A 57,262-nucleotide genomic window follows, 5' to 3' on the forward strand; every position below is an offset into this window, starting at 1 on the left:
TGCGGGGCGGCACCGTAGACGAGGCGGATGCGGCATTCATCGACGATGCCGAGGACTCGATTGCTCGATTCGAGGCGGGCCAGTGACCCAGCTGATCTCGCGCGGCGATGTGGTCTGGGCGAGCATGGATCCAACCATGGGCCGCGAACAGGCCAAGCACCGACCTTGGCTCGTGTTGTCCGAGCCCGTTCTACACCGCGCCCGCGGACTACTCATAGCAGTGCCACTGGCCCACACCGACCGCGCATGGTCCACCCACGTGAACCTCGATCCCACCGCGCCGACAGCGACCGTGGCGATGTGCGAGCAGGTGAAGTCCATGTCGATAGACCGGGTCACGCGCGTCGACCGCACTCCCTACCCCCAAGCAACGGTCGACCAAGTCCATCAGATTCTGGCACTTCTGACCGGCGGCCGGTAGGCCGGATTCCACAGCCCCAGCCCGGCAGCTGGCCGGGCGGCGATCAGCACGGTCGCGCCCTCCAACCCGATACCCGGAAGGAACCAGTTCCCTGCCACGGATCGAGCCGGCAGATGGCCGCCCACTTGAGGACATCGTTGACGAGATGAAAGGCTCACATTGAGCCGATTCCTGCTCGATACGTCTGTTGCCGCCCTACTGCTCTACGGCCATTCCCCTTCCGCCGCGAAGTGGTTCGACACCGAGACAAAGAAAGATGATTCGGCCATTTTGGCGTCTCGGCTCCTGCGAACCGAGCTGACCCGTGTGTTGCGGCGCGACGGCATTCCCGTGAGAGGCCGTGACGAGATCATCGACCACCTGTACCTGATCCCGCTTACCGAGGCCGTCCTTGCGGAGGCCGAAGCGATCGTCCCCCACATCAAGACCCTCGATGCGATCCACCTGGCGTCCCTGATCCACACCGGGCTCGACGCCATCGTCGTCACCCACGACGCCACCATGAAGCAAGTGGCCGAGCTGATCGGATACGAGACCTTCGACCCCATCGAGACCTGAACCGCAAGGCGCGCCTTCCGATGCCGTGGTCACCAGCCGACTCTGTTCAGACCTGCTCGGCGGGAATCCGGCTTCCCTCACCACCGCCACAGGTCCAGAACCACCCGACTCGGCAACCATCAACTTGGGGACGTGCTCGATAGGATGGGTCCATGTCCCGCACCGCCGAACTGCTTGCCAGGATCAAGGCCGATCCTGGGCTTGAAGAGTTCTGTGTGAGCCAAGGCATCGACTTGCTGGTGCTCTTCGGCTCAACCGTCACCGATCCTGCTACCGCCCGCGACGTGGATCTCGCATACCTGGCCGCCGGCGATGTCTCCCAACTCGACGTAATCAACGCCTTCGACGAACGCTACGGCGACGGCATCGACCTGATGGACTTGCGCCGGGCCAACCCGATCGCGCGCTGGGAAGCACTCGGCCCGGGCAAGATCCTCGCAGAACGGGTACCCGGCACGTTCGCGACACAGCAGATGGCGGCCTACGGCGAATGGAACGACACCCGCGAGTTCCGGGAACTAGCCCTGCAGGTGATGAGCCAATGACCGCGCGAGAACTCTCCCCCGACACCATCACCGCCAAGCTCAACCTGATCACCGACCTCCTAGACGTGCTCGACGGCATCGGCGACATGGGCCTCGAACGCATACAGGGCGACCCGGTACTGCGACTCGCCCTTGAACGCGCGCTGACCCAACTCGTCGAACTCGCCGCATCGGTCAACATCCACATTGCCGCCAGCAAGGGCTCACCCAAAGCAACGGCCACCTACCGCGAGTCCTTCCACGCGGCCGCCCTGGCTGGCTCCATCCCGGAGGAGTTGGCAATCCGACTGGCACCCAGCGCCGGGATGAGGAACCTACTCGTGCACGGCTACGCCGTCATCGACTGGCAACAGGTGGCGGACAGCATCCCCAAATTCCGCGCCGACTACCGCGAATACGTCCGGCAGATCGGGCGTTGGCTGATCAACGCGACCACCAACTGACCTCTGAGCCCTCCCCAACTCAGGGAGGCCAAGAGCACTCGTCCTTTCAAGACAGCAAGCAGCCCGCCTGCTGCGCACTGCTGGTAGCCGTGGAGCCGATCCAGCCCAGAGGCAGCGACTCGGTGGGAGTGACCACCAGTAGTGTCTCGCTGGACTGCCCGAACAGTCCCGGCTGGTCGACAGGTGCGTGCACAGATCTCTCTATGCGTCGACCCGAGCCGATATAGGCCCTGCCTCGACGTATGCAGAGATCTGTGCACGGCCCAAACCGTCAAGCGGACTCTGCCCCCGCGACCAGCTCCCCGACCAGGTGCGGCTTGCCCTCACGGTTGACCACCGCGAAACCCCAACCGTCGCCCCGCGGCTCGGAAACGAACCCGACCTTGCCTGGCAGCAGGATCGGCTTGGCGAACTGGACAGACACCCGGTAGGCCGACGGCAGCCGCCCCCCGAAGGCCGCCAACGCCCGCGCGTGGGTCCACATCCCGTGGATGATGGGGCGCGGGAACCCGAACAGCCTGGCCGTCACCGGCGAAAGGTGGATCGGGTTCGCGTCCCCCGAGACGGCCGCATAGCGTCGCCCCTGGTTGGCGGGCAGCCGCCACAGCTGTGACGGCTCGACCCCGGGAGCGACCAGCCGCTCCGCCTTCACCGGCTCCCCCGCCATCTTCACCCCGCTCGCCAGGTAGTTCGACGACCCCTCCCACACCAGCTCGTCGCCCACGTGGATCTCGCCGCGCATATCGAAGGCCGCCCCCTTGGCATGAGGCTGGAGGTTCTCCGCCCAGACCCGCAGCCGCAACACCTCACCCACCGAAACCGGGCGGTGCAGCGTCATCTGGTTGCTGACGTGCACGAGGCCCGCCAGTGAGAACGGGAAGTCGTCCTCAGCCATCAGCGCCGCCTGCAGCGGGAACGTCAGGACGTGCAGCCAAGTGGGCGCGACCTCGTCGCGCAGCGTGAACCCGCAGACGGCGTCGTAAGCGGCCAACCTGGCGAGGTCCTGGCGCTGATCCAGCAGCAGGTAGCTGCGCTCAGGCAGCGCCGAGACGGTGCCTCCGCGCTTGCGGATCGACCCGGTCAGCCCCTTGAGGAGCAACTTCGATGTGTCGGGCGGTGCAGACAACGAGCGGACGTCGCGACCCATCTCAGGCCCCGATCAGGTTCTGGCCGCAGACCCGCACGACCTGCCCGTCGACCCCACCGGAGGCCGGGCCGCACAGGTACGCGAGTGTCTCGGCGACGTCGACGGGGTTGCCGCCCTGGCTGAGCGAGTTGGTGCGCCGGAAGATCTCCCTCTGGACGAACGGGATCGCCGCGGTCATCTCGGTTTCTATGAACCCGGGGGCCACCGCATTGACGGTGATCGGCCGGTCTGCCAGATCTTCCTTCAGCGCCCAGACGTAGCCCATCACGCCAGCCTTCGAGGCCGCATAGTTGGTCTGCCCCTTGTTGCCCGCCACACCGGATGTCGATGCGATGCCGACGATGCGGGCCTCCTCCCCGAGCCCTCCGGGATGGTCGGCGCTGAGCAGGAAGTCGTTGATCCTCATCTCTGCGGCCAGGTTGACGTCGAGGACCGAGGCCCACGTCTTCTCGTCCAGGTTCGCCAGCATCCGGTCGCGGGTGATCCCGGCGTTGTGGACGATTGCCCAGATTCGCGCATCCTCACCGTGGCGGGAGGCCACGTGGCTGGCGATCCTGGCGCCTGCGTCGGCTGCGGTGATGTCGAGCTGCAGCGCCGAGCCGCCGAGCTCGTTGGCGACCTTGGCTAGCGCGTCCCCCGAGGCCGGGATGTCGACGGCGACCACGGTCGCCCCGTCACGGGCGAAGGTACGCCCGATTGCCGCCCCGATGCCGCGGGCGGCTCCTGTGACGACGACGATCCGGTCGGCAAACGGTTTGGCGCTCAACTCATGGGCGACCTTCGCGGGCCCGACCCGCCACGTCTGCCCATCGACGAACGCCGAGCGACCCTCGAGCAGGAACGACAGCGTCGACGCCAGGTCGGACGGCCCTGTCCCCTCCTTCAGGAACACGAGGTTCGACGTCGCCCCGCCCCTCAGCTCCTTTCCGATGGTGCGGTTGATGCCGTCGATGGCCTGCGCGACGGCCTTGGCCTCAAGCCCCTCGACGGCCGACGCATCGCTGGCCAGGATGACGATCCGGCCCGACGGCTCCAGCGAGCGCATCACCGGGCGAAGCAGGCAGCGGATCCCCTCCAACTCGGTGAGCTCACGCACCCCGGTGGCGTCGACGACGATCGCACCGGGCTTGGCCGGGTAGCGAGGCGGCACCGCACGGCCCTTCTCGTCCTTGACCCGGGCCTCGGGCACGTCCAACACCGGCTGGCCAGGGGTGACCCCGATCAGGGTGAGGGTCTCGCGACCGATGCGTCCCCCTTCGAGTTCGCCGAGCACGATCGGGCCGGTCGGCAACAGCCGGCCACGGCGCAGCTTGGGAGGGTCGGCCAGCCCGACCTTGCGAGCCACGAACTTGCCTGCGGGGGTGGCGTAGATCGTCTCCAGAATGTCCATGTCATGCCTCCAGGATCGCGACGAGGCCCTGGCCGCCGGCCGCACAGATGGAAATCAGGCCGCGGGACCCGGGGCCCTTCTCGGCCAGCAGCTTCGCGAGGGTCGCGACGATGCGGGCGCCGGTCGCGGCGAACGGATGCCCGGTCGCCAGTGACGAACCCGCCACGTTGAGCCTGGCACGGTCGACGGTGCCGACCCCGGCCTGTTCAAGCGACTTGAGGGTGGCGAGCACCGTCGAGGCGAAGGCCTCGTGGAACTCGTAGAAGTCGAAGTCGCCGAGGCTGAGGTTGTTGCGTTCCAGGAGCACCGGGAGCGCTGCAGCCGGGGCGAGCAGCAGGTCGTCTGAGCCGTTGACGTAGTCGGCGGCGGCGACCTGCGCGTCGACCACCTTCGCCAGCACCGGCCAGCCGCGACGCTTCGCCTCCTCCTCTTCCGCCAGCAGCACGACGGCCGCTCCGTCGGTGAGCGCTGTGGAGTTGCCCGCCGTCATCGAGGCGCCTTCGCCCTTGCCGAAGACCGGCCGCAGCCTGCCCAACGCCTCCATGGTGGTGTCGGGGCGCAGGATCGCATCCTTGGCGACCCTCAGGTACGGGGTGACTAGATCGTCGAAGAATCCGTCGTCCCACGCCTTGGCGAGGCTCTGATGCGATGCGAGCGACAGTGCATCCTGCTCCGCCCGGCTGATGCCCCACTTCTTCGTGGTCAGCGCCTGCGACTCCCCCATGCTGAGCCCCGTGCGCGGTTCGATCACCGCTGGCGGCACCGGCGTCAGGTCGCCTGGCCGGATCTTGGCGAGGGCGGCCAGCTTCTCGGGCAGGGAGCGCGCCCGGCTGAGCGCCAGCAGCGCCTTGCGGAGCGGTTCGGTGACGACGATCGGGGCGTCGGAGGCGGAGTCGACACCGCCAGCGATGCCCACCTGGGCCTGCCCCAGCCTGATCTTGTTCGAAACGTAGACGACGGCTTCGAGCCCGGTGCAGCAGGCCTGCTGCAGGTCGCAGGCCGGGCTCAGCGGCGAGAGCGCCGACCCGAGCACCGATTCGCGCGTCAGGTTGAAGTCGCGCGTGTGCTTGAGCACCGCGCCACCGACCACCTCGTCGACCCTCTGCCCGGACAACCCGAAGCGGGCGACAAGGCCGTCGAGGGCGGCAGTCATCAGGTCCTGGGCGGAGGCCGCGGCGTACTTGCCGCCGGCCTTGACGAATGGGGTGCGGTTTCCACCGACCACCACCGCGTTACGTGAACTCATCGTTGATCCTCTCAGACTTATCTGTGAACGAGAGTAGCAGGTACGAGAAGTTTCAGATACTCTCGGTTTCATGAAACTCTCTGACGACGTGGTCGACGGGCGTGCCGCGCGCTGGGAACAGCACAACGCCGAGCGGCGCAACACCCTCGTCGACGACGCGGTGCGCGCCATCCGCAAGCTCGGCCCGGGTGTCGGGATGGACGAGATCGCCGCCCAGGCGAAGACCTCGAAGACCGTGCTCTACCGGCACTTCGGCGACAAGGCGGGCCTGTACCGCGCGGTGGTCGCATCGGTCCACGACTACATCCTGCGCAAGCTCCCGCTCGACGACGCCGAGCGCCTCGGCCCCCGCGAACTGGTCGCGGAGCTTGCCGACGCCTATCTGGCGGTCGTCGAACGAGACCGGAACCTGTACCTGTTCGTGTCGTCGCGTCCCACCGGCGACACCCCCACGGAAGACCCGGTGCTCAGCATCACCACCCGGATCGGCAACGAGGTCGCCGAGGCCTTCCGCGCCTGGCTGCGCGGGGAGGGGCTCGACGAAGAGCCTGCGAACATCTGGGCCCACGGCGCCGTCGGGTTCATCTGGGCGGTCGCCGACCGCTGGATCGTCACCAACCTGAGGCGCCCCCGAGCCGAGGTCGTCGCATACATCGATCAGTTTTTCGCACCCGCATTCGAAGCCCAACACAGGAGTTGAGTCATGACCATCTCACCGACAGGTGAAGCCCTTCGCAAGGCCCTTGACGGGCCGTTCCACGACCTGAAACAGCGCTGGCGCGACGAGGTTCCTGCCGAAAGCATGATCCGCGACACCGCCCTGGGCATGGAAGAGGCGCGGGACTGGACCCTGGATCACCTGATCCCGCTGGCCCGCAGCGGCTTCGCCACCGCCGGGTTCCCGGCGGCGCAGGGTGGCACCGGAAACACGGCCGATTCGGTGGCCAACTTCGAGATGATGGCGATGGGCGACCTGTCGCTGACCATCAAGTCGGGCGTGCAGCACGGCCTGTTCGGCGGCGCGATCGTCAACCTCGGCACCGCCTGGCACCACGAGACATTCCTGCCCGGGGCGATGAGCGTCGAACTGCCCGGTTGCTTCGCCATGACGGAACTGGGGCACGGCTCGGACGTGCAGTCGATCGAGACCTCGATCACGTGGGACCCGGAGACCAGCGAGTTCGTCGTCCATTCGCCGAGCCCGTCGGCCACCAAGGCCTACATCGGAAACGCGGCCCGCGACGGCCGGATGGCGGCCGTGTTCGGCCAGCTCTGGGTAAACGGCGAACATCAGGGGATCCACGTTGCCCTGGTCCCGATCCGCGACGAAACCGGCCACCCGCTGCCAGGCGTCACGACCGGCGACCACGGCCACAAGGGCGGCCTGCTCGGGATCGACAATGGCACCCTCTCCTTCGAACACGTCCGGGTACCCCGGGAGATGCTGCTCGACCGGTTCGGCGGCGTCAACGAGGCAGGCGAGTACGAATCACCTATCAAGTCGAAGAACGCCCGCTTCTTCACCATGCTCGGGACGCTGGTACGCGGCCGGATCTGCGTCGGCGGCGGCGCCTCGTCGGCCACCAGGAAGGCGCTGACCATCTCGGTCAACTATGCGAACCGACGGCGCCAGTTCCGCCAGCCCGGCCTCGGCGAAGAGATCAGGCTGCTCGACTACCTCACCCACCAGCGTCGCCTGCTGCCGAACGTGGCCACGGCCTACGCCTTCGGGTTCGCCCAGAACCAACTCGCGCTGGAACTGCAGAGGGTGACGGACGCCGGGGGCGCGGATGCCCACGCCGCACGGGCGCTCGAGACCTTCGCCGCAGGCATGAAGGCGGCACAGACGCGCTGGGCGAACGACACGATCCAAGAGTGCCGCGAGGCGTGCGGCGGCGCGGGCTACATGTCCGACAACGCCATCACGCTCCTGCGCCAGGACGCCGACATCTTCGCGACGTTCGAGGGCGACAACACCGTGCTGCTGCAACTGGTGGCCAAGGCCCTGCTACTCAACTACAAGACCTCGTGGGGCGAGATGGACATGCGCGGCACTGCGCAGAAGACAGCGCGCCTGATCGGCGGCACCGTGCTGGAACGCACGACTGCACGCTCGCTGATCGACCGGCTGGTGGCCTCGGCCAACCGCAAGCCCGAGTCACAGAAGCTGCGAGCGCGCGGATGGCAGATCCAGATGTTCGAGTTCCGTGAGAGCCATGTCGTCGAGGGTTTGGCGCAGCGGATGAGGGCCGCGAGCAAGGCCGAGGACGGCTTCGAGGCGGTCAACCGCTGCCAGCCGCACATGCTTGAGGCCGCGCGCGCCCACATCGACCGCGTGGTACTCGAGGACTTCGTGGAGGCCATCGACGGCTGCGCGGACGACTACATCAAGGCGCTACTGGTCAAGGTGTGCGACCTCTACGCGCTGTCCACGATCGAGGCTAACCGCGCCTGGTACCTGGAGCACGAGGCGTTCGACCCGCGCCGCAGCAAGTCGATCACGGCCACCGTCGATGAGCTGTGCGGCGAGCTGAGGCCCCGGTCCAAGGAACTGGTCGAGGGCCTGGGCGTCCCCGAGGCCTGGATGCGCCACCCACGCACGGCGGTTCCGCCCCTGGCGGGAGCGGCTGGCTAGGGCGAGGCGTCCCGCTTCGGGGCGACGCGCCTCGCCGGCGACCTTCCACGCACTATGGAGATGTCGGCTGCCGCTAGCTGACGGCCGACTCGGCAGCAGCTGGGGCCTCGGCCGCCGAGTCGTCGGCTGCGGGGGCCTCGGTCGCCGACGCATCGGCCTGGTCGCTGCCGAGCACGGGATCTACCTCTTCGCTCGACTCGGTCTCCTGCTGGGCGGGCTCAGACTGCGTCGACGTGGACTCGTCAGACGACTCTGACTCTTCTGCCGAGGGCTGAGTCGTCGGCTCCTCCGTCGCATCGTCCGTCGCGTCCTCCGTCGGGGTCGTCTCCGTCGGGGCCGTCTCCGTCGAGGCGCTCGGTGATATCGACGGCGTCGCCGAGCCCTCGGGGTGGCTTCCGGTCACGCGTTCCTGGAGTTGACCTGTGCCATTGGACAACGCGGTTCCCGAGATCGCCTGCACGACGAAGATCGCCGCAAATGCGAGGAGGAAGGCGATCAGCGTGGTGGCCACAGCTACCCGGAAACGATGCTTGCGCCGCCCGGCGACATCGCCTTCCTCCCCAGGATCGGCGTCGAACGCACCTTCAGCCTCATCGGCGTCGGACACACCTGACGGTGTGGACGCATCGGTCGTCGCAGAGGCTCCGGTCGACGTATCGCCCTTACCCTCGGCCTTCTTGGCGGCCAACCCACGAAGCTTGTCCTCTCCCGATCGCAGCGGCGTTCTGAGGATCGGCAGTGTGATGCCTGAAATCATGCTGACCATGAAGGCGCTCGCCACGCTCCCGAACGCGCCGAGATACCCACCGGCGACTGCGGCAACCGATGCAACACAGGCACCCGCTAGGACATCCGAGCCTCGGACCCCCCAATCCCTCTTTTCGCGACGCTCCGCCGTTGCTCCGGGCGCACTCGACCCGTCGACTTGTTCAACACTGCCCATCATCACTCTCTCCGCTGGGCCCATGCGGGGGCATCTGCCCCGGCTCCCGGCACCACATGCAAATAGTCTCTCCCCTCCAGATTACGGGCACGTTCCAGCGCAGGGCCCCGGAGGGGAGCCAGTCCACCTGGCTGCTTGCCTTCGATGACCCTTGTGTGGTGTCGACGTGTGCCATAGATTGGGAGCGCTCACACAAGGCGATCACGAGAGGCACGCGAGCCTGGCGACCCGACGCACCGAACCGCCCTGGGCGGGGCAGGAGACGCCTGCGGGCTGTCGTCGGTCGGCGCAAGCGCATTCAGGAGGTCACGCAAGATGTCACAGCCCGATCCCACTCCCCCCCGCCGCGCGACCATCCAGGACGTGGCCGACCGGGCCGGCGTCTCTCGCGGCACGGTCAGCCGGGTCCTGAACCGGTCCCCCAGGGTGAGCCCCGACGCCCGCAAGGCGGTCGAGCAGGCGATCGCCGCGTGCGGCTATCGAGCCAACCCCCACGCCCGCTCACTGGCGTCCGGACGCAACGATGCCGTTGCCGTCCTCCTGACCCAACCCCAGCAGGAGCTGTTCGAGGACCCCACGTTCTCCCTGCTCCTTCAAGGCGTCTCAGACGCCATGACCGGTAGCGACACCGCACTGGTCCTGGTCCTCGCCGGCAACGACGAGGAGCGTCGACGCGCCGTCGGATTCCTGGATTCGCGGCACGTCGACGGCGTGGTCCACCTCAGCCCGCATGCCAACGACCCCATGCTCGGCGCCCTCCTGGAGGCCGACGTTCCGGTGGTCGTGTGCGGGAGCCCCGGGCCGAGGGTCTCATCCAAGTGGCTGCGCACGGTGACGATCGAGGACCGGCGCGGCGGCTACGACGCCACCGCGCACCTCCTGGAGCGTGGGGCGCGCCGGATCGCGATGATCGCCGGCCCGGAAGACGCCACCGGCAGCATCGACCGCATCGCCGGATACCGGGAGGCCCTCGGACGCGCATTCGACCCGGCCATCGTGGCTCATGGGGATTTCGGGCCGCGGTCGGGACGCATCGCGCTCGCTCAACTCCTGGAGCGCGACCCGTCCATCGACGCGGTCTTCTGCGCGTCAGACAGGATGGCCGCCGGAGCCTACGAGACGGCTCACGAACTCGGCCTCCGCATCCCTGAAGACCTCCGCGTCGTAGGCTTCGATGGTCACGCCATAGGGCTCGAGCTCAGCCCGCAGCTCACCACCGTCTTCCAGCCGATCAAGCAGTTGGGGCGCACCGCGATCCAGATGCTGGCCGAATGGACCAACGGCAGTGACCCCGGGCATCGCATATTCCCGACCGAGTTGCTGGTCCGAAGCAGCTCCTGACCGAGGCGTCGAACCGCCCGAGGCGAGGCCGCCTGTCAAAAGACATAAGACTCAGCTACACGCCACCGTTCAAGAACCTCACCAAGAAGGTCTTGCCTGGACTGACACGCACGTGTTAGTGTGTGAGTGCTCCCATGGAGAATCAGAATGCACCTCTCAAAGGAGATAGATGCTTGCAGTGTTGCCGCCTAGACACACGAGATTTCCGCGTGTGAACGATCCCATCAAAGACGTGTCTACGTCCCACCCCCTCACCAAGGCCTGACCTACCGGAGGAGACATGAAACAACCAGCATTCCTACTTCCGAGATTGGGACGACGCTCGTTCCTGCTCGGTTCCCTCGGCGTCACGGCCGCGGCCGCCGTCGGCTGCTCCGGTAGCGTCGACTACACGAAGGTGGTGACCGTCGGCTCGGATCAGTCAGACGACGCGCCGCGCAAGGCGTTCGCCGAAATGATGGCTGGCTTCACCGCCCACGAGACGAAAGTCAACACCGTCGACCACGAGACCTTCAAGGAGGGCATCACCAACTACCTTCAGGGTCGGCCGGACGACGTGTTCACTTGGTTTGCCGGGTACCGGGCGCGCTACTTCGCGGAGAAGGAGCTCGTCTCGGACATCTCCGATGTGTGGGCCAACGTCGAGGGCATGCCCGAATCCATGAAGAACGCCTCCAGCACGACCGACGGTCGCCAGATCTTCATGCCGATGACCTACTACCCATGGGCCGTCTTCTACCGCCCGAGCCTGTTCGCAGAGCGCGGCTACTCCGAGCCGAAGACGTTCGACGAATGGATGGCGCTCAACCAGCAGATGGCCTCCGACGGGCTGATCCCGATGGCATTCGCGGCCAAGGACGGCTGGGAGCCGATGGGCACGTTCGACATGCTGAACCTGCGAATCAACGGCTACGACTACCACATCTCACTCCTCGCCGGGAACGAAGCCTGGGACGGCGACCAGGTGAAGAAGGTGTTCGAGGTTTGGGCCCAGATGCTGCCCTACGCCCAGGAAGCCGCGCTCGGCCGCACGTGGCAGGAAGCGGCTCAGAGCCTGCTGCAGAAGCAGTCCGGGACATTCCTGCTCGGCATGTTCCTCCAGCAGCAGTTCGCCGCCTCTGAAGAGGCCAAGGACGACCTGGACTTCTTCATCTTCCCCGAGATCGATCCCGCCATCGGAGCCGATGTGGTGGAAGCTCCGATCGACGGTTTCATGATGGCCGCCGATCCGCGCAATCTGCAAGGATCCCGCGACCTGATGCTCTACCTCAGCACCCCGGAGGCGGCCGACATCATCGTCGCGGCCGACCCGTCCCGGATCGCGGCGAGCTCACTTGCCGATCAGTCGAACTACAGCGCCCTCCAGAAGAAGGCGGTCAAGGTGATCGAGGAAGCGAAGAACATCTCGCAGTTCCTCGACCGCGACTCGCGACCCGACTTCGCCTCGACCGTCATCGGGCCAGCGCTGCAAGCCTTCATCCGGGACCCCGGCAACATCGATTCGATTCTCGACACCGTCGAGAAGCAGAAGCACTTCCTCTTCACGAGCTGAAAGGAGTTGATCATGACTTCACAAACCACAACTGCTTCAAGGCAGCAGACCTCCGCCATGGACAAGGCGACACCGGTGCTGATGGGGCTCATCCCCACCCTCGTAGTGGTCGGGCTGATCTGGATCCCGGCCCTGTTCACCGTCATACTCTCGTTCACTTCGTGGGATGGCGTTGGCGCCCTCTCCGGGATCGAGTTCATCGGTGGACGCAACTACGTCGAGGCCACGACCGTCTACCCGACGTTCTGGCCGGCCATCGGGCACAACGTGCTGTGGCTCGTCGGGCTATTCGTCGTCTTCACCCCGCTCGGCATGTTCCTGGCGGTCCTTCTGGACAAAGAGATCCGGGGCAGCAGGTTCTACCAGACCTCGTTCTACCTTCCGGTCGTCTTGTCCGCGGCTCTTATCGGGTTCATCTGGCAGCTGATGTACAGCCGCGACCAAGGGTTGCTGAACATGCTTTTCGGCACGCAGATCGACTGGTACGGCGACCCGAACATCAACATCTGGGCCGCGATCGTCGCCACCGGTTGGCGCCACACCGGCTACGTCATGCTGCTTTACCTAGCCGGCCTGAAGGGCATCGATCCCGCCCTGCGCGAGGCTGCGCAGATGGACGGCGCAAACCAATTCAAGACATACGTGCGGATCATCTTCCCGGTCATGCGCCCCATCAACATCATCGTCATGACCATCACCTTCATTGAGGGCCTGCGCGCATTCGACCTGCCCTGGGTGATCAACCGCGGACGAAACGGCCTCGAGTTGATCTCGACTCTCGTCACGTCAAACGTCGCGGGTGAGGCCAGCAGGATCGGCTTCGGATCAGCCTTGGCGACGCTGATGCTGATCCTCAGTTCCATTTTCATCATCTTCCAGCTCCGCGTCGTCATGAAGGGAGAAGACCGGTGAGCACCACCACACCCGACTTCGCAGAACTCGGCAAACTCAAGAAGAGACCGCTCACCCCCGGCCGGGTCGTGCTTCAGGTCTTCCTCCTCGGCATGGCACTCATCTGGCTGTTTCCGATGCTCTGGGCGCTGTTCAACTCGTTCCGCGACTACGGCTTCACCTTGGAGCACGGCTACATCAGCTTCGGAGGATTCACCTTCGACAACTACCTCAACGCATGGGAGCGAGGCGGATTCACGACGAGCTTCCTGAACTCCGCATTCATCACGATCCTCGCGGTCGGCCTAACGCTTCTTCTGAGTTCGAGCGCCGCATTCGTGCTCGCCCGGTTCAGCTTCAAGTTCAACTTCGCGATGTTGGCGATCTTCGTCTCTGCCAACCTCCTACCCCCACAGGCGCTGCTGGTGCCGATCTACCGCATCTTCCGCGCGATCCCTCTGCCCTACTGGATGTCCGACTCCGGTTCGCTGCTCAACTCTCAGTTGGGCGTGGTCATCATCAACATGGCCTTCCAGACGGGGTTCTGCACGTTCGTCCTCAGCAACTACATGAAGACGTTGCCCAAGGCGATCTACGAATCGGCCAGCCTCGACGGCGCGTCGGTCTGGTACCAGTTCTGGGGCATCACGCTGCCGCTGTGCCGCCCTCCGCTGGCCGCCCTTGCGACGTTGCAGGTCGCCTGGATCTACAACGAGTTCTTCTGGGCGACGGTTCTACTCCAATCTGGCGACAAGTTCCCGGTGACGTCGTCGCTGAACAACCTGAAAGGCACGTTCTTCACCGACTACAACCTGCTTTCAGCGGGCTCGATCATTGCGGCGCTGCCGGTGCTGATCGTGTTCTTCGTGCTGCAGAAGCAGTTCGTCGCCGGTCTCACGCTCGGGTCGGTCAAGGACTGACAACTGCTGTTGAACCGCAGGAAGGGCGGGTGAGGGCTTGGGGCCCCACCCGCCCTTCCTCGTCGGCCTACGCAGCACCCGTGGTCAGTGCGGCACGCCGATGTCGGTGCGGTGGAAGCCCCCGGGGAAGTCGATCCCGGCCAGCAGCCGGTAGGCGGCGGCCCGGGCAGCGTCGACATCGGAGCCCCGTCCGACGATGCCGAGCACTCGCCCGCCGGACGAGACGAGCCGGTCACCGTCGAGGCGGGTGCCCGCCTGAAGGACGTAGGCGTCTTCCCCGTCCGGGGGAAGCGTGATGGGGGTTCCGGTGGTCGGCGTCCCGGGGTAGCCCTCGGCTGCCGCCACCACCACGACCGCGGCCCCGTCGCGCCACCTCAACGGCTGGACGGCATCGAGGCCACCGACCGCTGCGGCGTGCAGCAGCCCTGCCAGGGGCGTTTCGAGCAGCGCCAGGACGGCCTGGGTCTCCGGGTCACCGAAGCGCACGTTGAACTCGACGACCCTCAGCCCCTTCGAGGTGAGCGCGAGCCCGGCGTAGAGCAGCCCGATGAATGGGGTGCCGCGGCGGCGCATCTCTGCGAGGGTCGGTTCGATGACCTCGGCCATGATCTGGTCGCTCAGGCCGGGGTCGGCCCAGGCGAGGGGCGAGTAGGCACCCATGCCACCCGTGTTCGGGCCCTCGTCGGCGTCGCCGACCCGCTTGTAGTCCTGCGCGGGCAGCAGCGCGACGCCGCGGTCACCATCGCAGATGGCGAACAGCGAGACCTCGGGCCCGTCCAGGTAGTCCTCGATGACGACGCGGCCGCAGGACAGGGCATGTGCGACGGCCGCGGCCCGGTCGTCGGTGACCACGACGCCCTTGCCCGCCGCCAGCCCGTCATTCTTGACCACGTAGGGGGCACCGAACTCGTCCAGTGCGGCCTCGACCTGTTCGAGATTCTCACAGACGCGGGCGGCCGCCGTCGGGACCCCTGCGGCGAGCATCACGTCCTTGGCGAAGGCCTTCGAGCCCTCCAGCTCGGCTGCGTCGGCATCCGGCCCGAAGGTGGCGAAACCCGCCTCACGCAGCGCGTCGGCGACGCCCGCGACCAGCGGCGCCTCGGGGCCCACCACCACCAGGTCGGCCTGCAACTCCCCCGCCAGGGCAACCATCGCGGCAGGTGAGGACGGGTCTGCGGAGTGCAGAGTCGCGATCGCGGCGAGGCCGGGGTTGCCCGGCGCTGCGTGGAGTTCGGTGACGGCGGGGTCGACGGCGAGGCTTCGGCCGATGGCGTGCTCACGGCCGCCGCTTCCAAGCAGGAGGATCTTCACGCGCGCCAGCCTACTGGCCGCGCCCGCTACCGCCCAGCCGCAGGTGCACCCTCGCGTGCCCGCGCTCGGCCGCCTACGCCGCCGGGCAGCCGGAACAGCCAGGCGACGTTGGGTGACAGCCGATCGTAGACGAAGCAACTGAGCCACGTCAGGGCGACGACAAGCAATGGGACCAACCAGAGGCTGACCAGGCTGCCCTGCTTTCCGAAGCCGGGTGTCAGCCAGATCAGCAACGCGAGAGCCATCGGGTGGACGAGGTAGATGGGCAGGGTGCGGGCGGCGAGATATGACCCCAGCCGCAGGGTCGGGCCCCACTGCGCAAGGAGCCGCGAGACGATCAGCATGGCGCTGATCCCGATCACCGACAACAAGGCGATGAGCACCTGGTAGATCGGGGAGCGTTGCGGGCCGTACTGAACAACGGCCACGGCGATGTAGGCGGCGGCCAGCGGGGGCAGCAGCCACCACGGCGCCCTGGCCCACCACGCGACCAGGGGCCGGGCGAAGGCGCCCAGCGCGTACCAGACGAAGAAGGTGAGGAAACGGCGGACGGTGAGGTCGGCGTCGCCCTCCATCCCGTCGCCGATCCCCACCTGCCACCAGAAGAGATAACCGACGCCGGCCACCGCGATCATCCACGCCCCGAGCCTTCGGCCGAGCTTGGCCACTACGAAGAACAGCAGCAGCAGAGGCAGGTACCAGTAGGCCCCGTTGAGGGTCACCGTCCAGCTCAGCGCCCGCAAGGCGGTTTCCTCGACGTTGCCAGGGGTGAACGCATTGGCGTACGGATAGGCGTAAAGCAGGGTCCACAGCACAAAGACCCAGGCGTAGTTCAGGATGCGGGGCCGCACGACCGCACGCCACGGCCTGGCGAGGGCCCCGGTCGACAAGAGCCCGGAGACGAGGAACAGCAGCGGCATCCGGACGGGCAGCAGCCAGGTGCTGGCCGCCGAATACACCCCCTCCACCCGGTTGATCCCGGGGGTCAGGATCGTCATGCCTGTGACCGCGACGTGGTACACGACGACCAGGACGATGGCGATGGCCTTGGCCATGTCCACCCAGTGAAGCCGGTCGCCCGCACCAGGACCGGTCCGTCCGGGGGCGTCGAGCATCCGGGAACCGGGTTCGTCCACGCTCAACTCCCGGGCTCCTCTTCGGCTTCGCGGTCGGCGCGTTCGGCCGCCTCCTGTGCCTTCTGGACGAGGATCCGGAAGCCGATGATGACCACCAGGAACAGGGCCCCGACCGGAACCACCCACCACCAGCCCCAGTTGAAGTCCTCCTGCCAGATCGCAACGATCACGGTCGCGACCATGAACAGCGTGAGCAGAGTCACAAGGGCTGCTACCAACCGCCGGACAGTCATCCGCGGCTCAGATGAGGTCGTGGACCGCGACCGACTGCTCCCGACCCGGCCCGACCCCGATGCCGCTGATCCGGCAGCCGATCAGGTCCTCAAGCCGATGCACGTATGCCTGGCAGTTCGGCGGCAGTTCGTCGAAGCTGCGTGCCGCCGAGATGTCCTCCGTCCAGCCGTCGAGTTGCTCGTAGATCGGCACGGCGTGGTGGAAGTCGGACTGGGTCATCGGCATCACGTCGTGGCGGACGCCGTCGACGTCGTAGGCGACGCAGACGGGAATCTTCTCCCAGCCGCTCAGGATGTCGAGTTTGGTCAGGAAGATGTCGGTGAAGCCATTGATCTTGACGGCCTGCTCGACCAGCACCGCGTCGAACCAGCCGCAGCGGCGGGGGCGTCCGGTGGTCGCACCGAACTCCCCACCCTTCTCGCGCAACAGTTCACCGTCGGCGTCGAACAGTTCGGTCGGGAACGGGCCCTCACCGACGCGCGTCGTGTAAGCCTTGGCGATGCCGATGCTCCGGTCGATCCGCGTCGGCCCGACGCCACCGCCGGTCGTGGCGCCCGCCGCCGTCGGGTTCGACGAGGTGACGTAGGGGTAGGTTCCCTGGTCGACATCCAGGTGGTGCGCCTGAGCACCCTCGAAAAGGACAACCTTGCCCTCGTCAAGCGCGTCGTTGACGTAGCGGCCCGAGTCGACGATGTAAGGCCGGATGGCATCAGCGTGCCCCAGCAACGACTGCACGACCCTCTCGGCCTCAATGGGGCGCCGGTTGTAGATCTTGACGAGCAGTTCGTTCTTCTGCGCGAGCGACCCCTCGACCTTCTGCCGCAGGATCGACTCGTCCAGGATGTCCTGAATCCGGATGCCGATGCGGTTGACCTTGTCGGAGTAGGCGGGGCCGACGCCCCGACCCGTCGTGCCGATCCGGCGCTTGCCGAGGAAGCGTTCGGTCACCTTGTCGAGCACCCTGTGGTATTCGGTGATGATGTGCGCGTTCGCGGAGATGAGGGGGTGCGGGACCTCCACCCCTCGCGATGACAAAACCTCAAGTTCCTCGGCGAGCACATCGAGGTCGACGACCACACCGTTGCCGATCACCGTCACGGTGTCGGGGTTGAGGATTCCCGAAGGCAGCAGGTGAAGAACGAACTTCTCGCCACCGACGACCAGGGTGTGTCCGGCGTTGTTGCCACCGGAGTAGCGCACACAGACGTCCACCCGGTCGCCCAGTTGGTCGGTCGCCTTTCCCTTGCCTTCGTCGCCCCATTGGGCTCCAACCACAACAACACTCGGCATGGAGGTCACATCCTTGGCTTACCTACATAGAAAGAAGCCCCACAAGATCGATTGGGGGCCTTGCGACCGCAGTCTACCGGAGAGCTCGCCCACCGTCCGGGGCAGGCCCGAATTCTGTGTGCCGGCGACGTCTGGGCTGCAAGTTCGCCCAGCGGGTAGGGCGGTCGCGGCACGACTGTGCCAATCCCCGGACCGGGCAGGTATTGCGGTGCGAGAATGGACATGCGCGCCCATGGTCGGCGCCGCAGATGCAAGGACGCAGGAGGCTCCCATGAAGAAGCTCATCAACGACCCCGAAAACGTGATCGCCGACGCGCTCAAGGGCATCGCGGCCTCAGACAAGGACGTCCGCGTCGACTTCGACAACCGTGTCATCTACCGCGCCGCCCCGAAGGCGGACGGCAAGGTAGCGATCATCTCGGGCGGCGGCTCCGGCCACGAACCGCTGCACGGCGGGTTCGTCGGTGTCGGGATGCTCGACGCCGCCTGCGCGGGTGCGGTGTTCACCTCCCCCACCCCCGATCAGATGCTGGCCGCCACCACCACCGTCGACACCGGTGCTGGCGTGCTTCACATCGTCAAGAATTACACCGGCGACGTGATGAACTTCGAGATGGCGGCCGAACTGGCCGCTGATGCCGGTATCGAGGTCTCTACGGTGGTCGTCGCCGACGACGTTGCGGTGCAGGACTCGCTGTATACCGCAGGGCGTCGCGGCGTCGGCGCGACCGTCCTACTCGAGAAGATCGTCGGCGCGGCCGCCGAGGAAGGTTCCGATCTCGCGGCGGTCACCGCGGTAGCGCAGCAGGTCGCCGACAACTCGCGGTCCATGGGTATGGCGCTCACCTCGTGCACCGTGCCGTCGGCAGGGAAACCGACGTTCGACCTCCCCGAGGACGAAATGGAGATCGGCATCGGCATCCATGGCGAGCCTGGTCGCCACCGCGAACCCATTGCGGACGCCCACTCGATCGCCGAGCAGCTCGTCGCGCCGATCCTGGCCGACCTCGACTTCACAGGCGCTCCGGTGATCGCGATGCTGAATGGCATGGGCGGCACCCCGCTGATCGAGCTCTACCTGATGTACGGCGAGGTGATCGAACTGCTCGAGGCCGCAGGTGTGACGGTCGAGCGCAACCTGGTCGGCAACTACATCACGAGCCTCGACATGGCAGGCTGCTCACTCACCCTGCTCCGCGCTGACGATGACCTGTTACGGCTTTGGGACGCGCCGGTACGCACCGCAGGGCTACGGTGGGGACTGTGACCTCAACAGACCTCACCATTGACCAACTGGCCGACTGGTTGCGCCGCTTCGCAGGGATCGTCGAGCAGAACAAGTCGTACCTGACCGACCTCGATTCCGCCATCGGAGACGCCGACCACGGCGCCAACATGGCGCGCGGCACCGCGGCCGTAGTGAGCCACCTCGACGAGGCCAACACCGTCGACGCGCTCCTGAAGAAGGCCGGAATGACGCTGGTAAGCACCGTCGGCGGCACCAGTGGACCCCTCTACGGCACCCTGCTGATGAAGATGGGGATGGCCACGGGCAACGTCACGCAGCTCAGCACCGCTGAGTTCGCCAGGGCATTCCGGGCCGGTCTCGACGGGCTCATCGCCCGCGGAAAGACCGAACTGGGCGACAAGACGATGGTCGACGCGCTCGCACCGGCGCTCGACGCGCTCGACGCGAGCGTCGCCGACGGCGCGCAGTGGCCCGATGCGGCCGCGGCGGCGGCCGCGGCTGCCGCCGCCGGGCGTGACGCGACCACGCCGCTGATCGCCCGAAAGGGTCGTGCGAGCTACCTGGGCGAGCGGTCGATCGGCCACATGGACCCTGGGGCGGCCTCCTCGACCTACCTGTTCGACGCGCTGGTCGAAGTACTCGGCTGATGACGGTCGGCATCGTCGTGGTCTCGCACAGCCTCGCGCTTGCGGAGTCCGCGGTCGAGTTGGCGCTGCAGATGGTGCACGGCGACCCGCCACCGATCCGGGTGGCGGCGGGCACGATGGATGGGGGCCTCGGCACCGACGCGGCCGCGGTGATGGCCGCCATCGGCGAAGTTGACGGTGGCGACGGCGTCGTGGTGTTCGTCGACATCGGGTCGGCGCTGATGAGCGCCGAACTGGGCATCGAGTTGTACGGCCATCCGGAATCCGACATCCGCATCCTGGCGGCGCCGTTCGTCGAGGGCCTGGTCGCAGGAGTGGTCCAGGCGGTCGGCGGCGCGGGCATCGACGACGTGGCGCGTGAATCTGAATCCGCCTTGAAGCCGAAGCACGCACATCTGGGGGTGGAGCCCGCCCCCACCGGACCGGACCCGACATCCGGCCCGACTGCTGAGGCCATCACGGAGGCGGTCCTGGTCAACGAAACCGGGCTGCATGCCAGGCCCGCCGCGCTCCTGGTTGCAGAGGCGCGAAGGTTCGACGCCGACATCCTGGTCAGCAACGGCCTGATCGGCCCGGTGTCGGCATCCAGCAGCATCGGGCTCGCGACGCTGAACGCCCGAAAAGGCGACACGCTGCGACTGGTGGCGACCGGACCACAGGCGGGGGCGGCCGTCGAGTCGTTGGCCGGTTTCATCACCGCCGGTTTCGGGGAATAGCGCCCCAACCCGGGCCGACAGACCACGAGTAGGCTGTCATCCATGAGCGAGACGCACCCCAACCTCATGGCATCCGACGTCGTGGTCCGGCTGCCGGAAGACCCAGCCCTGGCCGACATCGCCGAGCGCGGTGGCGATCAATTCCTCGAAATCGTGGCGTCCCACCCCACGTCCTCGCTGGTCTGGGCGCTGCTGGCCGAGACCTGCCTGGCCGAGGAAGACCTCGGCAGTTCCGTTGCCGCCTACGCCTATGCGCGCACCGGCTACCACCGCGGCCTCGACACTCTGCGCCGCAACGGCTGGAAGGGGTCTGGCCAGATCCCCTGGGAGCATGCTCCGAACCGCGGCTTCCTCCGCGCGTTGTGGGCGCTGAGCGTCGCTGCGGGCAGGATCGGTGAAGCCGAGGAACAGGAGCGGTGCGCCCAGTTCCTGCGCGACTCCTCCGAGGAGGCGTTCGAGGTGCTGTCGGACTGAAGGCGCCACGGGGTCGACCTCCCGGAAGACTCGATCAGGCACCGGCGGGACGCCTAGCTCCAGCCTTCGCCGGGCTCCGGGAGGGTGGCGTTAGCGCAGAAGGCCCCCACCGTCTTACACTTTCCGACGGCCCCTTTTCTTCTACCCTGTGGGGAGCGCCACCTATGCCCATCCGCCAAGACCTCCGAAACGTCGCAATCGTCGCACACGTCGACCACGGCAAAACCACCCTCGTCGATGCCATGCTGTGGCAGTCCGGGGCCTTCCGCGAGGGAGCCGATGTCAACAACCGGGTCATGGACTCGATGGACCTCGAGCGCGAGAAGGGCATCACCATCCTCGCGAAGAACACCGCCGTCAGGCACACCCGCCCGGACGGCTCGGATGCCACCATCAACATCATCGACACCCCCGGACACGCCGACTTCGGCGGCGAGGTCGAACGCGGCCTCGAAATGGTCGACGGCGTCGTCCTGCTTGTCGACGCCTCCGAGGGCCCGCTGCCGCAGACCCGGTTCGTGCTGCGCAAGGCGCTGGCGAAGAAACTGCCGATCATCGTCGTCGTCAACAAGGTCGACCGGGCCGACGCGCGGATCTCCGCCGTCGTGGAGGAGACCTACGACCTGTTCATGGACCTGATCGACGACGACGCCACCGACGTCCTCGACTTCCCGATCGTCTACGCCTCAGCGAAGGCCGGTCGGGCGTCTATGACGCAACCTGCCGACGCCACCATGCCGGACAGCCCCAACCTGGAGCCGCTGTTCACCGCGCTGTTCGAGCACATCCCTGCGCCCAGCTATGAGGAGGGGGCGGTGTTGCAGGCTCATGTGACGAACCTCGACGCCTCTCCCTACCTTGGACGCCTCGCCCTGTGCCGCGTCATCCAGGGCGAGCTCAAGCGCGGCCAGCAGGTCGCCTGGTGCCGCACCGACGGCACAGTGCAGAACGTCAAGTTGACCGAGTTGCTGCGGACCGAGGCCTTGGAGCGGGTGCCTGCCGACAGCGCCGGTCCCGGCGACATCGTCGCGATCGCGGGCATCCCCGAGATCATGATCGGCGAGACGCTCTCGGACCCGGACAACCCCAAGCCGCTGCCGCTGATCCACGTCGACCAGCCGTCGATCTCCATGACGATCGGCATCAACACCTCGCCTTTGGCTGGTAGGTCCGGCAAGAACCTGACAGCGCGCCTCGTCAAGGCCCGCCTCGACCAGGAACTGGTCGGCAACGTGTCGATCAAGGTCCACCAGACCGAGCGACCCGACACCTGGGAGGTGCAGGGCCGAGGCGAGTTGCAGCTCGCCATCCTCGTCGAGATGATGCGCCGCGAAAGCTTCGAGCTGACGGTGGGCAAGCCCCAGGTGGTGACGCAGGTCATCGACGGCAAGCTGCACGAGCCCGTCGAGCGCCTGACCGTCGACATCCCCGAGGAGTTCGTCGGCGTCGTCACCCAGCTGATGGGGCTGCGGCGCGGCCAGATGGAGCAGATGGTCAACCACGGCACCGGCTGGGTCCGCCTCGAGTTCCTGGTGCCCGCGCGGGGCCTCATCGGCTTCCGGACCGAGTTCCTCACCGAGACCCGCGGCACCGGCATCATGAACCACGTCGCGGAGGGCTTCGCCCCCTGGGCCGGGGACTTCCGCACCCGGCCGACGGGTTCGCTGGTGGCCGACCGCACCGGAACCGTCACCAGCTACGCGCTGTTCAACCTGCAGGAGCGCGGCACGATGTTCGTCTCCCCCGGCGCCGAGGTCTACGAGGGCATGATCGTCGGCGAGAACCCGCGCGCCGAGGACATGGACGTCAACCCGACCAAGGAGAAGAAGCTCACCAACGTGCGCTCCTCCACGGGCGACGAGCTCGAGCGCCTGATCCCCGCCAAGCAGATGTCGATGGAACAGCAGCTTGAGTTCTGCGCCGGCGACGAGTGCCTCGAGGTCACCCCGGCCGTGGTCAGGATCCGGAAGGTGACGCTGAACGCGAACGACCGGGCCAAGGAGCGCAACCGGGCCAAGAAGGCCTGATCCGACGCCCCGGCAGGGGCAGCAGACGGCAACCTCGCGGACGCCGGGCGGGATTCTCGCCCGGCGTCCCGCCGTTTCCGGACGCGCCGCGCGGGGGTGGCTCCGCGGATTGTCGGACGCGTCTGGTCGAATGAACCCATGGAAGCTCTCGCCGTCGTGTTGTGTCTGCTCGCCCTCGGCATCGGGGCCGTTTCCGGGTACCTCTACGGCAGGCGCACGGCCGGGTCGTCGCCCGCGGCTGAGGCCGACCGGCTCGCCCTGAGCTACGCGCGGCAGGACGCTTCCACGGCGAGGGCGGAGGCAGGCAGAGCGCGTGAGGAGGCCGCCCTCGCGAAGGCCGAGGTGGCGCAGATCCTGGCGGACAAGGCCGACCTGCGGGCCGCGGCCGCCGACGCGCAGCGCGCGGTGGCGGAGGCCCGCGCGGAGACGGCACAGGTCGCCTCGCGGCTGGCGGGGACCGCCGCCGAGCGCGATGCCGCCGTCGGACGGGCGGCCGAGCAGGCCGCCGACCGGGAGTCGCTGATCGCCCAGTTCAAGCTGCTCTCCGCGGAGACCCTGGCGCACCAGGCGAGGCAGGCCGAGCAGGCCACCGAGCAGCGCTTCAAGGCCACCGAGCATCTCGTCTCCCCGCTGGCCGAAGGGCTCCGCCAGATGCAGGAGAAGCTGCAGGCGGTGGAGAAGGAGCGGGCGAGGATGTCGGCCGAGCTCGGGGAGCAGGTCAACACCCTGCGCGCCTCCAGCGACGCGGTGCGGCGCGAGGCGCAGGGCCTCAGCACCGCGCTGCGTACCCCCCAGGTGCGGGGTTCGTGGGGTGAGGCGAGCTTGAAGCGCATCGTCGAGATCTCCGGGCTGACGCAGCGGTGCGACTTCGACACGCAGCACACCTATGTCCTACGACGGCGACGAGGATGACACCGACACATTCCTCTTGGGCTCCCGCGAGGTGCTCGGCACCGACGACTCCGTCGAGTACTCGGTCTACTCACCGCAGTCTCCCCTCGGCGCGGCCGTGCTCGGCGCCAAGGTCGGCCAGGAGGTACGCTACACCGCGCCCAACGGCAAGGAGCTGATGGTCGTCGTCTCCAAGGTCGACACCCTCTGACACCCCATCCACGAACCCGGAAGAGGCCGCCACCCGATCGGGTGGCGGCCTCTCACGTCGGGGGCGGCGTCAGGAGAGCAGCCGTGCCGCGTCCTCGGCGCTCAGTTCGCCCCGGGCGACCCTTGCCAGGATCTGGTCCTCGACCGACCCGGGATCCGCCGTCACCTCATCGCCGTACTCCGAGGCCTCCTCCCCGACGGGCTCCTCCTCGGGGGCCGAACGGGTCGGCTCGGCCGCCTGTGGATCTCCGTCGAGGCCGAGGCGCGCGAGGACGGCGTCGAGCCGGGCACGCGCCGTCGGGTACGAGACCTGGAGGTGCTTCTCGACCTCCCGGAGGTTGCCGCGCGAGGCGAGGAAGACCTTCAGCAGGTCGAGATCGGCCTGGTTGAGGTTGCAGAACTCGCAGCTGGCAAACTCGCCCGCGATCTCGGTGCCGCAGTGGAGGCAGCCCTTGCGGGTGGTGATCAGGGTGTCGCCGCAGACGGGGCACTCGGACGGCGCGTGGTACAGATGCTTGACCGCCATGTAACTCACACCTCCGCCTTCACCGTCGCCATGCCCATCACGACCGCGACATCGAGCCGCGCCGATCCGTTGCCCACCACGTACTCGTCGACCTTGTCGCCCCCGTCGGGCCAGCTGATCCGCCCGAGTTTCGCCTCGCCGCGGATGGTGACGTTGGCGCCACGGGTCAGGTTCACGGTGAGGGTGCCCGACTCGACCTTCAGCCTGGATCGACCGAAGCTGATCGGTCCCTCCACGCTGATGCCGCCTGCCTGGCTCAGCAGGTCCTCGACCTCCTCGACGTCCTCGAGGGTGGAGGCGGCGGCCGTGACCCGGATCCTCCCGAGCCGCGGGACGCCGATGGTGCGCAGCCCACCGGTGGTGATCTCCGCATCGACGATGAGGAGAGGATTGACCCTGATGACCAGTTCCTTGCCGAGGCCGATGTCGCGGACATCGTCCCAACTCCGCGGGGGTCGGATCAGCGAGAAGCCCCCGAAGTTCGGGCCGATCTCCCCGGTGGAGCTGACCTCCATGGTCGTCCCGACGCGGCGCAGCACGTGCGGCCCGTCGATGGTCAGGGTCGCGACGCTCTGGTCCCCCTCGATGCGCACCCGGCGCCCGACGGCCGTCACCGAGACCCGTGCAAGGCCGCCCGGCTTGCGTTCCCCGTCGCCCTCCCTCGGCGCGGACCTCGGGGACGTCGGCCGCTCGTCGGCCCGGGGCGCTTCCGGCTCACCGGCCGCGCGCTTTGCCGCCTCGATCCGGCGGCTCGCCTCCTGGGCGTCGATGCGCCCAGCGGCCAGATCGTCGAGGATCGGGCCGAGATCAACATTGCTCATGCATGAAATGGTAACTCGTCTTTTCATTTTCTAAAGGCTTCTTACGGTTTTTGCACTCTTAGGTGCCACCTGCCGGGTGTGCAAGGGTTAGGCATGCGTCAAAGCCTCTCCAAACTCGTCGCGCCCGACTGGGCCGAGGCCCTCCGTCCGGTGGAGGAACGGATCGCCGCCATGGGTGACTTCCTGCGCAGCGAGGGCAACGACTATCTGCCCTCTGGCGCGAACATCCTGCGCGCCTTCACGCTCCCCCTCGCCGACGTGCGCGTGCTGGTCATCGGGCAGGATCCGTACCCCACGCCGGGGCACGCCGTCGGGCTGTCGTTCTCGGTGGCCCCTGAGGTGCGGCCCCTGCCCGGGTCGCTCCGCAACATCTACCGCGAGCTCGACTCCGACCTCGGCATCCCGCCGGCCGCTCACGGCGGCCTGAGCCACTGGTTCGAGCAGGGCGTGCTGCTCCTCAACCGCGTGCTGACGGTGCGGCCCGGGGCCCCCGCCTCGCATCGCGGCAAGGGCTGGGAGGAGGTGACCGCGTGCGCCGTCGAGGCCCTCGCCCGGCGTGGAGGCCCCCTCGTCGCGATCCTGTGGGGCCGCGACGCGCAGACCGCGGCGCCCCTGCTGGGGGACGTCCCGATCATCGCAAGCGTCCACCCGTCCCCGCTCTCGGCCCGCTCGGGGTTCTTCGGCTCGCGTCCCTTCAGCCGGGCCAACCGGCTGCTCGGGGAGCAGGGCGCCGCCCCCATAGACTGGAGCATTCCGCCTGCCGCCATCGACCAGAGCATTCCGCCTGCCCCCATCGACCGGAGCATTCCGCCTGCCCCCATCGACCGGACCGTCACCCCGGGACTGGCAGACTGAGCACATGGGCAACGACAACGATCCGACGCCGGGCGAGCAGCCGCAGGCCGACCAGACCCCCGACGACTCCGGAACCGTGGGCGTGACGAAGCAGCGCAAGATGCTGTGGCTGGTGGGCATCGGCATCGGCGTCTACCTGATCGGCCAGGGCATCTGGATGGCGGTCACGGGCCAGCCCTGATGCTTGCAGCCACGGGTAGCGTGGGGGCATGGACATCGACCTGCTCACGTGGCTGCAGGGGCACGTCGCCCCGGCCCGGATGGTGACTCCCGACAAGGCACTCCCGGGTCGCCCGACCCCCGTCCTCGACCCGGTGCCCACGCACGAGATCTTCGGGCTCCCGCTCGACGCGGTCCCCGAGGGCTCCCAGGTCGCCTACTTCGCGCTGGGCTGTTACTGGGGCGAGGAGCGGATGTTCTGGGAGAGGCAGGGCGTCGTCAACACGGCGGTCGGATTCATGGGCGGCTACACCCCCAACCCCACCTACGCCGAGTCGTGCACCGGCAGGACGGGCCACACCGAGACTGTCCGCGTGGTGTTCGACCCGGCGCGGGTCGGCTACGACGACCTGCTGCAGATGTTCTGGGAGAACCACGACCCGACCCAGCTGAACCGGCAGGGCAACGACGCGGGCACGCAGTACCGCTCTGCACTCTTCCCCGTCGACGAGGCCCAACGCGCGGCGGCCGAGGCGAGCCTCGCCGACTTCCAGGGACGCCTCGCCGAGCAGGGCTTCGGCACGATCACCACCGAGATCACCCCGGGTCAGACGTTCTACTTCGCCGAGGTGGAGCACCAGCAGTACCTGCACAAGGTGCCCGACGGCTACTGCCCCAACCACGCCACCGGCGTGAAGTGCGGGCCGCGCCCGTGACGGACCCGCACGCGGAGACGCCCCCGCAGGGCCACGACATCGGAGAGGTCGCCTTCGGCGACGTCATCTCCGACGACGACGGCATCCTCGTCGTCGGCGGCGAACTGGACGACCTGCCCGTCGTCGTCAAGCGGTTCGCCTCTGAGGCGGGCAGGCGGGAGATCCCGACCTACCACCTGCTGCGGCGGCTCGGGGTCCCAACGCTCCCCCTGCTCGGATCCGGCCCCGACTGGATCATCCTCGAGGAACTGACCAGCGCCGGCTACCGCAGGGCGACCGCGGACGACCTGGCCGACCCGGCGATCGCCAGGCTCGTCGCCGGGTGGTACGACACGCTGCACGCCGCAGGCGACACCCTCCCTCGCACCGCGGTCGGGTTCAGCGAGCTCGACCTGATCGACGAGGCCGGCCTCACCGCCGTCGAGCGGAGGTGGCCGGACCTCGCCCCGAGGCTCGCCTGGGCCAGGGGCCGGCTGCCGCGGTGGCGCGACGATCTGGCCGGGATGTCGCTGACACTGACCCACAACGACTTCTGGTTCACCAACCTGGCAGTGTCCTGGGACGGCTCCTCCGCGCTGCTGTACGACTACAACCTGACGGGCATGGGGCTGCGCGCCAGCGACCTGCGAAACGTGACGCTCGGCCTTGCCCCAGCCGCGGGCCGCGCCTTCCTGACGCGCTACGAGGAGTTGGCCTCCATGCGCGGCGTCGAGCTCAGCCGGGCCGCCGAGCGGCTGGACCGGGAGACGGCACACCTCGTCGCGCTGATCATGGCGAGCGAGTCGGAGGACACTCCCCACTGGGCGGAGCCCTCGCTCAGCTGGGCGAGGTCCTCACCGAAGGCGTAGGCGCAGGACTCCGCCTGCCGCGCCGCCCGGAGCGAAAATGGGTGGCGGCTCGCCGGGAACCCGGCGGGCCGCCACCCAGTTACGACCGATCGTCAGGCCTTGAACCTAACAATGTTGTTGAAGACCCAGCCCTCGGCGAGGCGGTAGTTCCACTTGCCGGCGGCATCCTTCCTCGATTCGATGTAGCTCGTCCGGATGTACGAGCGACAGCCGTTGCGTCCGGTCGCGGCCGTGTCGCACTCGGTCTTCCAGTTACGCCCGCCACTGGTGAACACCCCTGCATTTGCGAGGGGGTTGCCTTGCCACTGCGCCCTCGTCATCAGAGGCAGATAGGTCAGGTTGTTCAGGTGCCAGCCCGTCTTGTGCACAAACCGGCCTCCCTGATGGACGACCTGGGTTGCCCAGATGTCGGTCCTACACCGCACCGTCTGCGAGTACGGCTCGCAGTCGGTGTACCAGAGACGACCGTTGACATTATGGAAGCCCGGGGTCGAGTACAGGTCGCCCGACGCCTGTGGCGCCGAAGGCTTGGCCGTGGGGGTCTGCGTCGGCTTGACCGTGGGGGTCTGCGTCGGCTTGGCCGTTGGGCTCTTGGTCGGCTCGGGCGTCGGGGTCGGGGTCGGGGTCGGGGTGGCGGTCGGCTCTGGGGCTGTGGGGCCTTCGGTAAATGACCAGTTGTCGACCTCGAGCAGGCGCCCCTCCCCGGGACCGTGGAACACGAAGAACAGGTCGTGCACGCCATCCGCGCCCTCGACCGTCGCCTCGATCTCGGTCCACTCACCGACGGAGTCTCCGGGCTCCAGCGTCGCCACGACGGGGCCTGTCTCGGAGTCGAGACGGACCTCGATCGAGGTGCCGGCGACAATCGGCTTCACGCGGGCGGTGACGGTCGCTGCGCCATCGGCGAAGTCGACCTGCGAGATGCCGGTGAAGTCACCGTCGTCGATGCTGGTGAGGACCATGTTCCCACCGCCGTTGTGCTCCGGAAACTCCACCGAGGCGGTGGCCAGCGCCTCGGTGCGAACACCGAGCTGCCATGCGAGGGTCTCAGCCTCGAAGGTGCGGTAGGGATCGAAGTCCTGGATCTGTTCCACGCCTGCGTTCGTGCCCTCTACCTCCTTGATGGTGCCGTCCGCGTTGAACTTCAGCTCGTCGAGGTGGACGCTGCGGTAGTTGACGACCTTCCCGTTGTTGAGCGCCTTGCCCCATGCCAGACCGGCCACCTGCGTGTGGTAGGTGAAGTAGGAGCGTCCCTTGTAGTTGAACATGTCGGAATGGTTGTTGCCACCCGAGCCCGGGAACCACTTGCCGTGCGAGGCGAAGGCGGTGCCAGCGAACTTGTCGCGCGTGAGGTCCATCGGGTCGTCGGTCATCATGTAGGCGATCTGACCGCCGCCCGGGTAGGACTGCCCCTCGATCTTCTTGTTGTCGTAGGCGGCGTTTCCGATCGCGAAATTGGAGGAGTATGAGTAGTAGTACCTACCGTCGCGCTTGAACATCGAGGACGCCTCGAACATGCCGGGAGCATCGATCTCGGTGATGCCGGCGCCCGTGGGATCGGCAAGCTTGGTGTAGTCAGACTTGTCGAGCTTGACGACACGCGTCGACTTCGGGTGGTACGGATCCTTGACGTGGTCCCAGTTCCCACCGAAGTAGAGATAGGGCTGGCCGTCGTCGTCGACGAAGACCTCGGGGTCGAACAGCCACATGCCGCCGGGGAACTGGATGGGGTTGCCCTGCCCGATCAGCATCTTTCCGTTAGGGTCCTCCCACGGCCCCAGTGGCGAGCCGCCGACGATGACGCCGGTGCCTGCACCGCCGTTGCAGAAGTAGAGGTACACCTCTTCCTTGCCGTCGCCGTCCGTGTCGGCCGAAACCGCGGCCGGGGCCCAGGAGTTGCCAGACCACTTGGCGACGCCGTCGAGGCCGGCCACCGGCACCTCGCCGTGATCGACCCAGTTGACCATGTCGTCGGTCGAGATGACGTTGAGGTGGGTGATGCGGTCATATCCGCCGTCGGTCACCGGCAGACCGTTGGCCTGCTTGACGGCCGTCCGGTACTGCTGGTCGTCACTGGTGGAGTAGATGTAGAGGCGGCCGTTGAAGATGACGTGGTGCGGGTCGGCCCCGAACTTGTGCCCCATCAGCGGGTTGTGGTCGCCGACCGGCTTGGTCTGCACGCGTTCGACGGGCGACTCCGCGCCCTCGACGGGCACCTCGGGCTCCTTCTCGACCTTCACGAGCGAGACGTTGTCGATCTCGAAGTCCACGAGATCTGCCGCCTCTGGAGACGCCTTCCAGTCGGTCTCGAAGAAGGCGTAGGCCCAGTCGTCGACGCTACCGACAGCGGGGTTGGGGACGTCGGCGACGAACTCGGCATCGATGCTGGTCCACTCCGCCTGCTTGGCCACCACGCGGACGCCGTTGAAGCAGATCCCGTAGCTGAAAGCGTCGTCACAGAGCGTGAACTGGAACCCCTGGGTCGCGTTGCCTCCGGTGTAGCGCAGATCGGCCTGCACCCGGTAGGTGGCTCCAGCCTCCAGCTTGCCCACGATGTCGGCGGCCGGGCCGGTGTTGGTCTGCGTGCGGCCCGTGATCCGCAGGGCACTGTTGGAATCGGCACCGGGAGCGACGATGCTCAGCTCGCCCTCCCGGCCGTCGACGACGAACCAACCCTCGTGGCTGTCGTCCTCGAACGTGGCCTCCGGCAGGAGCCCCGGCGGGGTGTCAAGCCGGACGACGGTCACATCGTCCAACTGGAAGGGGACCGTCGACGACCAGGGGGTCTCGAACTGGAACCGGCTGAACACCGTCGAGGCGTCGTTGTAGTTGGGTGACTCGCTGGGGACGAAATCCAGCGAGTATTCGTGCCACCCGTCCTTTGCGACCTGCTTGATGGCGTTGGCCGCGGCGACGCAGGAGCCTGACTCGGGGCAGTAGGCAAACCCGAACGGCTCGGTGGCGTTGCCTGCGGTGTGCTTAACCTTCGCGGTGACCCGGTACTGGCCGTCGTGGGCCAACGGGCTGGTGAGGCTGCCCTTGAGTCCCTGGTAGAACGCGGTCCGGTTGCTGAGGGAGCCGCTACTGGCGCCGCTGGCCGCGTCGGGGACGATCCCGAACACGCCGCCGCTGGCCGACCAGCCCGTGATGCCCTGCTCGAAGCCGGGATTGATCACGAGGTTTCCTGCCGCGTCGGCGGCTGCAGTCGGTGGGCTGACGAGCGTGCCCGCCAGCAGGCCCACGGCCGCCAGAGTGGCGATGGCCCTTGCCCCCCTGCGACGCCTCGTCCGTTTGAGAGTTGTTGACATTGCTTCCAATCTCCTTGTTGTGATGGATCTACCTGGCGAACCGGACGATGTTGTTGAACACCCATTCGGTGGTGATGCGGTGCGTCCACGCCCCGTCCTTGCCCTTCTTCGACGTGACGACGTCAGCCCTGATGTAGGAGCGACACCCTCCACGTCCCGTCGCCGCCGTGTCGCATTCGGTGCGCCACTGCCGGCCGTCGGCCGACGTCCACGACCCCGCATTGCCGAGTGGGTTTCCGGCCCACTGCTGCCTGGTGAGCAGCGGCAGGTAGGTCAGGTTGTTGAACGTCCAGCCAGTGGTACTGGCGAACGCACCGCCGACCTGAGCCACGGTCGTGGCCCAGATCTCGGTCCGGCAGCGCCAGGTCTGTGAGTAGGGCTCACAGGAGGTGTACCAGGTACGGCCGTTTACCCGGTGGAAGCCGGGTGTGACGTAGATGTCGACCGGGGCTGGTGGGGTGGGCGTCGGGCTCGAGGAGGGCAGTGGGGTCGGCGTAGCCGTCGGCGTGGGGGTCGGCGTAGCCGTCGGCGTGGGGGTCGGGGTCGGGGTCGGTGTGGGGGTGGGGTCGGTGGCACCCACCTTGGCCTGCGCCACTAGGGCTGCGAGCCGGTAGGCGGGCGCATCGATCTGGTTCTGCGTGGAGGGCCCGGAGACGGCCTGGGCGGCCGTGAGCGCAGCCTGCAGTTCGGCCCACAGCTCGGCGTCGATCTGCGCCTCCCGGATCCCCTGTGCTTCACCGATGCTCGCATCAAGCAACGACCGGTCCAGTGCCTTGGCGTCGGCGGTGAGAGTGCCGCTGAGCAGGTAATGGTCGACGTCCACGTGCCCACCGGCCTGAGCAAGTGCGTAGTTGAAGATGCCGAACCGGTATCCCATGAAGTGGGAGAGGCTCCAATCCTGCACCAGGGGACCCGCCGGGGCGCCGAGCGGCGCCCAGTTCTGACCATCGAGGGAGTACAGGAACTGCACCCAGAGCTGGCCAGGTTTCGAGGCGAAGTCGGCATCGGCCTTCAGATGGACGACGGCAGAGTCCCCCAGCTGCACCGTCGAGCCGGGGACGAATGCCTCGGCCGCGTCCTGATCGAAGGCATCGGAGAACGGCTGGAGCCGCTGGACGACTCCGAGCGTGTTGTGACCCTCGACCCGCTTCACTGCGGCGTAGGCGAAGCTGCGCGCGTAGGTGGCGATACCCGCGACGTCGCCGTCGGACATTGCCGAGATGTCCAGGGCGACCTCGGCCGACGACTTCGGCCCGAAGGTCCGCTGCGAAAGTGTGTTGCGCGCCTCCTCCAGGTAGGCCAACTCGGTCTGGGGCGCCTTCGAGTAGGTGGCCTTGCCGGTGACGACCGATCCGTTTGTCAGGCGCAACCAGCCGGGGCGCTCGGTCAGCGACCAGTGGCGGTTGTCCGGGTTGTGGTTCCACTCCCAGGCGAGGTCGAGATCGGAGCCGTTGTAGGCGTACTCCGCCTCGGTCGGGAACTGCTGTGTCACCGCTGCCGGTGCGAAGGAAAGGTCATCGACCAGGTAGTCGACCTGGTCGGCCGGCGTCTGGTTTGGTGCCCACGGGGTCTCGACGACGAGGGTCGCGCTGGCGATGTCAGCGTCGGCCGGCGCGGTGAGGCGCCCGGCGACGGTGACCCATTCGCCACGCTTCGCGGTGGCGGCGGCAACCTGGTTGATTCGCCCACCGTACGAGAGGCCGAGGATGAAGGTCATCGACTCGGGGCCCTCGTCGTAGCGCACGCGCATCGATCCCTCATAGGTGGCCGAGCGCATCAACCCACCCTCCACCGCCTGCCCGGGACCCGAGCCGTTGTTGACCCTCCCGGAGACGCTGAGCACATGCCCAGCGGCGTCGGCTGGATCCGCGACCACGTCCAGGGCAGCCGTGTACTGCAGCTTCCATGGCGCAAGGGATCCGGTCTCGAAGTCGCCATTGACCAGCCGCTCCCCCGGGGCCGGCGCCTCGGGGACGTCGGGCAGATCCCACTCGATGTCGCGGAAGGCGCGGTGGGGCGCGTCGTTGCTGAAGTCGTCCGAGGCGACGACGCTCTTGAGTCGCTGCGCGGCCGCGAGGTCGGCCGGAAGCTCGATGAGCTGCTCGAACTCGCTGCCCCGGGTGACCCGGCCGGCGTCGCCGAAGGTCGGCCAGCCGTCGCTCCAGGTGGCCGGGATCAGCGCGGGGATCCGACCGATGGGGTAGGTGTCACGGAAGAAGAAGCCGTGCCAGGAGGTCTCACCGTCGGTGGTGACGGGCACCAGGCTGCCCTGGGCGAACCCGTCCGAGGCAAGGACCGTCCTCGCCTCGTAGGTGTTGGCGCCACCGGCGGCCGTGTAGCGGCCCAGGAGTTCCTTGGAGCGCAGGAGGACGACCTGACGGTTGCCGCCTGGCGGCCATGTGATGGTCGGGATGTAGTAGTAGCCGTCGAACCAGAACACCTGCTGCCCCTCGTAGGCGGGCGTGATGCCGGGGTCGGCGAGGTCGCGGTAGGTGACGATGTCGGGGTACTCGGCCACCACCTTCGTCAGATCGTCGCTGAGGCGCACCGCGCTGGTCGTTCCGCCGCCGTGGAAGATGTAGGGGGTTCCGCCGTCGGCCTCATCGAAGAACAGCGAGAGGTCATGAAAGCCCCGCCCGAGCGCGATCTTGGTCCAGGCCCCGTCCTCGATGTCGTCGGTCCAGTAGATGTAGGCGCCATCGATGTTGTTGGTGTTGAACGCCACGTAGAACCTGCCGTCGTGGTAGCGCAGGGAGCCTGCCCACTGCCCGGCCCCGTAGGAGTTCTGGCCGTTACGCAGCGAGGAGGCATCGCCCATGCTGAGGCGGTCGTAGACGTAGGTGACCGTCTCCCAGTTGACCATGTCGTAGGACTTCATGATCGGCGCGCCGGGGCTGAGGTGCATCGTCGTGCTCAGCATGTAGTAGACGTCGCGTCCCTCGCCGCTCTCGGCCGCGGGCACCATCGCGACACTCACATCCGGCACGTCCGAGTTGAGCAGCGGCACGCTGAAGGTGCCGTCTCCGCCATCCGTGCTGGTGAAGCTCCGGACGACATCTGGATCGAGCGCGGCGGCGGGATCTCCCGCCAACGCCCCCGTCGCGAAGATTGCGGCGGCGGTGGTGATCACCCCGGCCAGCCTGGATAGTTTCGGTCTGCGCACGCCATCGGCTCCTCTACCTCGGGCAGTCGCCTCTCAAGGCGACCGGACCCGCGCGAAGGGCCCGATGACGGCACGTCGGATCGGGTTACACGGGGGTTGTTGCCTGGTTCGGCATCGAACGAGCGACTGGATGTTCCGACGCCTCCCTGGCGCCGACGAACGTGATGTTACCGGGAACACATCTGCTTCGCAACAACTTTCGAAGAATCTCCTATGAGCCGCCTTCGCGTCGCCTGTGAGCCAGGTTCTCCTCAGCGCTGCAGCCGGACGTGGACGCTGCGGAAGCCGCCGACCGGGAATACCTCCCGCTCATGCCCCGCCTCGTCCGGGTAGATGGCGGAGGTGACCGCCAGCAACTCCTGCACCGCGATCCGGAGCTCCATCGTCGCGAGCGGACGGCCGGGGCACACGTGCGGGCCGGTGCCGTAGACGAGGTTGGCCGCTGCGTGTCCGACGGGGTCGAACCGGTCGGTGCCGAACACCGACTCGTCGCGGTTGGCCGAGGTCCAGTTGAGCTTGACCACCTGACCCTCGGCGATGTCGACGCCGGCCACATGCACCGGGCAGGTGGTGCGGCGGCGGTTGGTGATGAACGGGTCGTCGATCCGCAGCACCTCGTCGATGACCGCGTCGAGCTCCGCGTCGCTGACGCCCGAGCGGAGCCTCCCCTGCAGCGCCGCGTCCGTCGCGAGGCGTGAGACGATGACGCCGACGCACAACGCGATGGATCCGAGGTCGCCGCCGGTCCAGTTACGGAGGATGGAGACGAGTTCCTCGTCGGTGAACGCCCTCCCCTTCCAGCCGTCGGACATCAGGGCGCTCGTCACGTCGTCACCGGGAGCGACCCGCCGCGGCGCGAGCACCGAGGCGATGATGGCGTCGAACTCCTCCGCCACCACCACCATCCGCTTCCCCTCCCCCGACCGGGTGGCCGCGTGGTTGTCGCGCATCCACTGCAGGAGCGGTTCCTCGAGGTCCGCCGACCAGCCGAGCCACGCCGACTGCGCTCGCACCGCGAACACGGCACCGAAGTCGGCGACGGCGTCGATGCGGGCCGGCAGCTGGCCGACCAGCGTCCGCGCGACCTGTCGGAAGGTCGCCTCGAACGGCTCGAGGGCGTCCGGCTCGAAGTATCGGTCGAGGACGCGCCGGGCCTCGGCATGCTCCTCGCCGTCCAGCGCGTTGGGGATCTGCAGGAACCGCGAGACGGCGCTCGAAAACGTGACGGCGTCGCGGGCCGCCTCCGCGACCTCGCGGTACCCGAGCAGCACCCACTCCCCGCGCGCGTTGCGGGCCACCGTGTGCCCGGCCCTCAGCTCGTCGGTCAACCGACGCACGTCCTGCCCCGTCGGATCGACCTCATCGGGCCAACTGTTCATCGTCCACCTCCGTGCCGAACCATACTCTCGAACTCTTCGTGCAAAACATCGGCCCGCCTGCGTGGGCCGCACGGGGCGCGGCGTCCGCGCTACCGTTCCACCCGCACCGACCGGACCCGACCCGGGGCAGTCGGACCCTCCAGCCAGGCGACGAGGGCATCGAGCGCGGCACGCTCCCCAACGGCCACGACGCGGACGGAGCCGTCCGGCAGGTTCTCCGCCCCTCCCTCCAGGCCGAGATCGGAGAGCACTCCGCGGGTCACCCAGCGGAAGCCGACGCCCTGGACCTGTCCCGACACCCGGAGGGTGAGCCGCTCCATCACCGGTCAGCCGACCGGGACCGAGGCGATCCGCCGGATGTGCAACGCGGACGCCGCGAGACAGGCCCCGTACACGATCGCCGCGAGCCCCAGCACCCACACCAGCGCGCCGAGCAGCAGCCCCGGCCACACCATGCCCGCGAACCCCATCGCGACCGCGACGGCGCCCGTCACCATCAGCGCCCACTCGCCGTCGACCTCCTTACGGAGGCGCACGGCGAGGAACACCTCACGCAGTCCCGCGAAGACGAACCAGAAGGCGGTCAGGAACGCAAGCGCCTCCACGGTGGCCGCCGGGTTCCCTGCGATGAGCAGCCCCAGCGCCACCGTCACCGCGCCTGCCCCTGCGACGAGCACCCTGTCGCTGGCGGCACCGCGGCGGTCGCTGGCGCCCTCCAGGATCATCCAGATGCCGTCCAGGATCACCCAGGCGCCCACGATGAGGCCGAGTGTGACGAGCGAGGCGTCCGCGACCGCGATCATCGCCGCCCCGACGACGACGGCAAGCATCCCCTGTGAGAGGAGCCACGGCCAGGTGTGGCGTTCGAAGTAGAGCATCGGTTCCTCCCCCGGACTCATCTGCTGCGGCCCAAATTAGCGGACCACCGCCCCGGATACCGGGCGCGCACGAAACCTCCCCGCGGTGCGCGCCGACCGGGCCCGGTGCGGCGGTGCGCGCCGTCCCCCTAAGCTTGGACGCCATGGACATCCGGATGATCGCGGCCACCGCCTGCTGCACGCTCATCCTCGCCGGATGCACACCGGATGCGCCCCCCACGAGCCGCACGCCGAGCGCGCCTGCGACGACCGCGTCACCTTCCGCCCCCACGCCGTCCACGGCCCCGTCGCCGTCACCGACGCCCACCAACTCTCCGCTGCCCGACGACAGCTTCCCCATCGCGTTTCCGATCGCCGACACGCTCACCACGGGCGGGGCGGGGGCGGTGGTCGCGAGGTTGAGCGAGGTGGCGGGTGACCTACCCGCCCTCAAGCTGGACCTGACCCAGCAGCAGGCGACGCTGACTGTGCTCCAGCCGGACGGGAGCGTCGCGGGCTACCGCTGGGACAACGGTGAGATCACCCGCGTCGACTCCGACTTCCAGTATCTCGAACAGGCCACGTTCGACCCCTCCGACTATCCCCTCGACTCGCTCGGCAGGATGTTCGACGTAGCCGACCTGCGCGGGGTGCGCGGCCAACTCGTGCTGCAGGTGGTGGAGTACCGCGCCGGCCAGATCGTGATGACGGTCACGTCGCGCCCCGAGTCGAAGACAGTGTTCTTCCGGAAGGACGGCACCGCCGTGGCCAGCCTGGGGCTCACGAGCGTCGCCGACATCACCGCGGGCATCGAGGAGGTGATCGGCAACGCCGAGGAGGCGTACTCCGTCTCCCTCAACCCGAACATCGGCTACTCGGCCGACCTGCCCGATGAGGAGGCGGGGGTCGTCGTGAACCGGACGCGGCCCGCCGACATGCCCACCTTCGAGACCAGGCGCAGCGAATCCCCCGCCAACTCCCCGTTCGCCCCCGCCCTCATCGACCCGGAGGGTCTCGCCCGGGCGATCTCCCGGACCCAGGCATCCCCCGATGAGCAGTGCAGCGTGACGATCGACATGTCGCACGGGCGCTCCGGCCCCGTCGAGGACCGGAGAAAGGGTGTGAAGACGTGACCGCGTTCCTGATCATCGGAGGCGTGGGCGTCGCGTTGGTTCTCCTGGCGCTCCTGGTGGGCGATGTCCTCGACGGGGTCTTCGATGTCGATGTCCTCGGGGGCGACCTGTTCTCGATGACCAGCATCGCCGCCTTCGTCGGAGCCTTCGGATTCGGCGGGGCCCTCGGCCTGGCCATCTTCGGCAACCCGGTCCCCGCCGTCATCGTCGGGCTGATCGTGGGTGCCCTCGCCGCATGGGGTGCGATCGCCCTGACGCGGGCCCTCAAGCGCGGCGAGAACGCGGCGACCTTCCGCTCCGACTCGATGATCGGCTACTCCGGCCGTGTGATCACCGCCATCCCGGCGGTCGGCTACGGGGAGATCCGGATCTCGGTTGGCGGCCACGTGCGCAAGCTGAGCGCCAGGTCGGCCCTCCCCGTCGACGCGGGCCAGGAGGTCTGGGTGTCTGCCATCCTCTCCCCCACCGCCGTCGAGGTGACCCCCACCACCCCCGAACTCACGTCCTGACCGACAACCGCCGACGGGAACGAGCAGCGCCTCGCCCGTCACGCAACAGAAAGGCGCAAGCCCTATGCCACCCGTCCTGACAGCCGTCCTCGGCCTGCTCGCACTCCTTGTGCTCATCGGCCTGCTGATCGCGAGCCGCTACAAGGTCGCCAAGCCCAGCGAGGCGTTCATCATCACCGGCCGCAAGGGCAAGGAGGTGCGCAACCCCGAGACCGGCCTCGTCTCCACCGACCTCAGCGGCCAGAAGGTCGTGATGGGTGGCGGCGTCTTCGTGGTGCCGTTCATCCAGCGGCTCCACGTGCTGGACCTGTCGTCGCGTCGCATCATGGTGACCATCCGCAACGCCGTCTCCGGCCAGGGCATCAAGCTCAACGTCGACGGCGTCGCCATCGTCAAGGTCGGCGGCAACGAGGACTCGATCCGCGCGGCGGCCCAGCGCTTCCTCTCCCAGCAGGACGAGATCGAGCCCTTCACACAGGAGACCCTCGCCGGATCGCTGCGCTCCATCGTCGGCTCGCTGACGGTCGAACAGATCATCCGCGACCGCGCCGCCTTCGCGCAGCGCGTCACCGACGAGTCCGAGTCGTCGCTGACCGGTCAGGGCCTCGTGCTCGACACCTTCCAGATCCAGGACATCACCGACGACGGCACCTACCTGAGCGACCTCGGGCGCCCCGAGTCGGCGAAGCTCGGCCGGATGGCCGCCGTCGCCGAGGCCGAGGCCCGCCGCGAGGCTGAGCAGGCCCAGATCGCCGCCGAGCAGCAGATCGCCATCGCGCAGCGTGAGCTCGTCCTGAAGCAGGCCGAGATCCAGTCCGAGACCGACGCCGCCCGCGCCACCGCGGCCGCCTCCGGCCCCCTGGCCCAGGCCGACCGCGACCAGGCCATCCTGCAGGAGCAGGAGAAGGTCGCCGTCGCACAGGCGGCGCTGAAGGAGCGCCAGCTCGACACCGAGGTCCGCCGCCCCGCGGACGCCGAGCGGTACCGCGTCGAGACCGAGGCGGAGGCAAAGCGCAACGCGGCCATCTTCTCGGCCGAGGCTTCCAAGGCCGCCTCCATCGCCAGCGCCGAGGCGGATGCCGAGAAGGCCCGCCTCACCGGTGTCGGTGAGAAGTCGCGTCGTTCGGCGCTCGCCGAGGCCGAGGCCATCGAGGGCGCCAAACGCGGTGAGGCTGAGAAGGCACGCCGCATCGCGGAGGCCGACGCCATCCGCGCCGAGGGCGAGGCGAAGGCGGCCGCGGTGCTCGCCGTCGGCCAGGCCGAGGCAGAGGCGATGGAGAAGCGGGCCGAGGCGTTCGCCAGCTACAACGACGCCGCGACGCTGCAGATGCTGATCGAGGTGCTGCCGCAGATGGCCGAGAAGATCGCCGCCCCGATGGGCTCGATCGACACGCTGACCGTCATCTCCAGCGACGGCGCGTCCACGCTGCCCAAGCAGGTCACCGACAACGTCCTGCAGACCATGCAGATGCTGAAGGACACCACCGGCTTCGACCTGTCGGCGCTGCTCGACAAGTTCGCCAAGAACGACGGCGACGTCGTGAAGGGCGAGGTCGCCGAGTAAGGCCCCACCCCGTCAGAGGCGCCGGTCCGTGCGAACGGGCCGGCGCTTCCGCGTTCCCCGGGCCTCGGTCAGTACTTCTCTCCCGGGCCCTCTTCGTCGTGCGGGGCATCGGTGTTCTGGTCGATCCAGTCGGCCTCGTCTGAGTCGTCGTCCGGGCCACCCACCGGCTCGGTCTCCCGCTCGGTCGGGTCGGCGGGTTCCTCCTGCAGGGCGCGGTCGACCTCATCGACCTCAACGTCGTTGGAATCATGCATCGCGAGGCTCCTTCCGCTCGAACCCGAGCCTACGTCGACAAGACGCCGAGCGGGATGGATCGCCCGATCGCCCCACCCGGCGGGCGGGCTCGACGACCCCGTCGGACGGGCTCCCGGCCCGACCTGTCACCATGGCGCTGTGAACAACGTGACGGCGCGGCTCGCCAGGCTCTACTGGCCTCCGGTCGGGCTCCTCCAACTCCTGGTGGGCCTTGCCGTGGCACTCGCGACCGTGGCCGAGCTCTCCACGGCGCCGGAGACATCCCTCGCCCTCTCGGTGGCGGGGATGCCGCTGGTGGCCGCGGTGATCGTCGCCATCCTCGTGCCCCTCTGCCTGCTGTACTGGGCCCCCGGCCTGTGCTCCGGCGTGCTTGCGCTGGAGTGCCTGCTGCTGGCCGCGGTCGGTGCTCCCGTCGCGTACTCCGCGGCAGGGTGGGCGGTCGCCGGCCTGGTCGCCGCCTGGGCCTGTGGCTGGCTGGCGGTCAGCTACTGGTGGCCCGGGCCCGCCGGGCCGCACCGACGCCTGCCGGGCGGCGGCTCCCCTGACGGCGAGGCCGGCCTCCCGTCGTGGCCGGGCCGGGTCGCCCTCGCCGCACCCCTGCTCGCCGCGGTGGTGTTGGCCGCAGTGTTCTCCCACCAGCTGTCAGACCAGCGTGACTTCGACTCGCGGGCGGAGCGGTTCACCGCCGAGGTGGTCGCCCGGGACATCGACGGGGAGACCGTCACCCTCGCGCTGCCCTGGGGTGAGGTCACAACGGACTTGTTCTTCTTCCAGGCCGAGGTCGGTGGCACCGTCACGGTGTGGGCCGACCCCGACGATCCGGGGCGCCTCGTCTCCGACGATGAGCCCCTCGACCCCTCGTGGGCCCTCCCGCTGATCGCGCTCGCGCCCGTCGTCGCGCTGGGTGGATGGCTGAGGTGGGGTCTGCCCGCGAGGCGCCGCACCGCGCTTGTGGGCAGGGGCGGCCCCGCGTGGGCGGCCCGCGCGACGTGGGCCCACGCCATCGAGGGTGAGGACGCGTGGGATTCCGACGTGGACGGCGAGGTCCTCCACCTGGTGCCCGTGGATGGCCTGCGTCCCTTCGTCCCTCTGACCAGGGTCACCGACCTCGACACCGGACCCGACACCCCGGGCGTCGGGCAGAGGGCGGATGCCGAGGAGTTGCCCGCCTCGGCGGGGGCGCTGCGCGGCTACCTGGATGACGCTGCGGAGGTGGACGGCGACGGCTGCTGGCCGGTCGTGGTGATCGGCACGCCACGCCGCGGCGCGTCGATCGCGGTGGTCTCGGACGACGGTTCCCTCCTCGCCGAGGTTTCCGCCGGTCCCCGCTCGCCCCTCGCGGTCCTGCGCCTCCTACGGACGGGGAGCCGCCGCCCCGGGCACGGCACGCCCGGATCGCTCCTCGAACGGCATCCGGTCCCGGTGCGGGTCGCGGCGGGCCTGGTGGCCGGAGGCCTCTCCGCCGGCCTCACCTATCTGATGCTCACCGAGCCGGGCGATCCCGTGGAGGGGCTCCTGATCGGGATCGCTGTCGCGCTGATCTTCGGGTACGCGACCTCGATCTGGCCGGGGCAGGTGAGCCTCGGCCGCGGCGGGTTGGTGCTTTCCGGCCGGTTCCTGGACCTTGTCGTTCCGCAGACCGAGGTGAGCTTCCACGCGGTCGCCCGTGACGAGGTGGTCCTACGCCTCGAGGATCCGGACGTGCTGATCGGTCTGACGCCGTCGGCGATCCTGCACCGTCGGCACGCGAGGGTCGACCTCGCCCACGCCCGTTTCGAGCGTTGGCTGGCCGCACCTGCCCGCGGCCGACGGACGCGACGGCGCCCCTCTGTCCCGCTCATCATGGCGGTGGTCAGCGTCCTCGCCGTGATCACGCTCTATCTGGTGAACACCTGACCGACCCCGCCGTCGGGCTCCCGCCTCACGTCGTGGCGGCGGCCAGCCTACGACGCATTCCCTCCGCGTACTTGTCGGCTTCAAGCCCTGCGACCAGGTGCCAGACCCCCGGCGACACTTCGATGACGCCAGCCAGGCCCGCCCTCCGGAGCGCATCCGCGTCCACCATTGAGGTGTCCTTGACCTCGACCCTGACGCGGGTCTCCGCGATGGGTTCGACGGCGACGATGTTGTCCTCGCCCCCGAGCGCCCCCACCCACTGCTTGGCCTGGTTCGTCTCGACATCGCCGACGACGATGACGCGGGTCTCGGGCTCGGGTGGGGCGTCCGCGTCGCCGCGTCTCTTCGCGGCCGCCTTCTGCTCCGGGGTGCGGTAATCGAAGACGACCACCATCGCCATCGACGTGATGAACGCCAAGCCGACAGCGAGCCCGTAGATCGGCATGTTGTTGAACGCGGGGATGGTGAGCAGGGACGTGAACACGAATGCCTGTGTGGTGACCTGCTCGGTCAGTGCGCCGCCGATACCAATCGTCAGGCCACCGACGAGGCAGCCGACCAGCATGCGCGGGTAGATCTTCTTGAATCTCAGATGGATGCCGTAGAGGCTCGGCTCAGAGATGCCGCCCAGCAGGCCGGCGGCAAGCGCACCGGTTGCCGTCTGCCGCATCTGGACGTCCCGGTCACGCCAGGCCAGGACCAGGACGCCGGCCGTGGCCCCGAAGCAGGCGAAGTTCCAAGCCCCCATCGGCCCCTGGATGTAGTCGTAGCCCAACTGCTGAATGTTGAGCAGCATGACGGCGTTCAGCGGCCAGTGCAGGCCCAGCGGCACCATGAACGGGTAGGCGAGCGGGATGATGATTGCGAAGATCAGCGGGTTGATCGCGTTGATGGCGCCGAGCCCGCCCGCCACCCAGGCGCCGATGAACACGCCGATCGGGCCGATCAGGAATGCCGTCAGCGGCAACATGATCAGCATCGCCAGGAACGGCACGAAGATCAGTTGCAGGTTGTCCGGGATCAACTTCTTCAACAGTTTGTACAGGGGTCCGAGTAGACCCGCCATCAGCAGCGGCGGGAACACCTGCGAGTCGTAGCTGAAGATCGTCAGCGGGACACCGAAGATGTCGATCAGGGTGACGTCGCTGCCCGCAATGGTTGCGGTGTAGGCGGTCTCCGATGCGCCGAGGTCTGTGAACCCTGGCAGCATCACCAGCGCCATGATCGCGAACCCCACCCAGGGGTCGGCGTTCAGCTTCTTGCTGGCGTTGTAGGCGACCATGAGCGGCAGGAACACGAACACGGACTTCCAGAGCAGGTTCACGAACTGCCACGACGGCTCGAGTTCGGTGCGTGGATCCGCCCAGTTTCCGATCACGCCGAGCGTGGACATCAGCGACATGAAGGTGATGAACAGCGACGCGCCGAGCAGTGCGCCCAGGATCGGGCGGAACGAGTCGGACAAGAACTCGAAGAACGAGTCGATCCAGGCGAACTTCCCACGCACCCCCCCGGCCTTGGCCGCGGCCTTCAGCTCAGCGTCGGTCGGCTCCCTGCGCCCCTGCATCTCCGGCAGCGCGTTGATTTCGTTGTAGGCGTTCTGGACGGCGCCGCCCATGATGATCTGGAACCGGTCACCGGCCTGCGGGACCGCGCCCATCACTCCCTTGATCGACTCGACCTGTTCGACGTCGATGCCCGAAGCGTCGACCAGTTGGAAACGCAGCCGGGTGGCGCAGTGCGAAAGGCTGACCACATTGTCGGCGCCGCCGACTGACTTGATGATCTCTTCTGCGGTACTCATCGGTTCTGCCTCAATCCTCGGTGACCGGCACTAGTTCACGGACCTCTTCGGGGGTGGAGCAGGTGACGGCCTTGGCGGCCAGCTCCCTGCACTTGTCGAGCGATACGGATCGCACCACGGCTTTGACTGCGGGGATCGCAGGGATCGAGCAGCTGAGCTCATCGACGCCGAGGCCGACGAGGATGGGCACGGCCTGCGGGTCGGAGGCGACCCCGCCGCAGACCCCCAGCCACTTGCCCTCGTCGTGCAGCGCCGTCGCCGCGTCACCGATCAGGGTCAGCACCGCCGGGTTGCACGGGTCGACCTGCGACGCGAGCTTCGGGTGCCCTCGGTCCATCGCAAGCGTGTAGCTCGTCAGGTCGTTGGTGCCGACGCTGAAGAAGTCACATCCCTCCTCGGCTGCGAACTGTCTCGCCATCACGGCCACCGAAGGCACCTCCATCATGATCCCGACGCTGACCGGAGCCGTCACGCCGCTCTCGGCGCGCACCTGGTCGTAGATGGCCTTCGCGGCCCTCCAGTCGGCGACCGTGGCGATCATCGGGAACATCACGTACAGCTTGGCACCGGCGTCGGCCGCGGTGAGGATGGCCCGGAGTTGGGTGCGCAGCACCTCCGGCTTCTCAAGGCCGACGCGGACCCCGCGGATGCCCAGGAAGGGGTTCTCCTCGGCCGGGATCGGTAGATAGGCCAGCGGCTTGTCCCCGCCGACGTCGAGCGTGCGGATCACCAAGGGGTCGCCTGGGCGCAGCGCCTTGGCACAGTCGGCGTAGACGTCGGCCTGTTCGGCCTCGCTCGGGGCCGTGGCCCGTCCCATGAACACGAACTCGGAGCGCAGCAGGCCGACCCCCTCGGCACCCATGGTGCCTGCCTGGACGGCGTCGTCGACCCCTCCGATGTTGGCGACCACCGTCACCCGATGGCCGTCCGTGGTCACCGCCGGCTCGTCCTTGGCTTCGAGCTCGCGGGCCTTCTTCTCGGCCATCTTGCGTTGACGTCCGAGGATGGCGTCGATCTCGGAGTCGGCGAGGTTGATCTGAAGGGTGCCCGCCGAGCCGTCGAGCACGATCCGGCTGCCCTCCGGTAGGTCGAGGGCGCGCGACTCGACACCCGCGACGGCCGGGATGTCCAGCGATCGGGCGATGATCGCGACATGCGAAGAAGCCCCACCACCGGTGGTCGCGAAGCCGACGACCTTGGTGCGGTCGAGTTGTGCCGTATCGGACGGAGTGAGGTCCTCCGCGATGAGGATGGCGTTGTCCGGCAGTTCCGGCTTCTCGGAGCGCTGCCCAGTGAGCTCCTCGAGGACCCGCTGCCCGACGTCTCGGACGTCGTTGGCCCGCCCGGCGAGAACCTCGTTACTCAACCCTGCGAGCTGTTCTGCGAACGAATTGTAGGCCGCCCGCCACGCGTACGGGGCGCTCTTGCCCTTGTCGATCGCGCTGACGGCGATGTCGAGCAGTTCGGGATCCTGCAGGATCTCGCGGTGGGCCGCGAAGATCGCCGCCTTGTCGGGCGAGGCGTCTCTCTCAAGCTTCTGCTGGAGTGCTGAGAGGTCGAGCAGCGCCCGGTCGATCGCGGAGTTGAGCTTGCGCCTCTCGGTGTGGTGATCGTCGCCGACCTCGGCGACCTGGATGTCTTCGTGCCGATGCTGGACGACGGTGCCGATTCCCAGCCCGGGGGAGGCCGAGACGCCTAGCAGGATATTCGGGTCGCCCGAGCGGGGCGCGGCCGGTTCGGGTTCAGGCTCCGGCGCGACCGCCTGCATCGGTTGGGTGTCGTCCGTGCCGGAGTCTGCGGGGATCGCCTCACCGAGGCCTTCCTTGATGGCCTTGGTGACCGCGGCAACGGCCTCATCCGAGTCGACGCCATGCGCCGTGATGACGACCTTCTCACCCCTGGCAACGGCCAGGCCCATGATCGAGACGATCGACTTGGCGTTGGCGGTGTCGTCTCCCCTGCGGAGGCGCACGTCGGAGCGGTACTGCTTGGCGAGGTTGACCAGCGCCGCGGTCGGCCGCGCATGGAGGCCGGTCGGGTTCGGGATGATCAGCGCCTCGGAGGTCGCCGTCGTGGCCAGGCCGTCGTCGACCACCTCGTCACCGGCCGCCTTGAGTTCGACTGAGGCCGCGATGTCGCTGCCTGCCGTGACCAGCCCCTTCACAGGCGTGATCGACCCGACGAGCTCCATGTTGGTGATGACGACCTGCGTGAGAAGACTCTTCGCGGCCCGCCCGACGGCGTCCAGATCCACCTCGATGAGTGGATCGCCGACCGCCACAGTCGCCCCCTCCTTGACCCTCGGGGTGAATCCTTCACCGAGCAGCGAGACCGTGTCGAGCCCGATGTGGATCAGGACCTCGAGCCCGTCGACGGTGCGGATCGTGACGGCATGGTGGGAGGGCTGGAGGTCGACGACCTCGCCCGCGACGGGGGCGACCAGGAGGCCGCTCAACGGGTCGATAGAGAATCCGTCGCCAACCATCTTCTTGGCGAACACCGGGTCGGGCACCTGGTCAAGTGGAACCATGATCCCGGTCATCGGGGCCATGATCTCGGTCCGGGTGAGGGTCAGTTGCTCGCTCATGCGCACCTCTTCCGTCTGGCGCAGCGGTCCGGGTCCGGCGGCACTGCGCGGTTCTGGTTTGCATGCTACGACGCTGACGTGTCAGCACGCGCCTAAACGTGCAACTTCAGGCCATTGGTATCGGTTCGACGCCCTGATCGACGAGGCTGTCGTGGCCAGCGGTCAGCCCAGCAGTTCCTTTGCGATGCCGTCCAGGATGTCGGTCTCGCTGACGATTGCCTCGGCGGTCGGGACCCGCCGCACGATCTCGGCCAGGATCATCGACCCCGCCGCGATGACCGCCGCACGCAGCGGCGGGAGTAAGGGGTTCGCGGCGATCTCATCGGTCGTCTGACCTAGCCAGCGTTGGTTCGCTTCGTCGATGACCGCGAGGGAAAGCACGCTCTGGTGCACCGCCTCGCGCGAGTAGCGTTCGAGACGCAGGTGGTCGGCAGCGACGCTGGTCACCGTCCCGGCGACGCCGATCGCGGACGCGACAGACACGAAGTCGGTGCCTGCGCCGTCGAGTTGCAGGTTGATGAAGGACCGGGCCGCGTCCTGTTCTGCGCCGGTGGGCGGTTCGGTGCGGAGGAACCGTTCCTTGATCCGCACCGCCCCGATGTCGAGGCTGACGGCCGACGCGATCGCCCCGTCGCCGGCGACGACGACCAGTTCGGTCGAGCCGCCACCGATGTCGAAGATCAGTGTCGGTCGTGGCGAGTTCACGCCGCTGAGCACGCCCGACGAAGAGAGCCGGGCCTCCTCTTCGCCGCTGATGACGTCGACGCCGACGCCGAGGCGTTGCCGCACCCCTGCCTCGAAAACGTCGCGGTTCTTCACGTCTCTGGCCGCCGACGTCGCCACGAAGCGCACGTCGTCGACCTTGTAACCGGCCACGATGCCCGCATACTCGTCGAGGACGGCGAAGGTGCGGGCCAGCGCGTCGGGATGGAACTCGCCGGTCGCGTCGACCCCCTGCCCAAGACGGGCCAGACGGGTCTGGCGGGTCAGCTCCGTGACCGCACCGTCGGAGTCGCGTCGAAGCACCAGGAGACGCACGGAGTTGGTGCCGCAGTCCACCGCGGCGACGGTTCGGGTCATAGCTCATCCTTCAGGGTGTCGGCGGCGCAGGTCGCGTGCCAGTCGCCGATCAACGCTAGCGCCTCGTCGCCGAACGGGTTGACGCCGGGGCCGGCTGCCAACGCGTGCCCGACCAGCACGTGCAGGCACTTGACCCGCGTCGGCATCCCCCCGGCGCTGATCCCTTCGATCTCGGCGACATGGCCGAGCGCCTCACGATCGGCCAGATACGCCTCGTGCGCGGCCTGGTAGCTGGCGGCGAGCCCCTCGTCATGCGCGAGTCGCTCGGACATCTGCGTCATCAGCCCGGAGGCCTCGAGGGTAGACACGGCAGAGACCAACTGAGGGTTGGTCAGGTAGTACGTGGTCGGGAACGGCGTTCCGTTGGCCAGGCGGGGCGCGGTCTTCACTACCCCTGGCTTGCCGCACGGGCAACGCCAGGCGATCTCTACGACGCCACGGGGCTCGCGTCCGAGCTGCGCCTCGACCACGGCGAGGTCTGCTTCGGTGGGGTGGGTCATGGATTTCCTAAGGTGTCGGGCTGGGTGACGGGGTGATCCTCGGCGTCGCGGAAGGTTTCGCCGTCGGCTGGTCGGCGATGCGGACCGAATCCCACATGTTCTCCCACCAGGGGCCGGGCGATTCCTCGGCCGCCTTCTCCATCGTGTCGCCCTCAAGCGGTTGACCGTCAGCGCCGATCACGTGGTAGCCGACCTCGCCGGGCATCACCCAGCCGAGCCTGACCCGTGCGATTGATCTGACGTACTCGTCGTCGTTCCACCGGTTCAGTTTGTCTTCAAGATCGGCGATCTTGTCCTTCTCGGTGGCGATCTGGCTGCGGATCTCGGCCAGTTCGTTCGCCTGGGCGAAATAGACCCGCAGCGAGGTGGCCAGCAGGAGCGCGACCCCGGCGATGACGGCGGCCAGCGCGACCAGCCGCCAGGTCGCCGACACGGCGCGCGCGGTGCTGGGCGCCGGAGCGGGTTCGTCCGAGATGGCGCGCGGCACCTCCTGCGGGTCGAGGGGCGTCATGCGGCTCTGGCCGGTTCGCTCCCCGGGACGCGACGTCGTCCTGGACCGCGGAGTCCCGCGACCCGGCCCACTGGTTGCGGGAGTCTTCCGAGGGGTTTGAGGCACCCGTCAAGTATTCCTCAACCGGTGCGGAAGTCGACCCTTGAAACGCGGGGCGCTCACCAGAAGCCGGGCGCCCCCGGGTCGGGCGGCGCGGGCTGGGTGCGGATTTGAGCAGGATCCACTACTCATTCGACCGACGCCCGCATCGTCAGCAGACAACACCTCGACCGCCGCGTTGACAAGTAGATCCTGCTCAGCGCCCAGACGCGGAACCCCCGGTCGACCGGGATGATCGGTCGACCGGGGGCGATTCCGCAGGTGCGTCGGGCGTAGCTCGTCCGTCAGAAGCCGCTCGGGAAATGCGACAACATGTACTCGACACAGATGCGGAGATCGTTGACCGGCCCCTCGCCCTCGATGGGTTCAGGTCCGATGAGGGTGGTGTCACGCTCAAGCACGTACCAACCCCGGTAGCCGGACGACTCGAGATGCTCGACGATGTCGGCGATCGGCACGTCACCCTGGCCGAACGGCAGGAAGATGTCCTTCTCAGTAGCCTCCAGCAGCGACATCTCACGCGAGATGACCTTCTCGGCCAGAGCGAGGTTGACGTCCTTCAGGTGGGCGTGCGACACGCGGTCGCCCAGATCCTTGGTGAACTGCATCGGGTCGTACCCGCCGAGCATGAGATGCCCCGTATCGACGGTCCACTTCACGTCGCAGGCATCCGCGACGCGCTTCACATCTTCGGCCACCTCTACCATGCTGCTCAGGTGCGGATGGAGCGTGTGCACCAAGCCATGCTCGCCACAGATGTCCTCGAGCCGGTTGAGCGAGTCGGCCATGACCTTGAGTTCCGCTTCATCCATCCGGTGCGGATCGCCCCACTGCGGATCCTTGATGGCGCAGGTGACGAAGGTGGTCGCGCCCAACGACTTGAGGCGCTCGGCCATGCGCTCCGCCTTCTCAAGCGCCCACGCCTTCTGTGCGGTGTCGTGCAGTGGGAGCGGCACGAAGTCGGCGATCACGCTGACCCCGAACTCATCGAGAATCTCTCTGAGCTCCCCGACGTCGTCCGGGAAGAAGCCCGGCGACCCCTGTTCGATTGCGTTCAGGCCAAGCGAGGTCATCTCGCGCAGGACGCGGCGCGGATCCAGCATCGGACCCCAGCCGGGCATCTCGCAAACGCCCCAGGAGATGGGAGCACCCGCGACTCGTTCCATGATTTACACCCCTTTGTGTGTCTGGTTGCAGTCGCTATCAGCGCGACCTGACGTCAGATTATCATAAAATGAACACGAGGTCTAGGAAGTGAGATTACGTCGTTGCCCTCTCCCCCACCTCAAGGATGGCCTCGGTCCATTCCTGCGCATGTCCCAGAATCTCATCGCTCGTGGAGGAAAGTGCGATCGAACCGGGGTTGCCGTCCGCACCCCACACGGGAACCGCGATCGCCCCGACACCGACCCACGCGTCCTCCAGCGACATCGTGTACCCCTGCCGTCTGCTCCGGGCGACATCGCCGAGCAACTCCTCCGCCGTAATCATCGTCCTGGGCGTAAAGCCCTCGAACGGCGCCTTGGCCAGGATCTTGCCGAGTTCCGACTCCGGAAGGCTCCCGAGGACAACCCGCCCCTCGGCTCCGGCATGCAGCGGTGAGGTCCGACCGGGCATGAGATGAAGCACCTCACTGGCCAACCCCGGCAACCAGTCGAGGCAGACGACTGCGCCGTCGTGATAGACGGAAAGTGTCACGGTACACGACGTCGACTCCGCGAGATCGCGCATGGCCTGCCGCGCCTGGCCCCATTCGCTCCGCGCGACCGAGGCGGCGTCGGCGAGCGCCAACCAACGGGCCGACAGGTCCGCCGTGCCGTTGCCTTGGATCGTGAGCAGATCTATATCCGCAAGCCCATCAATGAGCCGGACAATGGTGGAGCGCGGGATGTCGAGCGCGTTCGCGACGTGAGCGGCAGACATGGGCCCCTCAACTGCAATCAGATCCAGAACACGTCGGGCGTTGACGAGAAGACGTGGAGCCTTCACTTCGCGCCCCCCATCGCCGACGGCTGATACCCGAGCGCCCTGCTGATCTCGGAGGCGGCCGTCAACACCCGGCTGACCGTTGCCTCGCGATCCCCCAACAGTCTGGCCCTCACCGTGCTGACCGAGACCGCCGCTTCCAGCTCGCCGCGATGATTGAATACCGGTGCGCCCACCGCGGCCACACCCGGCGTCACATCCTCATCCGAGATGGAAACGCCGGCCTCCCTGATGCGGTCGATCAAGTGCTCCAGTTGCCGTGGGCTCGGCAGCTCAGGGTCTTCATTGAGCCTCGTCTCGAACGTCGCCAGGACCTCTCTACGTTCGGCGTCCGGCAGGAAGGCGAGCAGCGCCCGTGGCCCCGCACCCGAATACAGCGGCAGGGCGCCTCCCAGCTTGAGCGCGAGCGACCTCACACCCATGCCACTGACGCGATCGATGCAAACCGCGTTGTATCCGCGCCGTACCATCAGGAATGAGGTCGCTGAGGTCTCGCTGCGCAGCCAGTCCAACCAAGGCGTGGCGACATTGCGCAGGCTGATCCTGTCGTCACAGACAGCACCGAGCGTCATGACGTAGAGGCCGAGCCGGAACCCACCGCGGGTCAATCCCTTCTCGACAAGGCCGAGGTCACGCAGGCTCGCAATCATCCGGTAGGTGGAGCTCACGGGCTCACCGACGGACTCCGCCAACTGTTGCGCCGTCCATTCACCCCCACCTTGCAGCTGCTCAAGCACCGCGTTGGCCTTCCGGAAGAGTTCCACTCCCCCGGACTCGCGCTCCTCTATCTCTGTGCCCCCGTCAGAATCGAGGTGGGCCGCGACGTTATGGTTCACGCTGCTCAATCCAATCACCGAACCGCCAATGGTCCAGACAATCAGAAATCATATGCCCGGTACGGCGGCATCCTCGCCACCCACCGCTGACACCAGACCTTCCAGAGACGGAAGCCAGGCTCGGCCAGCAGGGGCAACCGACAACCGATGGCGAAAGCCGTGGGCGGCGGCACGGGAGCAGACGTCCAATCCCGACAAACTCTCAAGTTATTCTCATCTCATGGCCTTGCTGGTCGTTTTATGATATTCTGAGCCAAGCTCGACGATGAGAGGTTCCAAGAATGGGTCAGCTCGGATTTACACTCGATACCACTTCGCGCGAGGCGACCCTCCGGCTGAACGCCCGAGGAAGGATGGTCCTCGTCAACCCTGTGGCGAACCGCGGTACCGCCTTCACGGAGGACGAGCGCGAACGCCTCCACCTGACGGGCCTTCTGCCCGGTCGGGTGACCACCATTGAGGAGCAGGTCCAGCGCACCTATGGGCAGTTCAGCCGGTCACCCTCGCCTCTGTCCAAGTTCATCTACCTGTCACAACTCCGCGAGCGCAACGAGGTGTTGTACTACCGACTCCTGAGCGAGCACCTGGAGGAGATGCTCCCGATCGTCTACACCCCTACCATCGGGGAGGCGATCGAACGCTTCAGTCACGAGTACGTCGGTGCCCGGGGGGTGTTCCTGTCCGTCAACCACCCTGACCGGATCGAGTCGTCACTGCGCGACTTCGAACTGGAGCCCGAAAGCGTCGACCTGATCGTCGTCACGGATGCCGAGGGCATCCTTGGGATTGGCGACCAGGGGATAGGCGGCATCCAGATCGCAAACGGGAAGCTTGGGCTCTACACGGCCGCGGCCGGGATCCACCCGCAGCGGGCCATCCCCGTGATGCTCGACGTCGGGACCGACAACCTCGGACTGCTGCACAGCGACCGCTACCTGGGTGAGCGACACGCCAGGGTCCGAGGCCGCCAGTACGACGACTTCATCGAGCGGTTCGTTCGGGTGGTCTCCGAGGTATTCCCCAACGCGATGATCCATTGGGAAGACTTCGGCGTCGACAACGCGCACCGAATCCTCAAGCGCTACTCGGGTGAGGTCTGCACCTTCAACGACGACATCCAGGGCACTGCGGCAGTCGTGCTGGCCGCGGCGATTGCTGCCGTTCGGCTCACGGGCATGCCCCTGGCCCGGCACCGGGTCCTGATCTACGGCGCAGGCACCGCCGGCATCGGGATCGCCGACATGATGCGAGGCGCGCTCGAGTCGAGGGGACACGATCCCGGCCAGTTCTATGCCTTCAACCGAAACGGGCTCATCATCGAAGACAGCCCGGAGCTTCGGGACTTCCAGCGGCCCTACGCGCGCCCACGGGCCGAGATCGACGGGTGGGAAGTGGCAAACCCGTCAAAGGTGACGCTGATGGAGGCGATCCGCCACGCCCGCCCGACGATCCTGATCGGAACTTCGGCGAGCGGGGGCGCCTTCAGTGAGGAGATCGTCCGCGAGATGGCGAGCTACTGCGAGCGACCCATCATCATGCCGCTGTCCAACCCCACCGACCGGTCCGAGGCTCGACCGGCCGATCTCCTGGAGTGGACGTCCGGCAAGGCGCTCATCGCGACTGGCAGCCCCTTCGCGTCGGTGCGCCGCGGTGATGTTCACCACGCGATCGCGCAGGCGAACAACGCCCTCATCTTCCCCGGTCTCGGACTCGGGGTCTCCATCACCCGGGCCCGGCTCGTCTCCGAGGAGATGATCTACGCAGCCGCAAGGGCCCTGGCCGGACTCGTCAACGAACACCGGCCCGGAGCCCCGCTGCTCCCGACCATGAGCGACCTTCGTCTGGTCGCCGCGACCGTAGCTCGCGCCGTCGCAGAGACCGCAGAGGCCCAGGGCCTGGCTCGCCGTCCGCTCACCAATCCGACCCACGACATCTACGAACGCATGTGGAAACCCGAATACCCGCAGCTCGACATCTGCGAAACGCGAAAGGACACTCAATCGTGACCGAACTAACTTGGGATACCTTGGACCAGCGGGCCGTCGACACCGCCCGGGTCCTCGCCGCCGACGCAGTTGAGAAGGTCGGCAACGGTCACCCAGGAACCGCAATTTCGCTCGCCCCTGTCGCCCACCTGATCTATCAGAAGGTACTGAGGTCCGATCCGTCCGACCCGACTTGGATCGGCCGGGACCGGTTCGTGCTCTCCGCGGGCCACTCGTCGCTGACGCAGTACTGCCAACTGTTCCTGGCAGGGTACGGCCTGGAAATCGGTGATCTGGCCGCCCTGCGGACCGAGGGTTCCCGCACGCCTGGGCATCCCGAGCTGGGCCACACCCCCGGCATCGAATGCACCACCGGGCCTCTGGGCTCCGGCGTCGCCAACGCCGTCGGCTTCGCGATGGCAGCGCGGCGGGAACGCGCCATGCTAGACCCCGAGTCGACCGGCCCGAGTTGCTTCGACCGGTTCGTCTACGTGATCGCCGGTGACGGATGTATGCAGGAAGGGGTTGCCTCCGAGGCCTCCTCGCTGGCAGGAACCCAGAAGTTGGGCAACCTGATCCTCATCTACGACGACAACCGCATCACGATCGAAGGCGACACCCAGATCGCGTTCACCGAGGACGTCGGCGCGCGATATGAGGCCTACCGCTGGCACGTGCAGCACGTGGACTGGACCAACGGGGGGACCGGTTACGTCGAGGACGTCGAGGGTCTCTGGACCGCTATCGAAACGGCCAGGGCGGTCACGGACAAACCCTCACTGATCAGGCTCTCGACCGTGATCGGGTGGCCGCTGCCAAACAAGGCAGGACATCACTCGGTACACGGGGCGAAGCTCGGTGCAGACGAGGTCGCAGGGCTGAAGACCAGGCTCGGGTTCGACCCGAAGCAATCCTTCGTCGTCGAACCCGAGGTCCTGAACCACACGCGTCGGCAGGCATCCCTCCGCGGCGCCGCTGAACGTGCCAGGTGGCAGGAGCTTCACGATGCCTGGCGGTCCGGAAACCCCGAACGGGCCGCACTGCTGGACCGGCTCGGTGCGGGTGCCCTCCCTGACCTGACGGCTCTGCTTCCCGATTTCGAACCAGGCCGGATGTCGACGCGGGCGGCCTCCGGAGCGGTCCTCGATGCGCTGGCCGATGCGTTGCCCGAGTTGTGGGGCGGGTCCGCAGACCTCGCAGGCTCGAACAACACCACGATGAGAGGGCAACGTTCGTTCCTGCCCCCTGAGAACTCGAGCGCCGAGTTCAAGGGCGATCATTCGGGCCGCACGCTTCATTTCGGAATCCGCGAGCACGCCATGGGAAACATCCTCAACGCCATCAACATCGGTGGCCTGACCCGCGCCTACGGCGGCACTTTCCTCGTGTTCGCCGACTACATGCGCGGCGCGGTCCGGCTCGCGGCTCTGCAGCAGGTGCCCACCATATTCGTCTGGACCCACGACTCCATCGGCGTCGGTGAGGACGGGCCGACCCATCAGCCGGTCGAGCACCTGGCGTCATTGCGGATCATCCCGGGACTCGACGTCGTCCGCCCGGCAGACGCTACCGAGACGGCCCAGGCCTGGGTGACGGCGCTGACCAACACCGACCGTCCGACGGCGATGGTGCTGTCCCGGCAGGATCTCCTAACCATCGACCGCAGCCTGGCCGAGTTCACACCTGCAGCTGAGGCGTCGCGTGGCGGCTACACGTTGGTCGACGCCGAAGGCGATCTCGAGGTGGTGCTGATCGCTACGGGATCGGAGGTGGAAGTCGCCCTCAACGCCCGCGAACTGCTGCAGGCCGAAGGCATCGGCACCAGAGTCGTGTCCATGCCGTGCCAGGAGTGGTTCCTCACCCAACCAGACGACTACCGCGCCGAGGTGCTGCCCCAGGGCCCCGTCAGGGTGGCGGTGGAGGCTGGCTCCCCCACTGGCTGGAGGGAGTTTGTGGGCGACACCGGAAGGATCGTCGCCCTCGACCACTTCGGCGAGTCCGCCAGCGGCCCCCGATTGTTCACCAAGTACGGCTTCACGCCGGATAACGTGGCGGCACAAGCCCGCGCCGCCCGTCTCGCAACAGCTTCACGCTGACAAACACGAGGAGTCCCCGATGATCCGCCCCTTTTACCTGTCCGGGAAGCCAACCCACGGGACAGACAGCTTCGAGGTCCGCAACCCTTACGACGGACGATTGATCGCGGAGGTCTCGGTCCCGACCGACGATCAGGTCGAACAGGCGGTCGCCGACCTGGCGGCTGTCCGGGCCGCGGCCCAGGCCCTCCCTGCCCACGCCCGGGCAGCCGCGCTCGACCACATCCAACATAGGATGATCGAGCGTGCGGACGAGATCGCCCATCTGATCACCTCCGAAAGCGGCAAGGCCGACATGTGGGCGCACAACGAGGTCCGACGGGCCGTCGCGACGTTCCGGCTCGCCTCCGAGGAGGCGCGGCGCTTCTCCGGTGAGCTGATGCGGCTGGATACCGATGTGGCTGGCGAAGGACGGATGGCGCTGGTGCGCCGGTTCGCCCGTGGAGCGGTGCTGGCGATCACGCCGTTCAACTTCCCGGTGAATCTGGTGGCCCACAAACTGGCGCCGGCGCTGGCGGTCGGGGCGCCGACGCTCCTGAAGCCAACGCCGAAGGCGCCGCTGTCGTCCCTGTTGCTGGGCGAGTTGGTCGCCGAGACCGACCTCCCGCCAGCAATGCTCTCAGTGCTGCCGATGACTCTCGAGCAACTCCAGGGGCTGCTCCCCGACCCGCGGCTGCCCGTCATCTCGTTCACGGGCAGCGACGCTGTCGGTGCCGCCATCCAGGCGGCCGCCCCCAGCAAGCACATCATCACCGAACTCGGGGGCGACGCGGCCGTCATCGTGGCGCCCGACTGGCCCGACGTCGACGCCGCGGCTGCCCGGATCGGGCTGTTCGGCTGCTATCAGGCGGGACAGTCATGTGTGAGCGTGCAGCGCGTGCTCGTCCATGAGTCGCTGGCGGAGCCACTGACGCAGGCACTGATCGCCACAATGGAGTCCCTCGTCCAAGGCGATCCGGCCGACGCGAGCGTCCAGGTGGGTCCTGTGATCGACCGGGCCTCAGCAACACGAATCACCGGGTGGATCGACGATGCAGTGTCCCGGGGTGCCACCCTCCTCACCGGCGGTACAGCCGAAGGAACATCCGTCGCGCCGACGCTCCTGTCGGATGTGCCCGACGACTCGCTCATCGCCAACAACGAGGTCTTCGGGCCGGTGATCACGCTGACCACCTTCAAGACGATGGACGAGGCCTTTGATCTGGTCAACCGGTCGAAATACGGCTTGCAGGCGGGGGTGTTCACGAAGGACATCCAGACGGCGTTCGAGGCCCAGCAGCGTCTCGAAGTCGGAGGGGTGATCGTCGGTGATGTGCCGACCTTCCGTGCCGACCAGATGTCCTATGGCGGTTGGAAGGCTTCGGGCCAGGGTCGAGAGGGCGTCGCCACGGCGATGGAGGACCTAACTGACGACCGCCTCCTCGTCTTCACGGGGCTCCCGCTGTAGCTGGTAGGTGGTTTGAGCAGGATCCGATGTTCATTGACGACGACGGCGCATCGTCAGCAGACAACACGGCCAACTCGCCATTGACTTGCGGATCCTGCTCATTCCTAGGTGACCCACCCATCCAC

The 57,262-nt window shown here is 67.6% G+C and carries 50 protein-coding genes and 2 pseudogenes; 28 read left to right on the forward strand and 24 right to left on the reverse strand.

Translation table 11 applies throughout. The features are described from left to right. Positions 1-82 precede the first annotated feature (82 nt). From BUC15_RS06755 to hepT, 4 genes are all read left to right on the forward strand, one after another. Positions 83-421: a type II toxin-antitoxin system PemK/MazF family toxin gene (locus BUC15_RS06755; RefSeq protein WP_073186774.1), complete on the forward strand. Its 339-nt coding sequence runs from the start codon at positions 83-85 to the stop codon at positions 419-421. 159 nt (positions 422-580) lie between these two features. Continuing rightward, complete coding sequence (locus BUC15_RS06760; RefSeq protein ID WP_073186775.1) at positions 581-979, forward strand: PIN domain-containing protein; 399 nt, start codon at positions 581-583, stop codon at positions 977-979. Between the two features lie 152 nt (positions 980-1,131). Beyond that, entirely contained in the window at positions 1,132-1,524 is a 393-nt protein-coding gene (locus BUC15_RS06765; protein ID WP_073186776.1) for a nucleotidyltransferase domain-containing protein, read from the forward strand. Next, a complete protein-coding gene (hepT, locus tag BUC15_RS06770) occupies positions 1,521-1,967 on the forward strand; it encodes a type VII toxin-antitoxin system HepT family RNase toxin (RefSeq protein WP_073186777.1) in 447 nt (148 codons plus the stop codon). The genes BUC15_RS06765 and hepT overlap by 4 nt, the downstream gene beginning before the upstream one ends. Before the next feature lie 271 nt (positions 1,968-2,238). Here hepT and BUC15_RS20735 read toward each other — a convergent pair whose 3' ends face one another. The 3 genes from BUC15_RS20735 to BUC15_RS06785 are packed head-to-tail and all read right to left on the reverse strand — an operon-like array spanning position 2,239 to position 5,750. Beyond that, on the reverse strand, positions 2,239-3,114 hold the full coding sequence (locus BUC15_RS20735) for a MaoC family dehydratase (protein ID WP_073186778.1): 876 nt from the start codon (positions 3,112-3,114) through the stop codon (positions 2,239-2,241). A 1-nt stretch (position 3,115) separates the two neighbouring features. Beyond that, positions 3,116-4,504: a 3-oxoacyl-ACP reductase gene (locus tag BUC15_RS06780; RefSeq protein ID WP_073186779.1), complete on the reverse strand. Its 1,389-nt coding sequence runs from the start codon at positions 4,502-4,504 to the stop codon at positions 3,116-3,118. Position 4,505: 1 nt separating this feature from the next. Then, positions 4,506-5,750 carry an acetyl-CoA C-acetyltransferase gene (locus tag BUC15_RS06785; RefSeq protein ID WP_073186780.1) on the reverse strand — a complete coding sequence of 415 codons (1,245 nt, stop codon included), beginning with the start codon at positions 5,748-5,750 and terminating at the stop codon, positions 4,506-4,508. A gap of 70 nt (positions 5,751-5,820) precedes the next feature. On the opposite strand from BUC15_RS06785, the gene BUC15_RS06790 reads away from it, so the two are divergent. Both BUC15_RS06790 and BUC15_RS06795 read left to right on the forward strand, forming a co-directional pair. Then, a complete protein-coding gene (locus BUC15_RS06790; RefSeq protein ID WP_073186781.1) occupies positions 5,821-6,450 on the forward strand; it encodes a TetR/AcrR family transcriptional regulator in 630 nt (209 codons plus the stop codon). 3 nt (positions 6,451-6,453) lie between these two features. Next, positions 6,454-8,385: an acyl-CoA dehydrogenase family protein gene (locus tag BUC15_RS06795; RefSeq protein WP_073186782.1), complete on the forward strand. Its 1,932-nt coding sequence runs from the start codon at positions 6,454-6,456 to the stop codon at positions 8,383-8,385. Positions 8,386-8,458: 73 nt separating this feature from the next. Here BUC15_RS06795 and BUC15_RS06800 read toward each other — a convergent pair whose 3' ends face one another. Further along, on the reverse strand, positions 8,459-9,331 hold the full coding sequence (locus BUC15_RS06800) for a hypothetical protein (RefSeq protein ID WP_139280128.1): 873 nt from the start codon (positions 9,329-9,331) through the stop codon (positions 8,459-8,461). A gap of 312 nt (positions 9,332-9,643) precedes the next feature. On the opposite strand from BUC15_RS06800, the gene BUC15_RS06805 reads away from it, so the two are divergent. From BUC15_RS06805 to BUC15_RS06820, 4 genes are all read left to right on the forward strand, one after another. Further along, positions 9,644-10,669 carry a LacI family DNA-binding transcriptional regulator gene (locus BUC15_RS06805; RefSeq protein WP_073186784.1) on the forward strand — a complete coding sequence of 342 codons (1,026 nt, stop codon included), beginning with the start codon at positions 9,644-9,646 and terminating at the stop codon, positions 10,667-10,669. Between the two features lie 280 nt (positions 10,670-10,949). Continuing rightward, positions 10,950-12,221 carry an ABC transporter substrate-binding protein gene (locus tag BUC15_RS06810; RefSeq protein WP_073186785.1) on the forward strand — a complete coding sequence of 424 codons (1,272 nt, stop codon included), beginning with the start codon at positions 10,950-10,952 and terminating at the stop codon, positions 12,219-12,221. Between the two features lie 12 nt (positions 12,222-12,233). Further along, positions 12,234-13,133, forward strand: coding sequence for a carbohydrate ABC transporter permease (locus tag BUC15_RS06815; RefSeq protein WP_073186786.1), 900 nt, complete (start codon positions 12,234-12,236; stop codon positions 13,131-13,133). Beyond that, positions 13,130-14,032, forward strand: a complete 903-nt coding sequence (locus tag BUC15_RS06820; protein WP_073186787.1) for a carbohydrate ABC transporter permease — start codon at positions 13,130-13,132, stop codon at positions 14,030-14,032. The genes BUC15_RS06815 and BUC15_RS06820 overlap by 4 nt, the downstream gene beginning before the upstream one ends. Positions 14,033-14,116: 84 nt before the next feature. Here BUC15_RS06820 and purD read toward each other — a convergent pair whose 3' ends face one another. From purD to BUC15_RS06840, 4 genes are read right to left on the reverse strand one after another with little or no spacing between them, the layout of a single operon-like run. Beyond that, a complete protein-coding gene (purD, locus tag BUC15_RS06825) occupies positions 14,117-15,352 on the reverse strand; it encodes a phosphoribosylamine--glycine ligase (protein WP_217652144.1) in 1,236 nt (411 codons plus the stop codon). A 17-nt stretch (positions 15,353-15,369) separates the two neighbouring features. Further along, the gene (locus BUC15_RS06830) at positions 15,370-16,479 is read right to left on the reverse strand and encodes an acyltransferase family protein (RefSeq protein ID WP_073186789.1); all 1,110 of its coding nucleotides are present in this window, start codon (positions 16,477-16,479) and stop codon (positions 15,370-15,372) included. 2 nt (positions 16,480-16,481) lie between these two features. Beyond that, positions 16,482-16,682: a hypothetical protein gene (locus tag BUC15_RS06835; RefSeq protein ID WP_073186790.1), complete on the reverse strand. Its 201-nt coding sequence runs from the start codon at positions 16,680-16,682 to the stop codon at positions 16,482-16,484. Between the two features lie 37 nt (positions 16,683-16,719). After that, the gene (locus BUC15_RS06840; RefSeq protein ID WP_073186791.1) at positions 16,720-18,003 is read right to left on the reverse strand and encodes an adenylosuccinate synthase; all 1,284 of its coding nucleotides are present in this window, start codon (positions 18,001-18,003) and stop codon (positions 16,720-16,722) included. 271 nt (positions 18,004-18,274) lie between these two features. Between BUC15_RS06840 and dhaK the strand changes: the two genes are divergently transcribed. The 7 genes and pseudogenes from dhaK to BUC15_RS06875 form a co-directional block, all read left to right on the forward strand. After that, on the forward strand, positions 18,275-19,270 hold the full coding sequence (dhaK, locus tag BUC15_RS06845; protein ID WP_073186792.1) for a dihydroxyacetone kinase subunit DhaK: 996 nt from the start codon (positions 18,275-18,277) through the stop codon (positions 19,268-19,270). Then, on the forward strand, positions 19,258-19,899 hold the full coding sequence (gene dhaL, locus BUC15_RS06850; protein ID WP_217652141.1) for a dihydroxyacetone kinase subunit DhaL: 642 nt from the start codon (positions 19,258-19,260) through the stop codon (positions 19,897-19,899). Before dhaK ends, dhaL begins: the two co-directional genes overlap by 13 nt. Next, positions 19,899-20,615, forward strand: a complete 717-nt coding sequence (gene dhaM / locus BUC15_RS21075) for a dihydroxyacetone kinase phosphoryl donor subunit DhaM (RefSeq protein ID WP_073186794.1) — start codon at positions 19,899-19,901, stop codon at positions 20,613-20,615. The genes dhaL and dhaM overlap by 1 nt, the downstream gene beginning before the upstream one ends. A gap of 42 nt (positions 20,616-20,657) precedes the next feature. Next, on the forward strand, positions 20,658-21,089 hold the full coding sequence (locus BUC15_RS06860) for a DUF3151 domain-containing protein (RefSeq protein ID WP_084189422.1): 432 nt from the start codon (positions 20,658-20,660) through the stop codon (positions 21,087-21,089). 164 nt (positions 21,090-21,253) lie between these two features. Beyond that, the gene (gene typA / locus BUC15_RS06865; protein WP_073186795.1) at positions 21,254-23,116 is read left to right on the forward strand and encodes a translational GTPase TypA; all 1,863 of its coding nucleotides are present in this window, start codon (positions 21,254-21,256) and stop codon (positions 23,114-23,116) included. A gap of 651 nt (positions 23,117-23,767) precedes the next feature. Further along, the gene (gene rmuC / locus BUC15_RS20740; RefSeq protein ID WP_245787917.1) at positions 23,768-24,028 is read left to right on the forward strand and encodes a DNA recombination protein RmuC; all 261 of its coding nucleotides are present in this window, start codon (positions 23,768-23,770) and stop codon (positions 24,026-24,028) included. Further along, positions 24,009-24,218 (forward strand): annotated as a pseudogene (locus BUC15_RS06875) (GreA/GreB family elongation factor); the annotation flags it as partial. The gene rmuC and the pseudogene BUC15_RS06875, both read left to right, overlap by 20 nt. A 69-nt stretch (positions 24,219-24,287) precedes the next feature. Here BUC15_RS06875 and BUC15_RS06880 read toward each other — a convergent pair. Then, a complete protein-coding gene (locus BUC15_RS06880; protein ID WP_073186798.1) occupies positions 24,288-24,743 on the reverse strand; it encodes a DUF2089 domain-containing protein in 456 nt (151 codons plus the stop codon). Positions 24,744-24,748: 5 nt separating this feature from the next. Then, entirely contained in the window at positions 24,749-25,564 is an 816-nt protein-coding gene (locus BUC15_RS06885) for a hypothetical protein (RefSeq protein WP_073186799.1), read from the reverse strand. 93 nt (positions 25,565-25,657) lie between these two features. On the opposite strand from BUC15_RS06885, the pseudogene BUC15_RS06890 reads away from it, so the two are divergent. The 4 genes and pseudogenes from BUC15_RS06890 to BUC15_RS06900 form a co-directional block, all read left to right on the forward strand. Beyond that, a pseudogene (locus BUC15_RS06890) lies at positions 25,658-26,317 on the forward strand (uracil-DNA glycosylase); the annotation flags it as partial. Between the two features lie 106 nt (positions 26,318-26,423). Next, positions 26,424-26,600 carry a hypothetical protein gene (locus BUC15_RS19850; protein ID WP_175558263.1) on the forward strand — a complete coding sequence of 59 codons (177 nt, stop codon included), beginning with the start codon at positions 26,424-26,426 and terminating at the stop codon, positions 26,598-26,600. A gap of 28 nt (positions 26,601-26,628) precedes the next feature. Beyond that, positions 26,629-27,294, forward strand: coding sequence for a peptide-methionine (S)-S-oxide reductase MsrA (msrA, locus tag BUC15_RS06895; protein WP_073186801.1), 666 nt, complete (start codon positions 26,629-26,631; stop codon positions 27,292-27,294). Further along, positions 27,291-28,142: a phosphotransferase gene (locus tag BUC15_RS06900; RefSeq protein WP_139280130.1), complete on the forward strand. Its 852-nt coding sequence runs from the start codon at positions 27,291-27,293 to the stop codon at positions 28,140-28,142. Before msrA ends, BUC15_RS06900 begins: the two co-directional genes overlap by 4 nt. A gap of 92 nt (positions 28,143-28,234) precedes the next feature. Here BUC15_RS06900 and BUC15_RS06905 read toward each other — a convergent pair whose 3' ends face one another. From BUC15_RS06905 to BUC15_RS06940, 5 genes are all read right to left on the reverse strand, one after another. After that, positions 28,235-31,450, reverse strand: coding sequence for a carbohydrate binding domain-containing protein (locus BUC15_RS06905; RefSeq protein ID WP_175558264.1), 3,216 nt, complete (start codon positions 31,448-31,450; stop codon positions 28,235-28,237). 28 nt (positions 31,451-31,478) lie between these two features. Further along, positions 31,479-34,613: a family 43 glycosylhydrolase gene (locus tag BUC15_RS19380; protein WP_139280131.1), complete on the reverse strand. Its 3,135-nt coding sequence runs from the start codon at positions 34,611-34,613 to the stop codon at positions 31,479-31,481. Positions 34,614-34,864: 251 nt separating this feature from the next. Then, positions 34,865-35,992: a cytochrome P450 gene (locus tag BUC15_RS06930; protein WP_073186805.1), complete on the reverse strand. Its 1,128-nt coding sequence runs from the start codon at positions 35,990-35,992 to the stop codon at positions 34,865-34,867. 89 nt (positions 35,993-36,081) lie between these two features. Further along, positions 36,082-36,312 (reverse strand): acylphosphatase, encoded by a 231-nt coding sequence (locus tag BUC15_RS06935; RefSeq protein WP_073186806.1) that lies wholly within the window; start codon positions 36,310-36,312, stop codon positions 36,082-36,084. Between the two features lie 6 nt (positions 36,313-36,318). After that, a complete protein-coding gene (locus BUC15_RS06940; protein ID WP_073186807.1) occupies positions 36,319-36,870 on the reverse strand; it encodes an HdeD family acid-resistance protein in 552 nt (183 codons plus the stop codon). Positions 36,871-37,013: 143 nt separating this feature from the next. On the opposite strand from BUC15_RS06940, the gene BUC15_RS06945 reads away from it, so the two are divergent. The 3 genes from BUC15_RS06945 (at position 37,014) to BUC15_RS06955 (ending at position 40,055) form a co-directional block, all read left to right on the forward strand. Continuing rightward, positions 37,014-37,982 carry a hypothetical protein gene (locus tag BUC15_RS06945; RefSeq protein ID WP_073186808.1) on the forward strand — a complete coding sequence of 323 codons (969 nt, stop codon included), beginning with the start codon at positions 37,014-37,016 and terminating at the stop codon, positions 37,980-37,982. Then, entirely contained in the window at positions 37,979-38,491 is a 513-nt protein-coding gene (locus tag BUC15_RS06950; RefSeq protein WP_073186809.1) for a hypothetical protein, read from the forward strand. The genes BUC15_RS06945 and BUC15_RS06950 overlap by 4 nt, the downstream gene beginning before the upstream one ends. Before the next feature lie 64 nt (positions 38,492-38,555). Continuing rightward, positions 38,556-40,055: a flotillin family protein gene (locus BUC15_RS06955; RefSeq protein ID WP_073186810.1), complete on the forward strand. Its 1,500-nt coding sequence runs from the start codon at positions 38,556-38,558 to the stop codon at positions 40,053-40,055. 68 nt (positions 40,056-40,123) lie between these two features. Here the strand turns inward: BUC15_RS06955 and BUC15_RS06960 are convergent, their stop codons facing one another. Then, complete coding sequence (locus tag BUC15_RS06960; protein ID WP_073186811.1) at positions 40,124-40,309, reverse strand: hypothetical protein; 186 nt, start codon at positions 40,307-40,309, stop codon at positions 40,124-40,126. Positions 40,310-40,448: 139 nt separating this feature from the next. Between BUC15_RS06960 and BUC15_RS06965 the strand changes: the two genes are divergently transcribed. Then, complete coding sequence (locus BUC15_RS06965) at positions 40,449-42,206, forward strand: DUF3592 domain-containing protein (RefSeq protein WP_073186812.1); 1,758 nt, start codon at positions 40,449-40,451, stop codon at positions 42,204-42,206. Between the two features lie 25 nt (positions 42,207-42,231). Here BUC15_RS06965 and BUC15_RS06970 read toward each other — a convergent pair whose 3' ends face one another. The 8 genes from BUC15_RS06970 to BUC15_RS07005 all read right to left on the reverse strand — a co-directional run bounded on the left by BUC15_RS06970 (position 42,232) and on the right by BUC15_RS07005 (position 51,609). Then, positions 42,232-44,010 (reverse strand): PTS transporter subunit EIIC, encoded by a 1,779-nt coding sequence (locus tag BUC15_RS06970; RefSeq protein ID WP_073186813.1) that lies wholly within the window; start codon positions 44,008-44,010, stop codon positions 42,232-42,234. 10 nt (positions 44,011-44,020) lie between these two features. Then, positions 44,021-46,597 (reverse strand): phosphoenolpyruvate--protein phosphotransferase, encoded by a 2,577-nt coding sequence (gene ptsP / locus BUC15_RS06975; RefSeq protein ID WP_073186814.1) that lies wholly within the window; start codon positions 46,595-46,597, stop codon positions 44,021-44,023. Positions 46,598-46,759: 162 nt separating this feature from the next. Then, the gene (locus BUC15_RS06980) at positions 46,760-47,677 is read right to left on the reverse strand and encodes a Ppx/GppA phosphatase family protein (protein WP_073186815.1); all 918 of its coding nucleotides are present in this window, start codon (positions 47,675-47,677) and stop codon (positions 46,760-46,762) included. Then, positions 47,674-48,177 (reverse strand): DUF501 domain-containing protein, encoded by a 504-nt coding sequence (locus BUC15_RS06985; protein WP_073186816.1) that lies wholly within the window; start codon positions 48,175-48,177, stop codon positions 47,674-47,676. The genes BUC15_RS06980 and BUC15_RS06985 overlap by 4 nt, the downstream gene beginning before the upstream one ends. Before the next feature lie 7 nt (positions 48,178-48,184). After that, positions 48,185-48,688 (reverse strand): FtsB family cell division protein, encoded by a 504-nt coding sequence (locus BUC15_RS06990; protein WP_073186817.1) that lies wholly within the window; start codon positions 48,686-48,688, stop codon positions 48,185-48,187. Between the two features lie 383 nt (positions 48,689-49,071). Beyond that, the gene (locus BUC15_RS06995) at positions 49,072-49,953 is read right to left on the reverse strand and encodes a sugar phosphate isomerase/epimerase family protein (protein ID WP_073186818.1); all 882 of its coding nucleotides are present in this window, start codon (positions 49,951-49,953) and stop codon (positions 49,072-49,074) included. Positions 49,954-50,047: 94 nt separating this feature from the next. After that, positions 50,048-50,710, reverse strand: coding sequence for an IclR family transcriptional regulator (locus BUC15_RS07000; protein WP_073186819.1), 663 nt, complete (start codon positions 50,708-50,710; stop codon positions 50,048-50,050). Between the two features lie 62 nt (positions 50,711-50,772). Beyond that, positions 50,773-51,609, reverse strand: a complete 837-nt coding sequence (locus tag BUC15_RS07005) for an IclR family transcriptional regulator (RefSeq protein ID WP_139280132.1) — start codon at positions 51,607-51,609, stop codon at positions 50,773-50,775. Positions 51,610-51,890: 281 nt separating this feature from the next. Here BUC15_RS07005 and BUC15_RS07010 point away from each other — a divergent pair, with 281 nt between their 5' ends. Genes BUC15_RS07010 through BUC15_RS07020 form a run of 3 tightly spaced genes read left to right on the forward strand, consistent with a single transcriptional unit; the run spans position 51,891 to position 57,137 of the window. Continuing rightward, positions 51,891-53,615, forward strand: a complete 1,725-nt coding sequence (locus BUC15_RS07010) for an NAD-dependent malic enzyme (RefSeq protein ID WP_073186820.1) — start codon at positions 51,891-51,893, stop codon at positions 53,613-53,615. Then, entirely contained in the window at positions 53,609-55,690 is a 2,082-nt protein-coding gene (tkt, locus tag BUC15_RS07015; RefSeq protein WP_073186824.1) for a transketolase, read from the forward strand. The genes BUC15_RS07010 and tkt overlap by 7 nt, the downstream gene beginning before the upstream one ends. 19 nt (positions 55,691-55,709) lie before the next feature. Next, positions 55,710-57,137 (forward strand): aldehyde dehydrogenase family protein, encoded by a 1,428-nt coding sequence (locus BUC15_RS07020; RefSeq protein ID WP_073186821.1) that lies wholly within the window; start codon positions 55,710-55,712, stop codon positions 57,135-57,137. Positions 57,138-57,262 lie beyond the last annotated feature (125 nt).

This window comes from Tessaracoccus bendigoensis DSM 12906, from assembly GCF_900141915.1.
Classification (GTDB): Bacteria; Actinomycetota; Actinomycetes; order Propionibacteriales; family Propionibacteriaceae; genus Arachnia; species Arachnia bendigoensis.

Bases quoted from the DNA above. Each gene is read 5' to 3' on its own strand.
- BUC15_RS06765 (WP_073186776.1), top strand. From the start codon at position 1,132: ATGTCCCGCACCGCCGAACTGCTTGCCAGGATCAAGGCCGATCCTGGG.
- hepT (WP_073186777.1), top strand. From the start codon at position 1,521: ATGACCGCGCGAGAACTCTCCCCCGACACCATCACCGCCAAGCTCAAC.
- BUC15_RS20735 (WP_073186778.1), bottom strand. From the start codon at position 3,114: ATGGGTCGCGACGTCCGCTCGTTGTCTGCACCGCCCGACACATCGAAG.
- BUC15_RS06780 (WP_073186779.1), bottom strand. From the start codon at position 4,504: ATGGACATTCTGGAGACGATCTACGCCACCCCCGCAGGCAAGTTCGTG.
- BUC15_RS06785 (WP_073186780.1), bottom strand. From the start codon at position 5,750: ATGAGTTCACGTAACGCGGTGGTGGTCGGTGGAAACCGCACCCCATTC.
- BUC15_RS06790 (WP_073186781.1), top strand. From the start codon at position 5,821: ATGAAACTCTCTGACGACGTGGTCGACGGGCGTGCCGCGCGCTGGGAA.
- BUC15_RS06795 (WP_073186782.1), top strand. From the start codon at position 6,454: ATGACCATCTCACCGACAGGTGAAGCCCTTCGCAAGGCCCTTGACGGG.
- BUC15_RS06800 (WP_139280128.1), bottom strand. From the start codon at position 9,331: ATGATGGGCAGTGTTGAACAAGTCGACGGGTCGAGTGCGCCCGGAGCA.
- BUC15_RS06805 (WP_073186784.1), top strand. From the start codon at position 9,644: ATGTCACAGCCCGATCCCACTCCCCCCCGCCGCGCGACCATCCAGGAC.
- BUC15_RS06810 (WP_073186785.1), top strand. From the start codon at position 10,950: ATGAAACAACCAGCATTCCTACTTCCGAGATTGGGACGACGCTCGTTC.
- BUC15_RS06815 (WP_073186786.1), top strand. From the start codon at position 12,234: ATGACTTCACAAACCACAACTGCTTCAAGGCAGCAGACCTCCGCCATG.
- BUC15_RS06840 (WP_073186791.1), bottom strand. From the start codon at position 18,003: ATGCCGAGTGTTGTTGTGGTTGGAGCCCAATGGGGCGACGAAGGCAAG.
- dhaK (WP_073186792.1), top strand. From the start codon at position 18,275: ATGAAGAAGCTCATCAACGACCCCGAAAACGTGATCGCCGACGCGCTC.
- dhaM (WP_073186794.1), top strand. From the start codon at position 19,899: ATGACGGTCGGCATCGTCGTGGTCTCGCACAGCCTCGCGCTTGCGGAG.
- BUC15_RS06860 (WP_084189422.1), top strand. From the start codon at position 20,658: ATGAGCGAGACGCACCCCAACCTCATGGCATCCGACGTCGTGGTCCGG.
- typA (WP_073186795.1), top strand. From the start codon at position 21,254: ATGCCCATCCGCCAAGACCTCCGAAACGTCGCAATCGTCGCACACGTC.
- rmuC (WP_245787917.1), top strand. From the start codon at position 23,768: ATGCAGGAGAAGCTGCAGGCGGTGGAGAAGGAGCGGGCGAGGATGTCG.
- BUC15_RS06880 (WP_073186798.1), bottom strand. From the start codon at position 24,743: ATGGCGGTCAAGCATCTGTACCACGCGCCGTCCGAGTGCCCCGTCTGC.
- BUC15_RS06885 (WP_073186799.1), bottom strand. From the start codon at position 25,564: ATGAGCAATGTTGATCTCGGCCCGATCCTCGACGATCTGGCCGCTGGG.
- BUC15_RS19850 (WP_175558263.1), top strand. From the start codon at position 26,424: ATGGGCAACGACAACGATCCGACGCCGGGCGAGCAGCCGCAGGCCGAC.
- msrA (WP_073186801.1), top strand. From the start codon at position 26,629: ATGGACATCGACCTGCTCACGTGGCTGCAGGGGCACGTCGCCCCGGCC.
- BUC15_RS06905 (WP_175558264.1), bottom strand. From the start codon at position 31,450: ATGTCAACAACTCTCAAACGGACGAGGCGTCGCAGGGGGGCAAGGGCC.
- BUC15_RS06930 (WP_073186805.1), bottom strand. From the start codon at position 35,992: ATGAACAGTTGGCCCGATGAGGTCGATCCGACGGGGCAGGACGTGCGT.
- BUC15_RS06935 (WP_073186806.1), bottom strand. From the start codon at position 36,312: ATGGAGCGGCTCACCCTCCGGGTGTCGGGACAGGTCCAGGGCGTCGGC.
- BUC15_RS06940 (WP_073186807.1), bottom strand. From the start codon at position 36,870: ATGCTCTACTTCGAACGCCACACCTGGCCGTGGCTCCTCTCACAGGGG.
- BUC15_RS06945 (WP_073186808.1), top strand. From the start codon at position 37,014: ATGGACATCCGGATGATCGCGGCCACCGCCTGCTGCACGCTCATCCTC.
- BUC15_RS06955 (WP_073186810.1), top strand. From the start codon at position 38,556: ATGCCACCCGTCCTGACAGCCGTCCTCGGCCTGCTCGCACTCCTTGTG.
- BUC15_RS06960 (WP_073186811.1), bottom strand. From the start codon at position 40,309: ATGCATGATTCCAACGACGTTGAGGTCGATGAGGTCGACCGCGCCCTG.
- BUC15_RS06970 (WP_073186813.1), bottom strand. From the start codon at position 44,010: ATGAGTACCGCAGAAGAGATCATCAAGTCAGTCGGCGGCGCCGACAAT.
- ptsP (WP_073186814.1), bottom strand. From the start codon at position 46,597: ATGAGCGAGCAACTGACCCTCACCCGGACCGAGATCATGGCCCCGATG.
- BUC15_RS06980 (WP_073186815.1), bottom strand. From the start codon at position 47,677: ATGACCCGAACCGTCGCCGCGGTGGACTGCGGCACCAACTCCGTGCGT.
- BUC15_RS06985 (WP_073186816.1), bottom strand. From the start codon at position 48,177: ATGACCCACCCCACCGAAGCAGACCTCGCCGTGGTCGAGGCGCAGCTC.
- BUC15_RS06990 (WP_073186817.1), bottom strand. From the start codon at position 48,688: ATGACGCCCCTCGACCCGCAGGAGGTGCCGCGCGCCATCTCGGACGAA.
- BUC15_RS06995 (WP_073186818.1), bottom strand. From the start codon at position 49,953: ATGGAACGAGTCGCGGGTGCTCCCATCTCCTGGGGCGTTTGCGAGATG.
- BUC15_RS07000 (WP_073186819.1), bottom strand. From the start codon at position 50,710: ATGTCTGCCGCTCACGTCGCGAACGCGCTCGACATCCCGCGCTCCACC.
- BUC15_RS07010 (WP_073186820.1), top strand. From the start codon at position 51,891: ATGGGTCAGCTCGGATTTACACTCGATACCACTTCGCGCGAGGCGACC.
- BUC15_RS07020 (WP_073186821.1), top strand. From the start codon at position 55,710: ATGATCCGCCCCTTTTACCTGTCCGGGAAGCCAACCCACGGGACAGAC.